This is a genomic window from Streptomyces sp. CNS606 (genome assembly GCF_000426325.1).
Map to the genome: position 1 here is coordinate 224,615 of NZ_AUFD01000007.1, position 55,708 is coordinate 280,322.

Annotated in this window: 55 protein-coding genes (1 of these 55 only partly in view); 31 read left to right on the forward strand and 24 right to left on the reverse strand. The window is 73.8% G+C overall.

Annotated elements, in window-relative coordinates:
- Positions 1–97 precede the first annotated feature (97 nt).
- From K304_RS0104520 to K304_RS0104530, 3 genes are all read right to left on the reverse strand, one after another.
- Entirely contained in the window at positions 98–361 is a 264-nt protein-coding gene (locus K304_RS0104520) for a hypothetical protein (protein WP_037789221.1), read from the reverse strand.
- Positions 362–790: 429 nt separating this feature from the next.
- A complete protein-coding gene (locus K304_RS0104525) occupies positions 791–2,131 on the reverse strand; it encodes an MFS transporter (RefSeq protein ID WP_051307857.1) in 1,341 nt (446 codons plus the stop codon).
- Positions 2,132–2,385: 254 nt separating this feature from the next.
- On the reverse strand, positions 2,386–3,297 hold the full coding sequence (locus K304_RS0104530; RefSeq protein ID WP_027762778.1) for a LysR family transcriptional regulator: 912 nt from the start codon (positions 3,295–3,297) through the stop codon (positions 2,386–2,388).
- 165 nt (positions 3,298–3,462) lie between these two features.
- On the opposite strand from K304_RS0104530, the gene K304_RS0104535 reads away from it, so the two are divergent.
- The 3 genes from K304_RS0104535 to K304_RS0104545 all read left to right on the forward strand — a co-directional run bounded on the left by K304_RS0104535 (position 3,463) and on the right by K304_RS0104545 (position 6,440).
- On the forward strand, positions 3,463–4,380 hold the full coding sequence (locus K304_RS0104535) for a CoA transferase subunit A (protein ID WP_051307895.1): 918 nt from the start codon (positions 3,463–3,465) through the stop codon (positions 4,378–4,380).
- A 29-nt stretch (positions 4,381–4,409) separates the two neighbouring features.
- Positions 4,410–5,186 carry a 3-oxoadipate--succinyl-CoA transferase gene (locus K304_RS0104540; RefSeq protein WP_027762780.1) on the forward strand — a complete coding sequence of 259 codons (777 nt, stop codon included), beginning with the start codon at positions 4,410–4,412 and terminating at the stop codon, positions 5,184–5,186.
- Between the two features lie 93 nt (positions 5,187–5,279).
- Positions 5,280–6,440 (forward strand): acyl-CoA dehydrogenase family protein, encoded by a 1,161-nt coding sequence (locus K304_RS0104545; RefSeq protein ID WP_027762781.1) that lies wholly within the window; start codon positions 5,280–5,282, stop codon positions 6,438–6,440.
- A 40-nt stretch (positions 6,441–6,480) separates the two neighbouring features.
- Here the strand turns inward: K304_RS0104545 and K304_RS0104550 are convergent, their stop codons facing one another.
- Positions 6,481–6,699, reverse strand: a complete 219-nt coding sequence (locus tag K304_RS0104550) for a DUF4236 domain-containing protein (protein ID WP_027762782.1) — start codon at positions 6,697–6,699, stop codon at positions 6,481–6,483.
- A gap of 134 nt (positions 6,700–6,833) precedes the next feature.
- Here K304_RS0104550 and K304_RS27245 point away from each other — a divergent pair, with 134 nt between their 5' ends.
- From K304_RS27245 to K304_RS0104590, 8 genes are all read left to right on the forward strand, one after another.
- Positions 6,834–7,760 (forward strand): Ppx/GppA phosphatase family protein, encoded by a 927-nt coding sequence (locus K304_RS27245; protein WP_051307897.1) that lies wholly within the window; start codon positions 6,834–6,836, stop codon positions 7,758–7,760.
- Positions 7,761–7,861: 101 nt separating this feature from the next.
- Entirely contained in the window at positions 7,862–8,737 is an 876-nt protein-coding gene (locus K304_RS0104560) for an STAS domain-containing protein (protein ID WP_027762783.1), read from the forward strand.
- A 22-nt stretch (positions 8,738–8,759) separates the two neighbouring features.
- Positions 8,760–9,233, forward strand: a complete 474-nt coding sequence (locus K304_RS27250; protein WP_051307899.1) for an STAS domain-containing protein — start codon at positions 8,760–8,762, stop codon at positions 9,231–9,233.
- Positions 9,230–9,736 (forward strand): anti-sigma regulatory factor, encoded by a 507-nt coding sequence (locus K304_RS0104570; RefSeq protein WP_486591571.1) that lies wholly within the window; start codon positions 9,230–9,232, stop codon positions 9,734–9,736. The genes K304_RS27250 and K304_RS0104570 overlap by 4 nt, the downstream gene beginning before the upstream one ends.
- The gene (locus K304_RS0104575) at positions 9,721–10,737 is read left to right on the forward strand and encodes a SpoIIE family protein phosphatase (RefSeq protein WP_027762785.1); all 1,017 of its coding nucleotides are present in this window, start codon (positions 9,721–9,723) and stop codon (positions 10,735–10,737) included. The genes K304_RS0104570 and K304_RS0104575 overlap by 16 nt, the downstream gene beginning before the upstream one ends.
- Positions 10,737–11,984 carry a PP2C family protein-serine/threonine phosphatase gene (locus K304_RS0104580; RefSeq protein ID WP_027762786.1) on the forward strand — a complete coding sequence of 416 codons (1,248 nt, stop codon included), beginning with the start codon at positions 10,737–10,739 and terminating at the stop codon, positions 11,982–11,984. Before K304_RS0104575 ends, K304_RS0104580 begins: the two co-directional genes overlap by 1 nt.
- Positions 11,985–12,101: 117 nt before the next feature.
- Positions 12,102–12,536, forward strand: a complete 435-nt coding sequence (locus K304_RS27255; protein WP_051307859.1) for an ATP-binding protein — start codon at positions 12,102–12,104, stop codon at positions 12,534–12,536.
- A gap of 130 nt (positions 12,537–12,666) precedes the next feature.
- The gene (locus K304_RS0104590; RefSeq protein ID WP_078528509.1) at positions 12,667–13,545 is read left to right on the forward strand and encodes an RNA polymerase sigma factor SigF; all 879 of its coding nucleotides are present in this window, start codon (positions 12,667–12,669) and stop codon (positions 13,543–13,545) included.
- 24 nt (positions 13,546–13,569) lie between these two features.
- On the opposite strand, the gene K304_RS27260 is transcribed toward K304_RS0104590, so the two are convergent.
- The 6 genes from K304_RS27260 to K304_RS0104620 all read right to left on the reverse strand — a co-directional run bounded on the left by K304_RS27260 (position 13,570) and on the right by K304_RS0104620 (position 21,209).
- The gene (locus K304_RS27260) at positions 13,570–13,980 is read right to left on the reverse strand and encodes an STAS domain-containing protein (protein ID WP_037789224.1); all 411 of its coding nucleotides are present in this window, start codon (positions 13,978–13,980) and stop codon (positions 13,570–13,572) included.
- Positions 13,977–15,113: a cobalamin-dependent protein gene (locus tag K304_RS27265; RefSeq protein ID WP_051307861.1), complete on the reverse strand. Its 1,137-nt coding sequence runs from the start codon at positions 15,111–15,113 to the stop codon at positions 13,977–13,979. The genes K304_RS27260 and K304_RS27265 overlap by 4 nt, the downstream gene beginning before the upstream one ends.
- A complete protein-coding gene (locus K304_RS27270) occupies positions 15,110–16,780 on the reverse strand; it encodes a SpoIIE family protein phosphatase (protein WP_051307863.1) in 1,671 nt (556 codons plus the stop codon). Before K304_RS27270 ends, K304_RS27265 begins: the two co-directional genes overlap by 4 nt.
- Positions 16,781–16,916: 136 nt before the next feature.
- Entirely contained in the window at positions 16,917–18,449 is a 1,533-nt protein-coding gene (locus K304_RS0104610; protein ID WP_027762788.1) for an APC family permease, read from the reverse strand.
- Positions 18,450–18,501: 52 nt separating this feature from the next.
- Complete coding sequence (locus K304_RS0104615) at positions 18,502–19,440, reverse strand: hypothetical protein (RefSeq protein ID WP_027762789.1); 939 nt, start codon at positions 19,438–19,440, stop codon at positions 18,502–18,504.
- A 113-nt stretch (positions 19,441–19,553) separates the two neighbouring features.
- Positions 19,554–21,209, reverse strand: coding sequence for an FAD-binding dehydrogenase (locus tag K304_RS0104620; protein WP_027762790.1), 1,656 nt, complete (start codon positions 21,207–21,209; stop codon positions 19,554–19,556).
- A 118-nt stretch (positions 21,210–21,327) separates the two neighbouring features.
- Here K304_RS0104620 and K304_RS0104625 point away from each other — a divergent pair, with 118 nt between their 5' ends.
- The 4 genes from K304_RS0104625 to K304_RS0104640 all read left to right on the forward strand — a co-directional run bounded on the left by K304_RS0104625 (position 21,328) and on the right by K304_RS0104640 (position 24,403).
- Positions 21,328–21,723 (forward strand): DUF202 domain-containing protein, encoded by a 396-nt coding sequence (locus K304_RS0104625; RefSeq protein WP_037789227.1) that lies wholly within the window; start codon positions 21,328–21,330, stop codon positions 21,721–21,723.
- Complete coding sequence (locus K304_RS0104630) at positions 21,720–22,025, forward strand: DUF202 domain-containing protein (protein WP_027762792.1); 306 nt, start codon at positions 21,720–21,722, stop codon at positions 22,023–22,025. Before K304_RS0104625 ends, K304_RS0104630 begins: the two co-directional genes overlap by 4 nt.
- Before the next feature lie 108 nt (positions 22,026–22,133).
- Complete coding sequence (locus tag K304_RS0104635) at positions 22,134–23,183, forward strand: phosphotransferase family protein (protein ID WP_051307865.1); 1,050 nt, start codon at positions 22,134–22,136, stop codon at positions 23,181–23,183.
- 5 nt (positions 23,184–23,188) lie between these two features.
- A complete protein-coding gene (locus tag K304_RS0104640; RefSeq protein WP_027762794.1) occupies positions 23,189–24,403 on the forward strand; it encodes an acyl-CoA dehydrogenase family protein in 1,215 nt (404 codons plus the stop codon).
- Between the two features lie 37 nt (positions 24,404–24,440).
- Here K304_RS0104640 and K304_RS0104645 read toward each other — a convergent pair whose 3' ends face one another.
- Complete coding sequence (locus tag K304_RS0104645) at positions 24,441–25,025, reverse strand: TetR-type transcription factor C-terminal domain-containing protein (RefSeq protein ID WP_027762795.1); 585 nt, start codon at positions 25,023–25,025, stop codon at positions 24,441–24,443.
- A complete protein-coding gene (locus K304_RS27275) occupies positions 25,022–25,882 on the reverse strand; it encodes an SDR family oxidoreductase (RefSeq protein WP_051307867.1) in 861 nt (286 codons plus the stop codon). The genes K304_RS0104645 and K304_RS27275 overlap by 4 nt, the downstream gene beginning before the upstream one ends.
- A 261-nt stretch (positions 25,883–26,143) precedes the next feature.
- Here K304_RS27275 and K304_RS27280 point away from each other — a divergent pair, with 261 nt between their 5' ends.
- The gene (locus K304_RS27280; protein ID WP_486591572.1) at positions 26,144–26,680 is read left to right on the forward strand and encodes a hypothetical protein; all 537 of its coding nucleotides are present in this window, start codon (positions 26,144–26,146) and stop codon (positions 26,678–26,680) included.
- A gap of 101 nt (positions 26,681–26,781) precedes the next feature.
- Entirely contained in the window at positions 26,782–27,243 is a 462-nt protein-coding gene (locus K304_RS0104660) for a MaoC family dehydratase (RefSeq protein ID WP_027762796.1), read from the forward strand.
- A gap of 103 nt (positions 27,244–27,346) precedes the next feature.
- Here K304_RS0104660 and K304_RS0104665 read toward each other — a convergent pair whose 3' ends face one another.
- Positions 27,347–27,967 carry a TetR-type transcription factor C-terminal domain-containing protein gene (locus K304_RS0104665; protein ID WP_027762797.1) on the reverse strand — a complete coding sequence of 207 codons (621 nt, stop codon included), beginning with the start codon at positions 27,965–27,967 and terminating at the stop codon, positions 27,347–27,349.
- A gap of 418 nt (positions 27,968–28,385) precedes the next feature.
- On the opposite strand from K304_RS0104665, the gene K304_RS0104670 reads away from it, so the two are divergent.
- Positions 28,386–29,027 carry a TetR/AcrR family transcriptional regulator C-terminal domain-containing protein gene (locus K304_RS0104670; protein ID WP_027762798.1) on the forward strand — a complete coding sequence of 214 codons (642 nt, stop codon included), beginning with the start codon at positions 28,386–28,388 and terminating at the stop codon, positions 29,025–29,027.
- Positions 29,028–29,073: 46 nt separating this feature from the next.
- Here the strand turns inward: K304_RS0104670 and K304_RS0104675 are convergent, their stop codons facing one another.
- Both K304_RS0104675 and K304_RS0104680 read right to left on the reverse strand, forming a co-directional pair.
- Positions 29,074–30,180 carry a Zn-dependent alcohol dehydrogenase gene (locus K304_RS0104675; protein WP_027762799.1) on the reverse strand — a complete coding sequence of 369 codons (1,107 nt, stop codon included), beginning with the start codon at positions 30,178–30,180 and terminating at the stop codon, positions 29,074–29,076.
- A 17-nt stretch (positions 30,181–30,197) separates the two neighbouring features.
- Complete coding sequence (locus K304_RS0104680) at positions 30,198–31,616, reverse strand: aldehyde dehydrogenase family protein (RefSeq protein WP_027762800.1); 1,419 nt, start codon at positions 31,614–31,616, stop codon at positions 30,198–30,200.
- Between the two features lie 193 nt (positions 31,617–31,809).
- Here K304_RS0104680 and hmgA point away from each other — a divergent pair, with 193 nt between their 5' ends.
- Positions 31,810–33,129: a homogentisate 1,2-dioxygenase gene (gene hmgA, locus K304_RS0104685; protein WP_027762801.1), complete on the forward strand. Its 1,320-nt coding sequence runs from the start codon at positions 31,810–31,812 to the stop codon at positions 33,127–33,129.
- Positions 33,130–33,178: 49 nt separating this feature from the next.
- On the forward strand, positions 33,179–33,937 hold the full coding sequence (locus tag K304_RS0104690) for a GntR family transcriptional regulator (RefSeq protein WP_027762802.1): 759 nt from the start codon (positions 33,179–33,181) through the stop codon (positions 33,935–33,937).
- 30 nt (positions 33,938–33,967) lie between these two features.
- Here K304_RS0104690 and K304_RS0104695 read toward each other — a convergent pair whose 3' ends face one another.
- Positions 33,968–34,231, reverse strand: a complete 264-nt coding sequence (locus tag K304_RS0104695; RefSeq protein ID WP_078528512.1) for a hypothetical protein — start codon at positions 34,229–34,231, stop codon at positions 33,968–33,970.
- A gap of 218 nt (positions 34,232–34,449) precedes the next feature.
- On the opposite strand from K304_RS0104695, the gene K304_RS0104700 reads away from it, so the two are divergent.
- Both K304_RS0104700 and ybiA read left to right on the forward strand, forming a co-directional pair.
- Complete coding sequence (locus K304_RS0104700) at positions 34,450–35,583, forward strand: DUF5925 domain-containing protein (protein ID WP_078528551.1); 1,134 nt, start codon at positions 34,450–34,452, stop codon at positions 35,581–35,583.
- Positions 35,584–35,648: 65 nt separating this feature from the next.
- Positions 35,649–36,224, forward strand: coding sequence for a riboflavin biosynthesis intermediates N-glycosidase (gene ybiA, locus K304_RS0104705; RefSeq protein ID WP_027762805.1), 576 nt, complete (start codon positions 35,649–35,651; stop codon positions 36,222–36,224).
- Here the strand turns inward: ybiA and K304_RS0104710 are convergent.
- A complete protein-coding gene (locus K304_RS0104710; RefSeq protein WP_027762806.1) occupies positions 36,211–36,588 on the reverse strand; it encodes a GntR family transcriptional regulator in 378 nt (125 codons plus the stop codon). The genes ybiA and K304_RS0104710 overlap by 14 nt on opposite strands.
- A 115-nt stretch (positions 36,589–36,703) precedes the next feature.
- Here K304_RS0104710 and K304_RS0104715 point away from each other — a divergent pair, with 115 nt between their 5' ends.
- Entirely contained in the window at positions 36,704–37,636 is a 933-nt protein-coding gene (locus tag K304_RS0104715) for a GNAT family N-acetyltransferase (RefSeq protein WP_027762807.1), read from the forward strand.
- Positions 37,637–37,721: 85 nt separating this feature from the next.
- Here K304_RS0104715 and K304_RS0104720 read toward each other — a convergent pair whose 3' ends face one another.
- The 7 genes from K304_RS0104720 to K304_RS0104750 form a co-directional block, all read right to left on the reverse strand.
- Positions 37,722–39,269, reverse strand: a complete 1,548-nt coding sequence (locus K304_RS0104720) for a tripartite tricarboxylate transporter permease (RefSeq protein WP_027762808.1) — start codon at positions 39,267–39,269, stop codon at positions 37,722–37,724.
- Positions 39,270–39,272: 3 nt separating this feature from the next.
- On the reverse strand, positions 39,273–39,851 hold the full coding sequence (locus K304_RS31585; RefSeq protein WP_027762809.1) for a tripartite tricarboxylate transporter TctB family protein: 579 nt from the start codon (positions 39,849–39,851) through the stop codon (positions 39,273–39,275).
- On the reverse strand, positions 39,848–40,831 hold the full coding sequence (locus K304_RS0104730; RefSeq protein ID WP_027762810.1) for a tripartite tricarboxylate transporter substrate binding protein: 984 nt from the start codon (positions 40,829–40,831) through the stop codon (positions 39,848–39,850). Before K304_RS0104730 ends, K304_RS31585 begins: the two co-directional genes overlap by 4 nt.
- Positions 40,832–41,015: 184 nt before the next feature.
- Positions 41,016–42,371: a hypothetical protein gene (locus tag K304_RS0104735; RefSeq protein WP_051307868.1), complete on the reverse strand. Its 1,356-nt coding sequence runs from the start codon at positions 42,369–42,371 to the stop codon at positions 41,016–41,018.
- Between the two features lie 81 nt (positions 42,372–42,452).
- Positions 42,453–43,331: an alpha/beta fold hydrolase gene (locus tag K304_RS0104740; protein ID WP_027762812.1), complete on the reverse strand. Its 879-nt coding sequence runs from the start codon at positions 43,329–43,331 to the stop codon at positions 42,453–42,455.
- Between the two features lie 425 nt (positions 43,332–43,756).
- Positions 43,757–44,716, reverse strand: coding sequence for a DinB/UmuC family translesion DNA polymerase (locus K304_RS0104745; protein ID WP_027762813.1), 960 nt, complete (start codon positions 44,714–44,716; stop codon positions 43,757–43,759).
- A gap of 458 nt (positions 44,717–45,174) precedes the next feature.
- A complete protein-coding gene (locus K304_RS0104750; RefSeq protein WP_027762814.1) occupies positions 45,175–48,630 on the reverse strand; it encodes a DNA polymerase III subunit alpha in 3,456 nt (1,151 codons plus the stop codon).
- 161 nt (positions 48,631–48,791) lie between these two features.
- On the opposite strand from K304_RS0104750, the gene K304_RS27285 reads away from it, so the two are divergent.
- From K304_RS27285 to K304_RS0104790, 8 genes are all read left to right on the forward strand, one after another.
- Entirely contained in the window at positions 48,792–49,427 is a 636-nt protein-coding gene (locus tag K304_RS27285; protein WP_199779555.1) for a TetR/AcrR family transcriptional regulator, read from the forward strand.
- A complete protein-coding gene (locus K304_RS0104760; protein WP_027762815.1) occupies positions 49,420–50,160 on the forward strand; it encodes an ABC transporter ATP-binding protein in 741 nt (246 codons plus the stop codon). The genes K304_RS27285 and K304_RS0104760 overlap by 8 nt, the downstream gene beginning before the upstream one ends.
- Positions 50,157–50,924: an ABC transporter permease gene (locus tag K304_RS0104765; protein ID WP_027762816.1), complete on the forward strand. Its 768-nt coding sequence runs from the start codon at positions 50,157–50,159 to the stop codon at positions 50,922–50,924. Before K304_RS0104760 ends, K304_RS0104765 begins: the two co-directional genes overlap by 4 nt.
- 149 nt (positions 50,925–51,073) lie before the next feature.
- On the forward strand, positions 51,074–52,948 hold the full coding sequence (locus K304_RS0104770; protein ID WP_078528515.1) for a glycoside hydrolase family 18 protein: 1,875 nt from the start codon (positions 51,074–51,076) through the stop codon (positions 52,946–52,948).
- A gap of 100 nt (positions 52,949–53,048) precedes the next feature.
- Positions 53,049–53,435 carry a TraR/DksA C4-type zinc finger protein gene (locus K304_RS0104775; RefSeq protein ID WP_051307870.1) on the forward strand — a complete coding sequence of 129 codons (387 nt, stop codon included), beginning with the start codon at positions 53,049–53,051 and terminating at the stop codon, positions 53,433–53,435.
- Positions 53,436–53,494: 59 nt separating this feature from the next.
- Positions 53,495–53,878, forward strand: coding sequence for a nucleoside triphosphate pyrophosphohydrolase family protein (locus K304_RS27290; RefSeq protein WP_199779556.1), 384 nt, complete (start codon positions 53,495–53,497; stop codon positions 53,876–53,878).
- 5 nt (positions 53,879–53,883) lie between these two features.
- Entirely contained in the window at positions 53,884–54,687 is an 804-nt protein-coding gene (locus K304_RS27295; RefSeq protein WP_051307872.1) for a metallophosphoesterase family protein, read from the forward strand.
- 123 nt (positions 54,688–54,810) lie between these two features.
- On the forward strand, positions 54,811–55,708 hold the 5' portion of the coding sequence (locus tag K304_RS0104790) for an aspartate-semialdehyde dehydrogenase (protein ID WP_027762819.1). The gene runs 131 nt beyond the window's last position; 898 of the gene's 1,029 nt are visible here — the first part of the coding sequence; the start codon lies at positions 54,811–54,813; its stop codon lies beyond the right edge, outside the window.

The following is a 55,708-nucleotide window of genomic DNA, read 5'->3' on the forward strand; positions in this document are numbered from 1 at the left end:
CATGGGCCCGCGAGGCGCGGGCGTCCCCAGCCTACGAGGCCTGTACCGGTCGCCGAGGGGACCGCCGGAACCCTGGAGCGGAGGAGACCCGGGATGGTCAGAAGAGAGGACCGAGCCAGTCGCGCTCCGCCGCGAGGGACACCGCGAACACGAGGACGTCCGCGGTTCCCAGGGCGAGTCCCAGCCGCGCGCGGCTGCGGAGCGTGGTGTCACGCCGCATTGCGAGGACGCCCAGCACGATCGCGACCGGGCCGAGGCAGATGGGCAGGACCACGAGGCCGACCAGGCCGAGGACGAACGCCGCGTTCGCCATGCCGTCGGGTCGGCGCAGGCCGGTGTCGCGCCGCGCGGTGTCGTCCATGGCGTACTCCAGGTTCGGGCTTCCCCGCGCCGGCCGCAGGCCGACGCGGCTGAGTAGCCTAACGCCCGGAACCCGCGCGCGCACCGAGGACCGCCTTCTTGTAGGGATGTCACCAGAGACGGCACGCGCCGCTCCCGCTGCACCGGCCCTCCAGGGCCTGTCCGGCGGATCCTTGAGGGTCGGCCCGCGGCGTCGGATGCCTGGGGTCTCTCCAGGTCCGCCAGGACGGAGGGGACGCATCGCAAGGCGGAGGATCGCAGCTCGTACTTGTCGTACTCGCGCGAGGCGACAACGGTGGGGGCACCCCCGTGCCCGAAGGGCCACGGGGGAGAGGTGCCGCAGCCGTCGTCGTCGGACCGAGTAGATCCGCCGGACAGGTCCTGAGGGCGGGCCCCGCCGGGAGGGCCGGCCCCCGGAGGGGGTGAACGGTCAGACGAGGGCGGTCGTGCGGGTGGGTTCCGGCCCGCGGGCGGCGGCGCGGTCGTCGTGGTTGGGGCGGCGCAGGAGCAGGAGGACGCAGCCGAGGGTCAGCAGCACCTGGAAGACGGCGTAGGCGATCACGGCGGTGATCGAACCGGTCCGGTTGAGCAGGAACTGACCCATGATCGGGGTGGTGCCGCCGAGCAGCGTGCCGCAGAGCTGGTAGCACAGGGAGATGCCGGTGTACCGCAGGTGGGCGGGGAAGCGACTGGCGAGCATGCCGGCGAGTGCGGCGTAGTAGAGGCAGTGCGGCACGGTCGCGACGACGACGCCGAACATCGCCAGTCCGTAGTTCTCGCTGCGGATGAGCAGGAACATCAGGGGCATCAGCACGATCTCGGGCAGCAGGATGAGCGTGACCGCCTTCGACCAGCTCCTCATCCTGGTGACGATGAGGGCGCCGAAGGGCTGCACGACGATCTGCACCAGGGTGGCGACCAGAATGATCGTCAGGAAGTCGCTGCGTTCGAAGTTCAGGGCGGAGGTGGCCCAGGACAGGGCGAACGTCGTCTTGAAGTAGGTGGCGGACAGCCCGATGGTGCAGGCTCCGATGCCGAGGACGATGAGCGTGGGGTGCTTCCGCAGGATCTCGGACAGCGGCACCCGGGCGGCCTGCTTCTTCTCGAGGACCTCGGCCATGGCCGGGGATTCGGCGACCTTGAGCCGGACGACGAGGCCGACGACGACGAGGACGGCCGACGCGAGGAAGGGGATGCGCCAGCCCCACGTGAGGAAGTCGTCGTCGGGGAGTTGGCTGATGAGCAGGAAGCTCAGGGTGCTGAGGCTGTTGCCGACGGGCGAGCCCTGCTGGGCGAACGCCCCGTAGAGGATGGTTTTACCCCGGGGTGCGTGTTCGGAAGCGATGAGGACGGAGCCGCCCCACTCCCCGCCGAGGCCGATGCCCTGGATCATGCGGATGGTGACCAGCAGGATCGGCGCCGCGACGCCTATGGAGGCGTAGCCCGGGAGCAGCCCGATCAGCGTGGTCGAGATGCCCATCATGAGCAGCGTGATGACGAGGGTCTTCTTGCGGCCGAGCCGGTCGCCGAAGTGGCCGAAGACGATTCCCCCGAGGGGACGGGCGAGGAACCCGACCCAGAAGGTGGCGAAGGCGACGAGGGTGCCGACGGGGCCCTCGAGTTCGGGGAAGAAGACCTGGTCGAAGACCAGGGCGGCGGCGGTGCCGTAGATGTAGAAGTCGAACCATTCGATCGTCGAGCCGACGAAGGCTCCGATGCCCGCACGGCCGGCCGTCCTGCGCCGTTCGCGGGCGGCTTGTGCCGCACTCATGCTCGCTCCCATCGGCGTCGTGGGGAGGGGCGGTGCGGGGCCGGGTGGAGCCGGCGGGCGCCCGCCTCGGAAGGTGATGGCGGTAACCGTGCCAGCCGACACCGAGACGGGTCCAATACTGAATCACTGATGCAGTGAGACGTCTTACGTCTCACTGTCGACGGGATTCGGCCACGGACGGGGCGCCCCGGAACGCGGCCGGCGCGACACGCAGGCCGCCGCCGGCGAGGGTGCCGCGCCCGGCGCAGGGACGGTCAGTCCCGCCGGGCGGCGGGCGCGGGGACGGGCAGCGCGTCCTGGGCGACGGCGAGGACCGTGCGCAGGGCGGCCGACGGATTGTCCCGCCGCCACGCGAGGGCGGCCTGGAGTCGCACCGGCGAGCCGGCCAGCGGCCGGTAGACCAGTCCGGTCTGCTGGATGTGCTGGCAGGAGGTGAGGGTGAGCGTCACGCCGACGCCGGCGGCCACCAGGGCGAGGATGGTGTGCGAGTCGGGCGCCTCCTGCACGATGCGCGGCCGGAAGCCCGCCTCCTCGCAGGTGCGTACGGCCGCGTCGCGCAGCGAGGACCCGGCGTTGGCGGGGAAGCTGACGAACGGCTCGTCGGCGAGGTCCGCCGGGGCGATGGCGCTCAGGCCCGCCAGCCGGTGGTCCGAGGGGAGGGCGCAGACGAGTTCCTCTTCGGAGATCACCCGGGTCCGCACACCGGGACGGTCGGCGGGCAGGCGGACGAAGCCGAGGTCGAGGGAACCGTCGGCGACGCGTTCCAGCGCGACGTGGGCGTAGGTCTGGCCCTGCATGGCGAGTTCGATGCCGGGGTGGGCCAGGCGCACGGCGCGGGTGAGGAGCGGCAGCGTCTCGTGGCTGGAGGCGCCGGCGAACCCGACGGTGACCCGCCCGTACTCGCCGCGTCCGGCGGCCTTCGCGGCCCGGGTGGCGAGGTCGAGATCGCGGAGCACGGTGTGCACCGGTTCGAGGAAGGACCGGCCGGCGCTGGTCAGCCGCACCGAGCGGGTGTTGCGTTCGAAGAGCTGGACGCCGAGTTCCCGCTCGAGCTGGCGGATCTGCTGGCTCAGCGGAGGCTGCGCCATCTGGAGCCGCTTGGCCGCGCGCCCGAAGTGCAGTTCCTCGGCCACGGCGACGAAGGCCGTGAGGTAGCGCAGTTCCATCGTCGTTCCGGTCCGTTTCCGTCGCCGGGGGGCAGCCCGCGCCCTCCTGCATTCATCTCTCTGACGTCTTGATTCGACCTTAATTCGGTATTGGACACTAATCAATGGCGGCTGGCAGCGTGGAACGCCCGACCGCGACGCGAGGAGCCCTTCGTGGACAAGACCATGACGATGCGGGAGGCCGTCGCGGCCTTCGTGCACGACGGCGCCACGGTCTGCCTGGAAGGCTTCACGCACCTGATCCCCACGGCCGCCGGACACGAGATCGTCCGTCAGGGACGGCGCGACCTGACGGTGGTGCGCATGACCGCCGACATCGTGGTGGACCAGATGCTGGCCGGCGGGTGCGTGTCGAAACTCGTCTCCTCCTTCGTGGGCAACTCCTCGGCCGGGTCGCTCGGCGAACTGCGCCGCCGGGTCGAGTCGGGCGAGCCGGAGCCGCTCGCGTTCGAGGAGTACAGCCACTACGGGATGGTGTGCCGCTACCTGGCCGGAGCGTCCGGCCTTCCCTTCCATCCGCTGCGCTCGTACGCCGGCAGCGACCTTCCGTCCGTCAACCCGGGCCTGCGCACGGTCGCCTCGCCCTACCCCGGGCCCGACGGCGAGCGGGAGCAGGTCTACGTGGTGCCTCCGGTGCACCCGGACGTGACCTTCGTGCACGCGCAGCGCGCCGACCGCAGCGGCAACACCCAGATCTGGGGGCTCACCGGGGTCCAGGCGGAGGCCGTGTACGCGGCGGCCCGGGCGGTGGTGGTGGTCGAGGAGGTCGTCGACGACGAGGTGGTGCGCTCCGATCCCAACCGGACCGTGATCCCGGCACACGCGGTGGACGCCGTCGTCGCGTGCCCCCGCGGCGCGCACCCGTCGTTCGCACAGGGCTACTACGACCGCGACAACGCCTTCTACCGGTCGTGGTCGCGGATCAGCCGCGATCCGGCGCGGCTGAAGGACTGGATGGCCGAGTGGGTGCACGGGACGACGGACCACGCCGCCTACGTGGCCCTGCTCGGCGAGGAGCACTGGTCGGCGCTGGCCGTCGGAGAGGCGCTCAGCCTCCCCGTGAACTACGGGCGGCGCCTGTGACCGTCCGCCACCGCGAAGGAGAACCGCCCATGGCATCCGCGCCCACGAGGTCCGTGACGTCCTCGGAGCTGATCGCGGTCGCGGCGTCCCGCGAACTCGCCGCCCGGCGTACGGTGTTCGCCGGGATCGGGCTGCCGACGCTGGCCGCCTCGCTGGCCCATCTGACCGTCGCCCCGCAGCTGGAGATCGTCTACGAGTCGGGGGTGTGCGGCGCGCACCCCTCACACCTTCCGGAGACCATCGCCGACGCCGTCCTGGTCACCGGCGCGGAGGCCGTCCTCCCGATGCCCGCGCTGTTCGGCTACGTGCTGCAAGGCGGCCACATCGACGTCGGGTTCCTCGGCGCCGCCCAGATCGACAGGTGGGGCAACCTGAACTCCTCGGTGATCGGCGACTGGCACCGGCCCGGGGTACGGCTGCCCGGACCGGGCGGGGCGATGGAGGTGATGGCCGGTGCCCACGAGGTCTTCGTCGTGATGCGCCGCCACGATCCCCGGTCGCTCACCGACAGCCTCGACTTCTGCACCTCACCGGGGCCGGACCGGGCGCTGCGGGAAGGCGTCACCCCGCGCGGCGCAGGGGTCACGCGGGTCGTCACCGACCTCGGCGTCCTCGCCCGGAACGGGGCGGGCGACGAACTGACGCTGGTCGCCGTGCATCCCGGGGTGACCGTCGCCCAGGTGCGCCGCGCGACCGGCTGGGACCTGCGGGTGGCCGACGCGGTGACCACCGTCGAGCCCCCGACCTCCGACGAACTGCACCTGCTGCGGGACACCGTCGACCCCGACCGCGTGTACCTGCGCTGAACCGGCGGGGCCCGGCCGCACCGCCGGGCCCCGCGCACACCGACCGGTCCGGCCCGGGGGCCGGGCGCGACCACCGACCAGGAGGCAGGCACCGTGCTCGATCGCGACTTCGGACTCACCGGCACGCAGCGCGAATTCCGGGCCGCGGCGGCCCGCTTCGTCGACGCCGAGATCGTCCCGCACGCCCGCGCATGGGACCGCGCCGAGCGGGTCGATCCCGGCATCGTGCACGCGCTCGGCGCGCTCGGCTTCCTGGGCCTGACGCTCCCCGAGGAACACGGCGGCGTGGACGCGGACATGCTGTCCTACACGCTGGTCACCGAGGAACTCGGCCGCGGCGACTCCGCGGTGCGCGGCATCGTGTCCGTCTCCCTCGGGCTGGTCGCCAAGACCGTCGCCGCGCACGGCAGTCCGGCGCAGCGGGCGGAGTGGCTGCCGCGGCTGGCCGCCGGGGAGACGCTCGGCTGCTTCGCCCTCACCGAGCCGGGAACGGGGTCGGACGCCGCGTCGCTGACCACCCGGGCCACCCGGGACGGCGTCGACTGGGTGCTCGACGGGGCCAAGACCTTCATCACCAACGGCTCGGTGGCCGGGGTGGCGCTCACCTTCGCCCGGACGAGCGACCAAGGCGTCACCGCGTTCCTGGTGCCTACCGACCGGCCGGGCTTCACCGCCCGCGAGATCCACGGCAAGCTCGGCCTGCGCGGCCAGGCCACCGCGGAACTCGCCTACGAGGGCGTCCGCGTCCCGGACGCGGCCCGCCTCGGGCCCGTGGACAAGGGGCTGGGCATCGCCCTCGGCGCGCTGTCCCGCGGTCGCGTCTCGGTGGCCGCAGGCGCGGTGGGCGTCGCCCAGGCCGCGCTGGACGCCGCCGTCGGGTACGCCACCGAGCGGACCCAGTTCGGGCGGCCCATCGCCTCGTTCCAGCTCGTGCAGGAACTCCTCGCGGACTCGGCCGTCGACGTCCAGGCGTCCCGGCTGCTCACCCACCACGTGGCGCGCATGGCCGACGCGGGGCTGGGGCCCCGGGAATACGGCACCGACGCCTCGACCGCCAAGTACCACGCCGCGGAGACGGCGGTGCGGGTGAGCAACAAATGCCTCCAGGTCTTCGGCGGCTACGGCTACATCGACGAGTACCCGGTCGGCAAGTACCTGCGCGACGCTCGGGTGCTGACGCTCTACGAGGGCACCTCGCAGGTGCAGAAGCTCCTCATCGGCCGCGCCCTGACGGGCGTCGACGCCATGACCTGACCGGTCCGGGACCGCCGGGAGGGCCGGCCCGGGTGCCGTCTCAGCGGCTGACGGTCCGTCCGCCGCTGCGGCGCGAGCGGTGGGAGCGGCGGTAGCCGAACGGCCCCGGCAGGTCGTAGCTGGTCGTACGGCGACCGGTGGAGGACCAGGTGTGCTTCGGACCGCGCCGCGAGCCGACGGTCAGCGACCAGGACCGGCGGTTCAGGTTGAGCCGCACTCCGGGCAGGATGCGGATGCTGCGGCGGAACGTGATCGCCATGGCGTCTCTCTCCTCTCCGCGGGTCCGCATGTCGTCGCGGAACCCGCGTACACCGTGTCGCGTACCCGGTGTTCGGCGGAGTGCACCCGGACGGCGACGGGTGTTCCCCGACCGGTGCGGGTACGCACGAGCGCATGCGAATGGGTGTGCTGGATGCGGGATCGAACACGGTGCGGCTGGAGGTCGCGGACCTCGACGGGGCCGTGCCGGCACGGGTGCACACGGCCAAACAGCGCCTTCGGCTGGCGGAGTTCGTCGAACGGGACGGGCGGTTGCCCGCCTGCGCGATCACTTTGCTGGCCGACGCGGTGGCCGCGGCCCGCAAGGAGGCGGAGAGCTGGGGCGTCGCGGACCTGGACGCCTTCGCGACGGCGATCATCCGGGACGCGCCGAACCGGGACGAGGTGCTGGACGCGGTCCTGGCCGAGACGGGGCTGGAGTTGCGGGTGATGCCCGGCGAGCGGGAGGCGGAACTGACCTTCCGGGCCGCACGGGCCTGGATGGGCTGGCGGGCCGGGCCGATGGTCGTACTGGACATCGGCGGCGGCTCGCTGGAGATCGCCTTCGGCGGGACCCGGGTGCCGGACTTCGCCATCTCGGTGCCGCTGGGCGCGGGCCGACTGACCCGGCGGTACTTCGGTCGCGCCGACCCGCCGCCGAAGCGCGCGGTGAAGGCCGTCCGCAGCCGGGCGGAGGAACAGCTGCGGGAGATCTCCGCCCGCGTGCGTGCCGAGGAGCCGGTGACGGCGGTGGCGACGTCCCGCACCTTCCAGCAGCTGGCCAGGATGTGCGGAGCGCCGCCCGCGAAGGAAGGCGCCCACGTCACGCGCGAGTTGTCCCGCGCCGACCTGCGCAAAGCAGTGACGATACTGGCCGGCCTGCCCGCCGCCGAGCGCGCGAAGCTGCCCGGCATCAGCCGGCCGCGCAGCCGTCAGGCGCTGGCCGGCGCCGTGGTGGCGCACACGGCGATGCGGCAGATGCGGCTGGAGAAGGTCACCGTCTGCCCGTGGGCGGTGCGCGAGGGCCTGCTCCTCCAGCGCCTCGCGGAGCTGTCGCGGTGAGCGCCGGAATCGACGGGCGCTCCCCGGGACGGACCCGTCCCGGGGGGCCGCAGAGGCCCGCTGGGGAGGGAGCCGACACCGGGGTGTGGCAAAGTTCGGGCATGAGTGTCACGGAGTCTGCTGTTCGGGATCGTCTGAGCGAGGTGCTGTCGCAGCGCGGCACCGAGATCGCCGACCGCTGGGTGCAGTTGCAGGTGGAGCGGTCCGGGCTGCGCGACGACCTGGTCGAGTCGGAGCTGCACGAGGATGCGGACGCCCTGGTGACGGCGTTGGGTTCGGCACTCGCCGCCGGTCTGCCGGCGGAGCGCATCATCGTCGAGCACGCCGGGCTGCGCGACGTGGTGATGGACCTGTCGCTGCGGCGGGCGCGGGCCGGCGCGTCCCCGACGGTGACGTCGCTGGCGGTGATGCAGCTCAAGGAAGCCCTGCTGGAGGCCGTGCAGGAGGAGTTGGCCGAAGGCCGGCAGATGCTCGCCGCGGCCCTGCTGGTCAGCCGCATCCTGGACGCCTCGGGCGCACTGTGCTTCGAGACGTTCGTGGAGGGGCGCGAGGAGATCATCCGGCGGCAGAGCCGTCAACTGCTCGAACTCTCGACGCCGGTGGTCCGGCTGTGGCGCCAGGTGCTGGCGGTGCCGCTGATCGGCAACCTGGACACCGCGCGCAGCCAGGTGGTGATGGAGAATCTGCTGGAGGCCATCCAGCAGCACGAGGCGTCGGTGGCCATCATCGACATCACCGGTGTGCCGACGGTGGACACGTCCGTCGCGCAGCACCTGATGCAGACGGTGAAGGCGGTCCGCATGATGGGCGCGGACTGCGTCATCAGCGGCATCCAGCCGGGCATCGCGCAGACCATCGTGCAGTTGGGCATCGACCTGTCGGACATCCTGACCCGGGCCACCCTCGCCGACGCGCTGGAGGCCGCGATGGAGCTCACCTCGCGGCAGGCGGGTGCGCGGAGCAGCGCCCGTGGCTGACTCCCTCCCGGCGCGGACCTCCGTGCCCCTCCCGGAGCACGCCGCGAGCGCCGGCACGCTGCCGATCCTCCGGCTCGGCGACACGCTCGTCACCGGGCTGCTGAGCGAGCTGGACGACACCACCGCCATGGCGCTGGCGGAGGAACTGACCGCCCGGATCGTCTCCGACCGGGCCCGCGGGGTGCTGCTCGACATCTCCCGGGTGGAGATCATCGACTCGTTCGTGGCGCGGGCGCTGATGGAGCTGAGCACCATGGCCCAGTTGCTCGGCGCGCGAGTGATCGTGGCCGGGATGCGGCCTCCGGTGGCCATCACCCTGGTGGAGCTCGGCATCGAACTCACCGGCGTGGAGACCGCGTTGAACGCCGAGGCGGGCATGGCCGCGCTCGGCTGGCGGCAGACCCGGGAGGGCGCCCGGCCCGACCCGCACAGCGACGGTGACGGTGACGGTGACGGTGACGGTGACGGTGACGGCGAGAGGGTGACCGAGGAGTGACCCTCCCCGACGATCCGCGCGACGCGTCGCGTTCCCGGTTCGGAGACGGGCCCGGCCACCGGATCGGACATCAGCGGACCGGGCCGGGAGCCTCGCCCGACTCCGCGTCGGAGTCCTACCCGGTGCGCACCGAGCAGGACCTGCTGACGGTCCGGCACGCCGTGCGCTCCGCCACGCAGGCCCTGGGGTTCCGCCTGGTCGACCAGACGCGCGTGGTGACCGCGGCCAGCGAACTCGCCCGCAACGCCTACATCCACGGTGGGGGCGGCACGCTGGTCCTCGACGCGCTGCACCAGGCGCGCGGCGCCGGGCTGCGGCTGACCGTGCGGGACGACGGGCCGGGCATCCCCGACCTGGAGGGCGCGCTGACCGACGGTTTCACCACCGGCGCCGGGCTCGGGCACGGCCTGGGCGGCGCGCGGCGCCTCATGCACGACTTCGAGGTGCACTCGGCGCCCGGGAAGGGAACCGTGGTGACCGCCGTGCGATGGGCGGACCGGTGAACAGCCGCCGCGCGGAGCCGCCGCCGACGGCCGAGGTGCGCATCGACCACTACAGCGCCGTGCACCTGGCCGCGTCCCGTGCACGGGAGATCGGGGCCCGGTGCGGGCTGACCGGCGCGCTGCCCGACCAGGCCGGCGCAGTGGCCAGCGAGCTGGCCAGCAACCTCCACAAGCACGCCGTGGACGGGGTGGTGTACCTCCAGCCGGCAACCGGGGCCCCGGGGCTGGAGATCCTCGCCGCCGACCGCGGTCCCGGCATGGCCGAACTCACCCGGTGCCTCTCCGACGGGTACACCACCACCGGGACGCTGGGCACCGGGCTGGGTGCCGTGCAGCGGATCGCCGGCGGGTTCCAGGTGCGTACCGAACCCGGCGAGGGCACCGTCGCCGCCGCGCGGATCACCCCTCCCGACACGCCGCCGCCGGCGCTGCGGACGGGCATGGTCCGGCTTCCGGCCGAGGGTGAGGAGTGCTGCGGCGACGGCTGCGCCGTCGCCGGGGACGCCGGGGCGCCGACGGCGATCGTGGTCGACGGACTGGGGCACGGCGAGCATGCGTCGCTGGCCGCGCACACCGCACTGCGCGCCTTCGAGGGACTGGCCGACCGCACGCTGCCGGAGATCGTGCAGGGGCTGCACCGGAGCCTGCGGCACACCCGCGGCGCCGCCGTGGGCCTGCTCCGCCTGCACGAGGGCGGCGCCGAGTACTGCGGCGTCGGCAACGTGCGGCTGTGCGTGCTGTCCCCGCGCGAGGAGCATCGCCGGATGGACGGCCGGCCCGGCGTGGTGGGCTGGAACATCCCCACACCGCAGGTCCGCAGCGTGCCGCTGCGCACCGGCCAGGTGGGGGTGCTCTACTCGGACGGCATAGCGTCCCGCTGGTCGCACGCCCCCAGTCCGTTCCTGCTGCGACTGCCACCGGAGCTGCTGCCGGCCGCTCTGGCGCACCGTCACCGCAAGTACCGTGACGACGCCACGGCACTCAGCCTGGGAGGACTGTGATGACCCCGTCGGCCACAGCCCTGTTGGCGACGCTGCCGGACGTACGGCGGGCGGTGCGGCGCCTCGCTCGGCTGCACGGCCTGCCCGCCGAGCAGCGGGCCCGGCTCACCCTGTCGGTCGCCCTGGTCGCCCGCCGCGAGACGGAGGCGGGCCGTGGCGTACGGCTGACCGCGGAGGCCGGCCCGCACCGGGAGGCCGGACCGGGCGTCCTCACCGTGACGCTGGACGCCGGGCCCGCGCGCGAACGCGCCGCGCCGGCCAGGCTGCCGCTGTCCGCCGAGACGACGGCGGACGGCCGTACCGTGTGGCGTCTGCCGCTGACCGCGGACCCCGACCGGCCTGCGGTGGTCGACGGCGCGGACGGCGAGGGTGACGACGACGCGGCGGAGGAGGAACTGCGCGCCGTCCTGGACCGGGCGGACTCGCTGGCGGCCGAACACCGCAGGCTCACCCACGAGCTCGACGAGACCAACAGCGGCGTCCTCGCGCTGTACGTCGAACTGGAGGAGCGGGACGAGCAGCTGCGCAGCGCCCACGGCCGCATACTGCGGGAGCTCGAGGACGCGCTGCGCCCGGCGCCGCTGACCGTTCCCGGGCTGGAACTCGCCGTGCACTACGCCCCGGCCGACATCCACGCCCCGACCGGCGGCGACCTCTACGACTGGTTCACCCTCCCCGACGGCACCGTGCACATCACCGTGGTCGACGCGCTGGGCCACGGGGTGCGCAGCACGCGGGACGCCCTCAACGTCACGCACGCGGTGCGCACCCTCGCGCTGGAGGGGCATCCGCCGGCGACTCTCGTCGAACGCGCCGGGGAGATCGTCTCGGGGGTGGACGCCGAGACGATGGCCACCGTGCTCCTCGCCCGGCTGGACCCGGCGACCGGGCTTCTGTCGCTCGCCAACGGCAGCCATCCGCCGGCCCTGCTGGTGCGGCGCGACGGCACCACGGAGTACCTGGAGGTACGCGGCCGCGGCGTCGGCTTCCCCCTGCCCGGCAGCGAGGGGACCCTCACCGTCGGCCTCGCGCCCGGCGACCTGGTGCTGCTGTACACGGACGGCCTCACCGAGAGCCGGCGCGACCCGGTCGAGGGCGAGGCACGGCTGGTCGCTGCGGCCGTCGAGCACCGGGAGCGGCCCATCGAGGAGGTGCCCGGCGCCGTCGCCGACGCCATGCACACCGTGGTGCTGCATCCCGACGACACCCTCGCGCTGGCCATGCGGCTCCCTCCCGAGGGCGGATGAACGACCCACCCGCGTACGGACGGCGCCGCCGTCCGGGTCGGCGCCCGGAGCCCCGGCGCATGCGCGGCCGACGAGCGGGCATGCGAGACGGAGACGGAGACGGAACGAGACGCCCAGATGGAACAGCTGAGAAACCAACGGCCGCCGGCCGCAGCCCGGGAACCGATACCGCCGCCGGACACGGCGGCGGAGGCACGGGAACGCGTCATCCACCTGCTGGAGCTGCACTTCGGCACCGCCGGCGCGGAACTCCAGGACGACACGGTCACGGTCGCGGACGCCCTGCTGGTGACCTCCGAACTGGCCACGAACGCGATCCGGCACGGCGGCGGCATCACCGCCTTCCAGGCGCGCATCCACCGCGACTGCCTGATCCTCACCATCGCGGACGGCAGCGACGAGATGCCGCGGCGGTGCGAGCCGTCGACGAACGGCACGCCCGCTCTGGGCGGGTACGGATGGGCGCTGGCCTGCCGGCTCGCCCGCCGGGTGACGATCGCCCGGCACGGCGGGGGCGGCAAGACGGTCACCGCGCACCTCCCCCTGCTGTGAGAGGGGGCCGGTCCCGTCCCGCGAACGACGTGTTCGGGCCGGTCGGAGACCGGGGACGTGTACGGATCGCTTTCCGGGGCAGGTCCTTCTTGTTGCCGTCCGACGACAGTTCACGAGGAGAGGGCCCGGAATGACTCCCGCGACCGAGATGTCCACGGTGGAGCCCCATCGGGCCGAGGCGGAGACCTCCGACGGCGACGTCGCCGGACTCCCCCAGCTCGACGTGCCGAGCGCCGTCGCGCCCAAGGACGCCCGCCGGCTGTCGCGACTGTTCTTCGAGCGGCTGCGCACGCTGGAGGAGGGCACGCACGCCTACCAGTACGCCCGCAACACGCTGATCGAGATGAATCTGTCGCTGGTCCGGTTCGCGGCCGCCCGTTTCCGGCACCGCGGCCAGCCGGAGGAGGACATCGTCCAGGTCGGCACGATCGGCCTGATCAAGGCGATCGACCGGTTCGACCTCGACCGGGGCGTGGAGTTCACCTCCTTCGCCGTGCCGTACATCCTCGGCGAGATGAAGCGCTTCTTCCGCGACACCACCTGGGCCGTGCACGTGCCGCGCGCCCTGCAGGAACTGCGGATCCGGCTGGCCGTCGCGGGCGAGGAACTGCTCGCCTCACTCGGGCGGTCGGCGACGCCGCAGGAGCTGGCCGACCATCTGGGCATCAGCGTCGAGGAGGTCGTCGAGGGCCAGGTCGCGGCGAACGGCTACACGGCCGACTCACTGGACGGCGCCTCCGACGACGGGGAGGACGACCGCGACGGGCCCCGGCTCGCCGACCGGCTGGGCGACTGCGACCCGACGTTCGAGACCATCGAGTCGCTCCACGCGCTCAAGCCGTACCTGGCCCGGCTGGGGGCGCGGGACCGGCGCATCCTGGAGATGCGCTTCGGTGAGGAGCTGACGCAGTCGCAGATCGGCGAACGGCTCGGTATCTCCCAGATGCACGTGTCCCGCCTGTTGTCGGGCTGCCTGCGGCGGCTGCGCACCGCACTGGTCGAGGACTGACCCTCGGTCCCTCCAGCCCGGCGGTCAGCCTCCGTCCGTCTCCCCCGCCGCCCGGCCGGGGACCGCGTCCGGGCGGTCCGCCCCGGGGCCGGCCGTGAAGTGTGCGAGCGTGCCCGTGATGTCGAGCAGCCGCTCCAGTGCCGGGGTGCGGTGATCCAGGCGCAGGGGGAGGCCGCCCGCGGTGGCCCGGCGGTGCACCTGCAGGAGGGTGGACAGCCCCATCGAGTCGCAGGCTCGCACCTCCGCACAGTCCAGGCGGAGTTCGCGTACGCCGTGTGGGATGTCCGTGTGCTCGCCGCTGAGCAGAAGCTCGACTGCGCGGAGCAGATCCTCCGAGGTGTCGTAGTCGAGGTCGCCGTTGAGGTGCAGCGTGACGGTGCCCTCGCCGACGACGGTGACGGTGGTGTGGAACGAGTGCGGCGGCAGGTCGGTCATGCAGGCTTTCCGGTGACGGGAGCGGTGCGGGGTGCGGGATCAGGACCGGCGCCGTCCTCGCCGACGGCACGGACTCCTTCGGCGAGGACGGCGCAGGCCCGGGGGAAGTCGTGCAGCAGTCCGCGGAGGACCGACAGGGCCGGTTCCAGGGAGGCGGCCGGCACACCGCGGGCTGTCAGGATGCCGGCCGTCCAGGTGAGGAACCGGGTGAAGAGCCGGGCGTCGTCCGTGTAGAGGGCGGCGGCGAGGAAGTCGACGAGGTGCGCCACGTCCTCGGCCGTGTGCCGGCGCTGCTGTTCGGAGTAGCCCCGCATCGCAGGGAACCTCTCCTCCAGACCGGCGAAGGTCTGCCGGACCAGGTCCGGCGCCGTCCGGGTGACCAGGGTGTACTCCTGGTCGCTCAGATGAGGCAGGTCCTCGATGGCCTGGCGTGCACGGTCGATGCCCGTGGAGGGCAGGCCGCGGGCCAGGACGTCGGCGGCCTCGCGCGCCCCGGGCGCCCATGCGTCGGCGCCGAGCAGGCGGGCGTAGCGGCCGTCGGGCCCGAACGCGGCGCCCCCGGCGAGCACCGGTACACCGGTGGCCTGGCAGGCGCTGATCGCGGCGTGCGCGGTGGGGAGCCGGGTGGGGAGCGAGGAGGACAGCGCGACCGCGTGGGAGCCGGACTCGTGCAGATGGCCGATCAGATGCGCGGTGGGGACCTGTGCGCCGAGGAAATCGACCCGCCAGCCGCGCAGTCGCAGCACCTCGGAGAGCAGCCGGGCGGGCAGCGCGTGCCATTCCCCGTCGACGCAGGCGACCGTGATCCCGCCCAGTCTCGTGCGCTGGCGTGCCCGGACCGCCGGGTGGTGGGCGAGAGCGGCGACGACACGCTCGTTGACGGCGGAGACGGTGTGCTCCTGGGCCACGGTGAGGCGGTTGGCGGCCCATTCGGTCCCGACCTTCGCCTGCACGCCCGCGATCACCTCCAGCAGCACCGTCTCGGGATGCGTACCGGCCTCCAGGAGTGGCAGGACGACCCCGGCCGCACGGTACTCGTCCCCGGTCAGCGCGGCGTCCCAGAGGGCGTCGCGTGCCGCGGCGGGGTCGCCGGGTCCGGTTCTGGTGGACGTGCCGGACGGTTCGGGGCTCATGCGGGGGCCTCGCCTTCCGCCGGGGCGTCGGCGCGGACCGGGCGTGGATGCCGGGGAGCCGACACGGCGAGCAGGGCCATGTCGTCGTGCCGGCCCTGCCCGACCCATTGGGCGGCGAGCATCTGCACCCGTTCGACGACCGCCTCGGCCGGCATGCCCGCGCATTCGGCGACCGTCTCGCGCAGCCGGGCGTCGCCGAAGAGCTCCTGCCCGAACGGGCCGCCCCGGGCCTCAGTGATGCCGTCGGTGTAGAGCAGACAGGTCTCTCCGGGTTCCAGCACCGCGTCGGCCGTAGTGGCGGAGATCTCCGGCAGCGCGCCGACCAGTGTGCCGCGCGTGTCGGCCTCCTCCACCCGGCCGTCGTTGCGGACGAGAAGCGGAACCGGGTGGCCGGCGCTGGTGAGGCGGAGATGGACACGGCTGCCGCGGCGGACCGCGGAGGCCAGGGCGAGGGTGGCGAACCGGGTGTGGTGGGAGGTCAGCAGGGCGCCGTTGAGGAGTTCCAGTATGCGGGCGTGGTCGGCGGCGAGCGGCAGCAGCGCCTGGAGGGTGTTGCGGATCTTTCCGGTGAGGACGGCGGCCTCCAGCCCCTTGCCGCACACGTCCCCGAGTACGGCCAGCGTCTCCTGCCCGTCCCCCGCACCGGGATGGACGTCGTAGAAGTCGCCGCCGACCCGTCCGGTGTCCCGGGCCGCGCGGTAGCCGCCGGCGAACTCCACTCCCCCGTGGTGGGACAACGCGGGCGGGAGCAGTTCCCGCATGAGTGTGGCGGTGATGGCGGACTGTTCGGCGTACATACGGGCGGCGGACAGGGCGGCGCCCGCGCGGGCGGCGAAAAGCCGGGCGAAGACCTCCTCGCCCTCGGTGAAGGCGCCGTGGTCGCGGTGCCGCAGCAGGATCAGCGCGCCGGCGGGGAGACCGTGGCCTGGCAGGGGCGTGACGACGACGGAGGCGGGTGTGCCGTCGAAGCCCTCGGGAACGGCCCAGGTGGGCAGGGCCGCGGGGTCGATCCAGCGGGACGGGACCGGTGGGAAGCCGCGCAGCGCCTCGCTCAGCCCGGGCAGGGTCGCCGCCTCGGCACGCACACGTTCCCGGTGCAGCGGGGCACCGTGGACACAGGAGGTGACCGGGAGCAGGCGCCCGGTGTGCGGCGTGACGAGCAGCGCGGCGTCGGCGAGGTGCTCCACGGCCAGTTGCGCCACGGTCTCGGTGCAGCGTTCGGCGTTGAGCGAGGCCGACAGCGTGTTCGAGAGCTGCTCGAGGAGAGCGGTCTGCTCCCGTTCGCCGCGCAGGGCCTCCTCGGCGTCCCGCAGGCCGGTGGTCTCGGCGAGCCACCACACCGCACCGCCGCCCGCGCGGCGCGTTCCCTGCGCCTCGAACACCCGTGTTCCCAGGTCTCCCCGGGCGGTGCGCGAGGCCGTCGCGGTCGGGGGATCGTGCGCACCGGTCCTGGTGAGGTCGTCGTGCTCCCGGTGCAGCCAGGGGCCGACCCGTTCGAGCGACATGCCGGGGGCGACGCCGAGCAGCCTTCGTGCCGCGTCGTTGCTCTCGGTGATCACACCGGCGGCGTCGGCCAGCAGCACCGGGTACGGGGACACGCCCCATACCGCGTCCTCCCACGCCCGGTCCTCGTGCTGACCGGTCGCGGTCTTCTCCGGGATACTCATCGAGCTGTGGGCCCGCTCACGCGGCGGGCCGCACCACCTTTCGCCTGGACGAGAGTCGACATGCCTGCACCTGGGACGATCCCGCATTCCCTGGTACCCCGGCAAGCACGGTCGATTCGCCCGGCCCCGCCGGAGCCTACCGGGCCCGGCCGCCGCTCTTCGCCGCCGCGTTCTCCAGGCGGAACGCCTCGTTGCCCAGGCCGATGCGGGCGTACGACTCCGGGCTGCGGGCCCGCAGCGCCAGCGCGGCCGCCACGCCGACGGCGCCGGCCACGAGCAGCACACCGGGCAGGATCCAGCGCAGCGCCGATCCGTCGCCGGTGCCGATGAGCACCTCGAAGTCCGCCACCGCGTAGCAGAAGATGACCGTGAGGCCGAGGGCGGCGAGGCCGGAGCAGAGCAGCCTGGGGCCCTGGGCCGCGCCCGCGCCGCGCCGTACGAAGAAGGCGATGACCGCGACGGAGGCCAGCGCCATCAGCACGATGACGCCGAGCGCGCCGAGGTTGCCCATCCAGGTGAACAGCCGCAGGACCGGGGTGGTGGGGTCGCCCACCGGCGTGTCGTCGGTGACGGCGAAGCCGACGACCACCAGGAAGGCGACGACGGTCTGGAGCAGCGAGCCGAAGGCCGGGGCACCCGTCGACGCGGAGGCGCGGCCGATCCGGGCGGGGAGCAGGCCCTCGCGCCCCATGGCGAAGGCGTAGCGCGCGACGACGTTGTGGAAGGCCAGCATCGAGGCGAAGATGCCGGTGACGAAGAAGAGGTGGAGCGCGTCGGTGAAGGTGCCGCCCAGGCGTGCGTCGCTGAGGACGAAGAGCAGCTGCGGACCGTGCTCCTGGGAGGCGCTCACCACCTTTCCGGGCCCGGTGGCGACGCTCATGAGCCAGGAGGTGAGGGCGAAGAACACCGCGACGCAGCCGACGGCGAGGAACATCACGCGGGCCACCACGGTCTGCGGGCGGCTCGTCTCCTCCGCGTAGACGGGGGCCTGTTCGAAGCCGACGAAGGCGGCGACGGTGAAGCACAGGGCGGTGCCCAGTCCGGCGCCGGAGAGCGTGGCGGGGTCGAAGGCGGCGAGGGAGAGCCCGGACGGGCCGGGGTCGGCGGCGAACGCCAGGTCGACCACGACGATCAGCAGCACCTCGATGACCAGCAGCACGCCCAGCACCCGGGCGTTGAGGTCGATCTTCAGGGCGCCCAGCACCCCGGTCAGGGCGACGGCGACGAGGGCGGGAACCCACCAGGCGACCTGGACGCCGAGATAGGTGTCCAGCAGCAGGGACGCCTCGAAGCCGAAGATGCCGTAGATGCCGACCTGCATGGCGTTGTAGGCGGTGAGCGCGACGTACGAGGCGCCGGCGCCGGTGAAGCCGCCGAGGCCGCGGGCGATGTAGGCGTAGAAGGCGCCCGCGTTGTGCACGTGGCGGCTCATCTCCGCGTAGCCGACGCTGAACAGCGCCATCACGACGGCCAGGATCACGAAGAGCAGCGGCTGACCGGTGATGCCCATCACGGCGTACGTGGTGGGCATGACGCCGGCGACGACCATCAGCGGCGCCGTGGCCGCGAGGACGGAGAGCAGCAGCCCGACGGTGCCGATCCGCCCGGCCCGCAGCGCTCTGTGCTGCCCCTTGTAGGTGCTGATCTCTTCTGTGCTGCCCGTGAGCATGGCGGGTTCGGTTCCTCTCCGGTCGCCGGGGTCGGTTCTCCGTGGTGCGGGGTCAGGCGCTGCCGTACGCGGTGGCGCGGGCCGCGCGGAACGCCTTGTACGCGTCGCGGCCGGTGTACGACCAGGGGGCCGGGGTGACGAGGGAACCGACCCGCTGGAAGAGGGCGGCGGCCTCGGCGAGCCGTCCCTCGTGGAACTTGGCGTAGGCGAGGAAGTTGAGGTCCACCGCGCGGCGCGGGTGCCCCTCCTCGCCTCCCCACTCCAGCCACCAGTCGAAGGCGCTGCGCACCAGGTGGGCGGCGTGCCGCCCGGTCCAGTGCTCCCCCGCGGCGCGGTCTGCCGTGCGGGCGCCGCCGCGATGGGCGCGGAACCGTTCGGCGTGGGCGACGACCGGGAGCAGGGCCAGCGGGGAGTCGGCGGGGGCGTGGGAGGCGGAGGTGTGGGCGAACTCGTAGAGCGTGTGAGGGTCGGGGCTCTCGGCGAGCACGGCCGCCATCAGGTGGTGGGCGTGGTGGTGTTCGCGGTGGCGGACGGTGACTTCGTGGAACGCGCGGCGGGCCTCGTCCGGGGTGCCGGTGTGCCGGGCGAGGAGCAGCGAGGCCAGCCACGGGCTGGGGTCGGCGGGCGTGCGGGCCGCGGCGTCCTCGACGACCTGCCGGGCGTTCTCGGGGCGTTCACGTCCCCGCACGGCGGCGCTGACGGCCGCGCAGGCGGCCAGCGCGGCGGCGTCGCCGCTCTCCGGTTCGGTCTGCTGCCACTCGCGGGCCCACGCGAGGCTGCCCGGGCTGTCCGCGAGGACGACGAGGCGGTGGCCGCGCCGGTCCCAGTCCTCACGGGTGTGGGCGAGCAGGGTACGGCTGTCGCCCCAGCGGCCCTGGGCGAGGGCGTCGCGGGCGGCGGCGAGGTCCGTGTCGTCGAGTGCGGCGTCGGGTGCGTTGCCGCCGCCGCGCCGGGACAGCCGGAAGGAGGGTGGTGGGGGTGGGGGTGTCATGGTCGACGCTCACGAAACCTGAGTGACGAGATCACGTCAAGCAAGGTTCTGTGAACTCCCTGTGAAGCCCCGGGGAGTGGAAGCGGTGCGGCTCCTTCCGTTCGGCCGGCGGCTCAGCCGACCGCCTCGGCGGCGGCCCGGCCGGCCGTGCGGCCGGAGAAGAGGCAGCCGCCGAGGAAGGTGCCCTCCAGCGAGCGGTAGCCGTGCACGCCCCCGCCGCCGAATCCCGCGACCTCGCCGGCGGCGTACACGCCGGGCAGCGGTTCGCCGTCCTCGGTGAGCACGCGGGAGGACAGGTCGGTCTCCAGCCCGCCGAGCGTCTTGCGGGTCAGGATGTTCAGGCGCACCGCGATCAGCGGACCGGACCTGGGGTCGAGGATGCGGTGCGGCGTGGCGACACGGATCAGCTTGTCGCCCAGGTATCCGCGCGCCCCGCGCAGTGCGGTGATCTGGAGGTCCTTGGTGAAGGGGTTGCCGATCTCGCGGTCCCGGGCCTCGATCTCCCGGCGCAGGGCGCTCGCGTCGATCAGCTGCTCGCCGGTGAGCGCGTTCATCCGCCGCACCAGGTCGGGCAGTTCGCGTTCGACGACGAAGTCGGCGCCGTTGTCGAGGAACGCCTGCACGGGGCTGGGGGCGCCCGGCTTCACCCGGGCGAGGACGTCGCGGACGGACTTGCCCGTCAGGTCGGGGTTCTGCTCGGAGCCGGAGAGCGTGAACTCCTTCTCGACGATCTTGCGGCTGAGGACGAACCAGGTGTGGTCGTGCCCGGTGCGCATGATGTGGTCGAGGGTGCCGAGGGTGTCGAAGCCGGGGAAGAGGGGGACGGGCAGCCGCTTGCCGGTGGCGTCCAGCCACAGGGACGACGGGCCGGGCAGGATGCGGATGCCGTGCCGGGCCCAGATCGGGTTCCAGTTCTCGATGCCCTCGGTGTAGTGCCACATGCGGTCGCGGTTGATGAGGCGGCCGCCTGCCCCTTCGGTGATGCCGAGCATCTCGCCGTCGACGTGGGCGGGCACGCCGGACAGCATCCGGCGCGGCGGAGTCCCCAGCCGTTCGGGCCAGTTGGCGCGGACCAGGTCGTGGTTGCCGCCGATCCCGCCGGAGGTGACGATCACCGCCTGCGCGCGCAGTTCGAAGGCCCCGGTGGTCTCGCGGCTGCTGGCGGTGCCGCGTTCGGCGTCGCTGGGTGCCAGGATCTCGCCGGTGACCGTGTCGACGGCGCCCGCGCTGCGGGCCAGGCCGGTGACGCGGTGCCGGAACCGCAGGTCCACCAGGCCGCGCGCGACTCCGGCCCGCACCCGGCGGGCGAAGGGCTCCACCAGGCCGGGGCCGGTGCCCCAGGTGATGTGGAAGCGGGGCACCGAGTTGCCGTGACCGGTCGCGTCGTAGCCGCCGCGCTCGGCCCAGCCGACGACGGGGAAGAACCGCACGCCCTGCTGCCGCAGCCAGGACCGCTTCTCCCCGGCGGCGAAGTCGACGTACGCCTCGGCCCAGCGCCGCGGCCAGTGGTCCTCGGCGCGGTCGAAGCCGGCCGTGCCCAGCCAGTCCTGCCAGGCCAGTTCCCGGGTGTCGCGGATGCGCATCCGGCGCTGCTCGGGCGAGTCGACGAGGAAGAGACCGCCGAACGACCAGTGGGCCTGGCCGCCGAACGACTGCTCGGGCTCCTGGTCGAGCAGGATCACCCGGCGCCCGGCATCGGCCAGTTCGGCGGTGGCCGCGAGGCCCGCCAGACCGGCACCGACCACGATCACCTCGGCGTCGTACGTCATGCCTTCACCTGCTTCTCCGCTCGCGGGACGACGGGAAACTGGAGAGTAATCTCTCGATCGCCCCCGTGACACCCCTCACGGGACCGTCGTGGGCCGTCGCACCTTCTAGGCTCGTCCCATGATCCACCGGTTCTTCGACACCTTCCGGCTGTGGCTGGCCCCGCAGCGGCTGCGCGCGGAGGGCAGAACGCCCGACTACCGCTTCTCGCTGGCCAACGAGCGGACGTTCCTCGCCTGGATCCGTACGGCCCTGGCCCTCGTCGCGGGGGGCATGGCGGTGGACCAGTTCCTCACCGGCATGAGCTGGGGCGCGCGGACGGCGATCGCGCTGGCACTGCTGGCGGGCGGTGGCCTGTGCGCCCTGCGGGCGGTGAACCACTGGGTGCGCTGCGAGCGGGCGATGCGGCGCGGCGAGGACCTGCCGGCCTCCCGGTTCCCCGTGCTGCTGAGTCTGGCCACGGCGGTGGCCGCGCTGGTCGTGGTGGGCTCCGTGGTGCTGGGCCGGGTCACGTGAACGCTCCGGAGCCGCCCGGCGCGCAGCCCGAGCGGACCCGGCTGGCCTGGCGGCGCACCACCCTGGCCTTCGCGGTGGTGGCCGCGCTGGCCGTGCGCAGTGCGCTCTACGATCCGGCCCCGGCAGCGTACGGCGCAGCCGCACTGGGGGCGCTGGCGTGGCTGGGGTTCCTGGTGGTGGCGCACCGCCGGATCAGGGCGCTGGCGGGAGCCGCGGTCACGGGCACTCAGGGCGGACCGGTACGGGCGACGGTGCTCTGCGCCCTGGTGATGGCGCTGCTCGGGGTGGTACTGCTCTGGTAGCCGGGGCCGGGGCGACGGGGTTTCCGCGGCCTCCCTCTGGACGGCATACCGACCAGTCGGCATGATCGGTACCGGTTCCGCTGAGACGTCCGAGTGCGAGGAGGCCGCATGACCGAGGAGACCGGGGACGGCGGGGACGCCGCGGCGCACCCGCCGGGGCTGGACCTGGCGCGGCTGGGCGCCTACCTGGAACGGGAGCGGCCCGGACGGGTGGACGGCCCGCTGCACGCCGAGGTGATCGAGGGCGGCCGGTCCAACCTCACCTACCGGGTCGACGCGGGGACGTCCCGCTGGGTGCTGCGCCGGCCCCCGCTGGGGCACGTGCTCGCCACCGCGCACGACATGGCACGGGAGTACCGGGTGATCCGGGCGCTGCGGGACACTCCCGTGCCGGTGCCGGGGACGCTGCTGCTCTGCGAGGACCCCGACGTGCTGGGCGCGCCGTTCTACCTCATGGAGTACGTGCCGGGAACGCCCTACCGGTCCTCCGCCGAGCTGTCGGCGCTGGGCCCGGAGCGCACCCGCGCCCTGGTGCTGTCGCTGGTCGACACCCTCGTCGCGCTCCACGCCGTCGAGCCGGGGGAGGCGGGCCTGGAGTCGTTCGGGCGCCCGGAGGGCTTCCTGGAGCGACAGCTGCGCCGCTGGGGAAAGCAGTTGGAGGCCTCGCGCAACCGCGATCTGGAGGGCGTGGACGACCTGCACCGTGCGCTGGCCGAGGCGCTGCCCCGCTCCCCCGAACCGACGGTGGTGCACGGGGACTTCCGGCTGGACAACGTCCTTGCGGACGGCGAGGGCCGGATCACCGCGGTGCTGGACTGGGAGATGTCCACGCTCGGCGATCCGCTCACCGACCTCGGCCTGCTGGCGATGTACAGCAGCCATCCGGACGTGCCCGGCTCCCCCCTCACCTCGGTACGCGGCGCCCCCGGGCATCCGGAACCGGCCGAGTTGGTCGAGCGGTACGCCGCCGGGTCCGGCCGCGACGTGTCGGGGATCGGCTGGTACACCGCGTTCGCCTACTTCAAGCTCGCCGTGATCCTGGAGGGCATCCACTACCGCTGGAAGCTCGGGCAGACCGTGGGCCCCGGCTTCGACCGCATCGGGGATCTCGTGCCGCTCTTCATCGACCACGGCCTCGCCACCCTTCAGGAGGGCTGACCCGCATGGACTTCGCCTACGACGCGCGCACCGAGGAACTGCGCCGGCGGCTGCTGCACTTCATGGACGAGCACGTCCACCCGGCCGAGACGGTGGCCCGCGAGCAGCGCGCGGAACTGGAGTCGCCGTGGCAGACGCCGCCGGTGGTGGAGGAGCTGAAGGCGGCGGCGCGCCGCCAGGGGCTGTGGAACCTCTTCCTGCCGGACCGCACCTACGGCGCCGGGCTGACGAACCTCCAGTACGCACCGCTCGCCGAGATCACCGGTCGCAGCCCGCAGTTGGCCCCCGTCGCCCTCAACTGCTCCGCACCGGACACCGGGAACATGGAGCTGCTCGCCGAGTTCGGCGATCCCGAGCAGCGGCGGCGGTGGCTGGAGCCGCTGCTGACCGGCGAGCTCCGCTCCGCGTTCGCCATGACCGAGCCCGAGGTCGCCTCCTCGGACGCCACCAACATCGAGACGAGCATCCGGCGCGACGGCGACGCGTACGTCGTCACCGGGCGCAAGTGGTACATCTCCGGGGCGATGCACCCGGACTGCCGGATCTTCATCGTGATGGGCAAGACCGACCCGGACGCCGAGGACGTGCGCCGCCAGCAGTCCATGGTGCTGGTGCCGCGGGAGACTCCCGGGGTCGGGATACGGCGGGCGATGACCGTCTACGGGTACGAGGACCACTCTCACGGCGGGCATGCCGAGGTGGTCTTCGACGAGGCACGGGTGCCGGTGGAGAACCTGATCGGCGAGGAGGGCGGCGGGTTCGCCATCGCCCAGGCACGTCTGGGCCCGGGCCGCATCCACCACTGCATGCGGCTGATCGGCATGGCGGAGCGGGCGATCGAGCTGATGTGCCGGCGCGCGGCCGGCCGGGAGGCGTTCGGCAGGCCCCTGGCAGACCAGGGCCAGGTACGGGCGTGGATCGCCGACGCGCGGGTGCAGGTGGAGCAGCTGCGGCTGCTCGTCCTCAAGACGGCGTGGCTGATGGACACCGTCGGCAACCGGGGCGCGCACACCGAGATCCAGGCCATCAAGATCGCGACGCCGCGGGCGGTGACGGACATCCTGGACCGCGCGGTGCAGCTGCACGGCGCCGCCGGGGTGAGCCAGGACCTTCCGCTCGCCGAGCTGTGGGCGGCCGCGCGGACGCTGCGGCTGGCCGACGGGCCGGACGAGGTGCACCAGCGGTCGCTGGCCCGGCGGGAGCTGAAGAGGTTCGCCTGACGTCGCGGGGCGGACCGGCCCCGTCCCGTCGTGGACGTCAGGGCCGCAGAGCGCGCAGCAGCAGACCGGCCAGATGGTCGGCGACCTGCTGCGGGCTCAGCGGCCCCTCCGGGCGGTACCAGCTGCTGAGGTGGTGCACGGAGCCGAAGTGGTAGTCGACGACCAGGTCGGCGGGAGTGGCGTCGGTGAACACGCCGCCGCGCTGGCCCTCCTCGATCAGCGCGCGGAAGCGTTCGTGGTAGCGGCGCCGCTCGGCCCGCACCTGCTTCTGCTTCTCGTCGGAGAGCTGGTGCATGGAGCGGAAGAAGATCCGCGCGTCGTCGAGGTTGTCGATGGTGGTCACCACCACGTCGGCGGCGGCGTCCCGCAGCCGGCTCTCGACGGGGGCCTCACGGCCGGCGACGGCGTCCAGCCGTTCCTGCTGAAGCCGGAGCAGGCGGCCGTAGATCTCGTGCAGCAGGTCGTCCTTGGACCCGAAGTAGTGGTAGAGCGCGCCCTTGGTGACGCCGGCGGCCTCGACGATCTCCTGTACGGAGGTGCGGTCGTAGCCCTGGTCGGCGAAGAGCCGCGTGGCCGCCGCGAGCAGGCGCTGCGGTACGGGAAGCCGGGCCTCGTCCGTCACGTCTGCGTCCCCGCCTTCCCCCGGTGCTCTCCCCGGTCCTTCTCCCGGCCCCCGCTCTCGCCCTCGGGCCGGTCCAGCGTACGCTCCAGCTTCTGCTGGAGCCGGTTCATGCCTCCCAGCCAGCGACCGGGATCGGTGGCGCGCAGCGCGTACTGGCCCGCGGTCTCCGGGTGGGGCAGGACCAGGAAGCGGTCCTCGGCGACGGCCTCGAGGAGGGCGTCGGCGACGGCCTCCGGCTCGATGGCGTTGGGCGCCAGTACCAGGTCGCCCGCGCGGCCGGTGCCGCGCAGCATGTCGGTGCGCACCCCCTGCGGGCACACGGCGTGCACGTGGACCCCGCGGTGCCGGTAGGTGAGGTGGAGCCATTCGGCGAAGGCGTAGGCGGCGTGCTTGGAGACGCTGTACGGCGCGGAGCCGACCATGGTGAGGAGCCCGGCCGCGGAGACGGTGGCGACGAACCGGCCGTGGCCGCGGTCCAGCCAGCCGGGCAGCAGCTCCCGCGCGGCGCGCACGTGGGCCATGACGTTGACGTCCCACGCCGACGCCCACAGCTCCTCCGGGGCCTCCGGGCCTCCCTCGGGGGCGGCGCCGGCGTTGGCGCAGAAGACGTCGATCTCGCCGCCCAGCGCTTCCCGGGCCGGGGCGAGGGCTTCGGAGGCGTCGCCCGGCACGGCCACCCCGCCGATGTCGCGGGCGACTCCGGCCGCCCGTTCGGCGTCGAGGTCGTTCACCGCGACCAGCGCGCCCTCGGTGGCGAAGCGGCGCGCGAGCGCCTCCCCGATACCCCGCGCGCCTCCGGTCACCACGACGCGCTGCCGGGCCGCTCGGCCGGTCCGCGCACTCACCGTCTCCGCCATGTTCCCCTCCGTCTCCGGGGCTCTCACCGTGCTCACGGGCCGGCCCCGGTCGGCAGACTAACCGGTCGGTATGTCGACGGGAAGGGCGGGGAAGGTGAAGAGACGTGCGGGAACGGGCCGCCGGTGTACTGCGTTGACGGAATACGGGGCACCCGGTCCCGTGGGACGACGACAGGACTCCCGGGAAAGCGGATCCGATGCGGCCTCCGGTACGTCACATCACCGGAAGGCATCGGGTCCACTCAGCCGGAGGTGGGATGATTGGCCGGTTTCAGAGCACTCGCCGAGCAGGTTCGCGACCCCGACAGAGCCCCCTCGCAGCGGCGACAGGCCCTGCGCAGATGCCTTGAGCGCTTCGCCCCGTACGGCCACCGGGCCACGTGGCACCACCTGTGCAGCCGGGCGGGCATCTCCCCCGAGGACCGCGAGCCCGACCCGGAGCTGCTGGTCTCGGCGCTGGAGGAGCTGGAGGAGGCGCGGGACGTCTGGCTGGCCTACGAGGAGGAGGTCGCGGAACGCAGACGGCGGGAGAAGCACGACGGCATCCGCCAGCCCACGGCGCTGGACGACTGGCACGCGGCCACCTGGGGCGGACGGTCGCTGCTCCCCTGCAAGGACCCGACGGCCCCGCCCGACACTCCGCTGGCCGTCGTGCTGCGGCGGCTGATCCAGGCGATGGAGCGCGCGGCGGCCCCGCCGCCTTCCGTGGTGACCGGGAACGGCGACGACTCCCGGTGCACGCGGGACGGGGCCGCGCACGCCGGGGACAGCGCCCGCCTCGCGGGTACTCCTCGGTAACTCCCGTTGACAGCACGACCCGCGCGTCGCATGCTGAGCGAGCGCTTAGTGGCACTCCGGCCACCGGGCGTACCGAGCACGGCGTGCGGGAGGTTGCAGCGATGGCGGAGCCCCGGGTGTTCACCTCGGCAGAGGAACTGCGGGCGGCGGTCGGCGAGGAGCTGGGCGTCAGCGACTGGCTGGAGGTCGACCAGAAGCGCGTCGACCTCTTCGCGGACGCCACCGGCGACCACCAGTGGATCCACGTGGACCCGGAGCGCGCGGCGGACGGACCGTTCGGCGGCACCATCGCGCACGGCTATCTCACCCTCTCCCTGCTGCCCGCGTTCGTGCCTCAGGTGATCCGGGTCGACGGCGTGCGCATGGGCATCAACTACGGCGTGAACAAGGTGCGGTTCCCCGCTCCGGTACCGGTGGGCTCCCGGCTGCGCGCGCGGGCCGAACTCACCGACGTCTCCGACGTCGACGGCGGCGTCCAGCTCACCACGAAGGTGACGATCGAGCGGGACGGCGGCGCCAAGCCGGTCTGCGTCGCGGAATCGGTGAGCCGCTTCTTCTGGTGAGCCTCTCTCCTCCGGCCTCCTCCGGCCTCCTCCGCCGCACGTCACCGGCGGGGGTCACGGACCGGAGCGCGCATGCCGGGCGGGCGGGGTTCTGTCCGCCGGGTCAGTCCGCGACCGGAACCGGGGCGCCGACCATGCGCAGGACCAGCCCGGCGTAGAGGGCACCGATCTCCTCCGGCGTTCGGGGGCCGCCGGGCCGGTACCAGCGGGCGACGTCGATGCACAGCGAGAGAACGGCGACGGCCGTCCCGCGCACGTCGGTGACGGTGAACTCGCCGGCCGCGACGCCGTCCTCCAGCAGCCCGCGCAGCACCTCCTCGGTGCGCCGGCGCATCGCCACGATCTCGGCGTAGTGGCCGTCCTCCAGTGCGGACAGCTCGTACTGCACCACGCGGGCGGTGGTGTGGTGCTCGGCGTGCCAGCGGACGAACGTGCGGACCGCGAAGTCGAGCCGGTCCGCGACTCCGCCCTCCACACCGGCGGCGTCCTGGAGGATCGCCACCGACCGCTCGTGACCCACCCGGCTGATCTGGTAGAGCAGCTCTTCCTTGGTGCGGTAGTGGATGTAGAGCGCGGCGGGGCTCATGCCGGCGCGGCCCGCGATGTCCCGGGTGGTCGTGGCGTGGAAGCCGCGTTCCGCGAACGCGTCGACCGCTCCCAGCAGCAACCGCCGCGCGGCGTCCGGGGTGACGCCGCCGAAGGACTCGTCCGCCGTCTCTGCCATGCTCCCTCGCCCCGCTTCTCCGGCGCCCCTGCGGCCGGGCGAACACCATACACGGATCACTGAGCATGCGCTTAGCGCTGCGCCGGGCTCCGGGGGACGGCCGGGGCCGCGCAACGGGAGCCCCTGCGGGCGGCACGAGGCCCTTCCCGGCCGCTCTGCGCCCGCCGCGCCCTGGCGCTGTGGCCGGGAAGGTTCGCCGGCTCGCGACGCCTGGCACGGCACCTCTCCCCCGTGGCCCTTCGGGCACGGGGGGGGTGCCCCACCGTTGTCGCCTCGCGCGAGTACGGACGAGCACGAGCTGCGGTCCTCCGCCTTGCGATGCGTCCCCACGGTCCTGGCGGACCTGGGCAGACCCCCCTGCACCAGACGCCGCGAGCTACCCGGCAAACCCTCCCGGCCACAGCACTAGCATGGCCGCATGGCCCGCCCGCGCAAGCCGCTTCTGAGCCGCGACCGGATCGTCGGATGCGCCCTGGCGCTCGTCGACGCGGAGGGCCTGGACGCTGTCTCGACCCGGCGGCTCGCCGCGGAACTGGGCGTCAGCGGGCCGTCGCTGTACCACCACTTCGCCACCAAGGACGCGATCCTGGACGCGGCCGCCGACGCCGTCTGCGCACGGGTGGACCTGTCGATGCTCGAGGACGGCACACCGTGGCGCGAGGCGCTGCTGGGCTGGGCGCGCTCCTACCGGGCGGCGCTCACCGCGCACCCGAACATCGTGCCCCACCTCGCCAAGGGTCCTGGACGGCGGCCGAGCCAGCTCCGGATGGCCGACGCCGTGTTCGGGGCGATGACGGACGCCGGCTGGTCACGTGCGCACGCGACGCACATCGGGGCACTCATGCGCTACTTCGTGGCCGGTTCGGCACTGGGCTCCTTCGCCCGCGGCTTCGTCGACGACGCGGCGCTGTACGCCCGCGACTACCCGCGCCTGGACCAGGCGCACCTACTCTCCGAGCAGCGGCAGCGCGTGGACGAGGGCGCCTTCGAGACCGGACTGCGCGCGCTGGTGGACGGTCTGGGTGTGCGGTTCCCCGGCCAGGAGCGCGAGCCGGGCTGAAGCCGCGCGACCGTGCCCACCTCCGCCCGCACACGGTGGTGGTGCCTCACGCGGACGGCTGGTCGAAGACCACCAGGGAACGGCCGCCGCGGCCCGCGCTCATCTCCTCGAAGGCGGCCGGGATGTCCTCCAGGCCGATCCGGCGGGTGACCAGGGTGTTCAGGTCGAGTCCTCCGGCGCGCACGTGCTCGGCCAGCACCGGCAGGTCGCGGGCCGGTTCGCAGTCGCCGTAGACGCAGCCGGAGAGCGTGCGGGCGAAGTGAAAGACCTCCAGCGCGGACAGCGAGAAGGTGTCGTCCTTGCGTCCGATGCCGACCACGGTGACCCGGCCGCCGCGCCGGGTGCAGTCCCAGGCCGTACGGATGGCCGCGGCGCGGCCCGCGCACTCCACGGCCACGTCGGCACCTCCCCCGGTGAGCCGGCGGATGTCCTTGGCGGTGGTGTCCGACGCCGCGACGAAGTCGGTGGCCCCTGCCGCCCTGGCCAGCTCCTCCTTCTCCGCGGTCACGTCGACGGCCACGATCCGCCCGGCTCCCGCGATGCGCGCGGCCTGGAGGGTGGCCAGGCCGACGCCGCCGATGCCGAGGACGGCGACCGACTCGCCCTCACGCACCCGCGCGTTGTGGTGGACGGCGCCGTAGCCGGTGAGGGCCGCGCAGCCCAGCAGTGCGGCATCGGCGAGCGGGACGCCGCCGGGCAGCGGCAGCACGGCCCCGGCCGGTACGACGGTCTCCTCGGCGAAGGCGGCGACGCTCAGGCCGGGGTAGAGGTCGTCGCCGGCGGCGGTGCGGGCGTGGGGCACGGTGGTGGCGGCCTGCGCGTTGCTGCACAGCCACGGTTCGCCGAGCCGGGCGCAGAAGTCGCAGGTGCCGCAGGAGGGCGCCCAGTTGAGGACGACCCGGTCGCCGGGGGCCGTGCCGGTGACGCCGGGGCCCACGGCGACGACCGTACCGGCGCCCTCGTGACCGAGGACGGCGGGGACGGGCTGGCGCAGGGTGCCGTTCGAGAGGGAGAGGTCGGAGTGGCAGACCCCGGCCGCCGCCAGACGGATGCGGACCTGCCCCTCCCCCGGTTCGGGCAGCACGATGCCGGTGATCTCGAGCGGTGCTCCGACGGCCGGCAGTACGGCGGCGCGGACCTGGTCGCGAACCATGGCGGGTGGCACTCCTGTCAGAACTGGAGGGACTTGGTCTGGAGGTACTCGGTAAGGCCGTGCACGCCGAGTTCACGCCCGACACCGGACCGCTTCCAGCCGCCGAAGGGCGCGAGGGGGTTGAAGCGGCCGCCGTTGATGTCGACCTGGCCGGTCTCCATGCGGCGGGCGAAGGCCACCGCCTCCTCCTCGTCATCGGACCACACGGCGCCCGCGAGCCCGTAGTCGGTGTCGTTGGCGATGCGCAGGGCGTCGTCGGTGCCGTCGTAGGCCAGGATGCTCAGCACCGGGCCGAAGATCTCCTCCCGCGCGACGGTCATCCGCGGGGTGACGTCGGCGAGGACGGTGGGACGCACATACCAGCCCCTGGCCCTTTCCTCGGGTGCCGCGGTGCCGCCCGCCACCAGCCGGGCGCCCTCCTCCTGGCCGCGCGCGATGTACCCGGTGACCCGGTCGCGCTGGACGGCGCTGACGACCGGGCCGAGGCGCGTGTCCTCCTGGGCCGGGTCGCCGGGGACGTACCGGGCGACGGCGGCGGCCGCCAGGCGCACGGCCTCCTCGTACCGTTCGGCGTCGACCAGCATGCGGGTCCACGCGCTGCACGTCTGGCCGGAGTTGGCCATCACGTTGGCGACGCCGGCCTTGACCGCCCGGGCGAGATCGGCGCCGGGGAGGACCACGCAGGCGGACTTTCCGCCGAGTTCGAGGGCGACGCGCTTGACGGCACCCCCGGCGAGCGCGCCGACGCGGCCGCCGACCACCGAGGAGCCGGTGAAGGAGACCATGTCGACGCCGTCGTGCTCGACGAGTGCCTGACCGGCGACCGGTCCGTGTCCGGTGACCACGTTGACGACGCCGGCCGGCAGCCCGGCCTCGTGCACGGCCTCGGCGAAGAGCCGCGCGACGAGCGGGGTGTTCTCGGCCGGCTTGAGCACCACGGTGCAGCCCGCGGCGAGCGCGGGCGCGACCTTGGCGACGATCTGGTGCAGGGGGTAGTTCCAGGGCGTGACGGCGGCGACCACGCCGACCGGCTCGTGCAGGACGCGTGAGGTGCCGACACGTTCCTCGAAGGGATGCTCGGCCGCCAGCTTCGCGTAGAGGCCCGCGACGGCGACCGGCAGTCCCGCGTGCACGGCACGGGAGAAGGTCAGGGGCGCGCCGAGTTCGGCGGTGACGGTCCGCGCGATCTCCTCGCCGCGTGCCTCCAGCCGGTCGCGGAGGGCGGCCAGACGTACCGCGCGCGCGGCGGGCGGGGTGGCGCGCCATCCCGCCAGGGCCGCCCGGGCGGCGGCGACCGCGGCGTCCACGTCGCGGGCGTCGCCGGCCGGGACCGTGCCGAGGACCGTCTCGTCGGCGGGGTTGACGACCTCGATCGTCCCGGTGCCCGCGGCCGGACGCCACGCGCCGTCGATGTACATGCCGTCGTGTTGCCGCATCCGCCCAAACTAGCAGTGCTAGTTTCCAGTGTCAGCCCTCCTCGCCCGCGCCCTGGATCACGGCGCCCGTCGGTGGTACTCCTGAGCGGACACCGAACACCGGGATGCGAACCGGTCACCCTCCGGTCGTTGACGCGACCCTCTTCGATTCCTATGGTCGTCCATAGGAATCCGATGCGGTGGGAGCAGGTCGATGAGCAGCAGCGAGCAGGCACGCAAGACGGCGGAGGGGCTGGCGTACCTTTCCGGGTTCGGCAACGAGCACAGCAGCGAGGCCGTACCGGGTGCCCTGCCGGTGGGCCGCAACTCGCCGCAGCGCGCCCCGCAGGGCCTGTACGCGGAGCAGCTGAGCGGTTCGGCGTTCACCGAGCCCCGGACGGCGAACCGCCGGTCGTGGCTGTACCGCATCCGGCCCTCGGCGGCCCACCCGCGGTTCACCCGCATCGACAACGGCGGCCTGCGCGGCGCCCCGTTCACCGAGACCGTCCCCGACCCGAACCGGCTGCGCTGGGACCCGCGACCGGAGCCGGCCGCCGGTACCGACTTCCTCGACGGGCTGTGGACGCTGGGCGGGAACGGCGACGCCACCCAGCGCACCGGCATGGCCGTCCACCTGTACGCCGCCGACACCGCGATGACCGACCGCGTGTTCAGCGACGCGGACGGCGAGCTGCTGATCGTGCCCGAGGACGGCGGCCTGCTGCTGCACACCGAGTTCGGGCTGCTGCGGGCCGAGCCCGGCGAGGTGGCCCTGATCCCGCGCGGCGTCCGCTTCCGCGTGGACCTGCTGGACGAGACGGCGCGCGGCTACGTCTGCGAGAACTACGGGGCGCCGTTCACCCTGCCGGATCTCGGACCGATCGGCGCCAACGGCCTCGCCAACGCGCGGGACTTCCTCGCCCCGGTCGCGGCGTACGAGGACCTCGAGCGCCCGGTGCGCGCGGTGAACAAGTTCTGCGGCAACCTGTGGGCGGCCACGCTGGACCACTCGCCCCTGGACGTCGTCGCCTGGCACGGCAACCACGTCCCGTACGTCTACGACCTGCGGCGCTTCAACGTGCTGGGCAGCATCAGCTACGACCACCCGGACCCGTCGATCTTCACGGTGCTCACCTCGCCGTCGGACACGCCGGGCCTGGCCGGGGTGGACTTCGTGGTCTTCGCGCCGCGCTGGCTGGTCGGCGAGGACACCTTCCGCCCGCCGTACTTCCACCGCAACGTGATGAGCGAGTACATGGGCCTGATCGAGGGCGCCTACGACGCGAAGGCGGAGGGCTTCGTGCCCGGCGGCGGCTCGCTGCACAACATGATGTCGGCACACGGCCCGGACCGGGACACCTTCGAGAAGGCCAGCGCCGCCGAGCTGACGCCGCAGAAGGTCGACGACGGCCTGGCGTTCATGTTCGAGACCCGCTGGCCGGTGACGCTCACCGCGCAGGCGGAGGCCGCGGAACACGTTCAGGACGACTACGACGACGTGTGGCAGGGTCTGGAGCGTCACTTCCGTCCGTGAGCGGGGCCGCCCCGCCCCTGCCGCCTCCTCGCCGAAGGGAGCCGACCCGGTGTCCGTCTTCGCGCCCGACTCCCTGGTGCTCAACCGCAAGCTGCCGCTGTGGTACCAGGTGTCGCAGTCGCTCCGGGCCTCGATACTGGGCCGGGCACCGGACGCGCCGCTGCGCCTGCCCACCGAGGAAGGGCTGGCGGAGCACTACGGCGTGAGCGTGCTGACCATGCGGCAGGCGCTGAAGGAGCTGGAGGGCGAGGGCCTGATCAGCCGGCACCGGCGGCGCGGCACGTTCATCGAACCCGGCGCGCGGCGGGAGCGGACCGTACGGCTGCTGGGCTCCGTCGACGCCATCGTGGCGCAGCAGTCGGGCGAGGAGACGATGCTGCTCGGCCACGGCCCGCAGCCGGTGCCGGCCGAGTACGCCGGGCACTTCCCCGGGCTGAAGGAGGCGACCGGCTTCCGGCGGCTGCGCCGCGACCGGGAGAGCGGCGAGCCGGTGAACTGGGCGGAGAACCTGGTCCGTCCGGACGTCGCCGCACGGATCGATCCGGGCCTGCTGGAGCGCGGCTGGCCGATGACGAAGGTGCTGCGGGACGCGGCGGGCGTGCGGATCAGCCGGATCACCGACACGCTGGAGGCCCGGCTGGCCGACCCGGAGACCTCACGGCTCCTGGAGGTCCCGCTGCTCAGCCCGATCCTGCACTACACCGGGGTCACCCTCGACGACCGGGGCCGGGCGGTGGACGTCGTACGCATCCACTACCGCGGCGACCGCTTCTCCTTCTCGGTGACCGTCGAGGCCGCCCCGGAGTGAGGCGGCCCCACGGCATGCGGCGAACCGGCGTCAGCCGCGCCCGCCGAACAGCGAGCGCTTGAGCCTGCTCAGCGGCGCGAGGAGGGAGACGCGCGCCCCGCGGTTGCGCCGGCTGCGGCCGGCGTCACGCGTGGTGATCTCCCGCATCAGCGTGGTCGCCTCCTCGGTCTGCCGGTACGACACGGCAGGCCCGGCGAGCACGGCGAGGTGACGGTCGAGACGCGAACTCGTCGCGCCGGTACCGCACGTGATCGCCGGCACGCGCGCCCTGTGACGCACTGTTATCTGATCCATGACACTCCCCACCCGTACGAGGGCACCCGGCCCGGGCAGGTTAACCCTACCGCCCGGCACAGACACTGAGGTATTCCGGCCACCTGAATCTCCTTCCCCGCAAAGGGGTTGGCGAACACCGCCGGTCACTCGTCCGAGGTGCCGCGGGGTGCCCGCCGCACGCAGCCGGGCGGGAAAAGCCGGTGCGCGGACCGCTCGTGTCGCGGATCATGAGGGCCATGAGTGCCGACCGCCGACCCGCCGACGGAGCGGGCCCGCCGCCCGTGCCCGTCGCCGGAGTGCTGCCGATCCGGCTGAACGTGGACGACAACGACTCCCCCTCCGACATCATCGACGCGCTCTTCCTCGGCCGCTTCACCACCGGCGAGCAGCCGTACTCCCGCAGCCGTTCCGTGGACCGGGTGAAGAAGGGCAGCACCCTGCTGCCCCACGGCGCCACCGTGCTGCGCGAGGCGCGGGACGACAACCGCAGCAGCCTGCTCGCCGAGGGCGACGGCTGGACGGCGCTGGTGTCCCGCTGGAGTCAGGGCGCGGACGTCACCGTGACAGCGGTGAGCGACGACCTGGCCGCCGAGCGGCTGCGGGAGGCCGTCGACGGCGCGGAGGACGAGCCGGAGCCGCAGCCGGACACGGTCCCCATGGGCTTCTGGTACCACTCGCCGCGGCGCGGCCCGTACCGCACCACGCGCACCATCGGCGCGGGCAGCTGGGAGGAGGTCCGGGGCAACTACACCGCGACCGTCGCAGACGCCATGGGCGACCTGATGAAGACGACCCCCGACGACGTCTCGGGACGGCTGCTGCTCCTGCACGGACCGCCGGGCACCGGCAAGACGTCCGCGCTGCGGACGCTGGCGCGCTCCTGGCGGGACTGGTGCCAGGTCGACTGCGTGCTGGACCCGGAGCGGCTGTTCAACGACATCGGCTACCTGATGGACATCGCCATCGGCGCCGACGACGGCGAGTCGGGCGAGGGCCGCTGGCGGCTGCTGCTCCTCGAGGACTGCGACGAGCTCATCCGCGGCGAGGCCAAGCACGCCGCCGGGCAGGCCCTGTCCCGGCTGCTGAACCTCACCGACGGGCTGCTCGGGCAGGGCCGCAACGTGCTGGTGGGCGTGACGACGAACGAGGACCTGGAGCGCCTGCACCCGGCGGTGGTGCGGCCCGGGCGCTGCCTCGCGCGCATCGAGGTGGGGCCGCTGAGCCGCACCGAGGCGGTGGCCTGGCTGGGCACGGAGGAGGGCGTGGGCCGGGACGGCGCGACGCTCGCCGAGTTGTTCGCCCTCCGCCGCGGCACCGCCCCGGCCACGGTCACCCCGCGCCCCCGCGCGGACTCGGGCCTCTACCTGTAGGCACCGCCGCGGCGGTTGTCGGTGCCGGCTGTCACCCTGCGGGAAGAGGTGGAGGAGGGAGCGCGATGGACGTGGCCGAGCTCGTCGCCCGGATCGAGCGGGGCGAACGCGTGAAGTATCTGCATTTCTGGGGTCACCGCCCGCGGCCGGACGGTGGCGTGGGCGCGGGCTGCCTCAGCCAGTGGTGGCCCTCGCCGTTCCTGGTGGACGGGGCCCGGTACGCGACCGCGGAGCACTGGATGATGGCGGGCAAGGCGCGGCTGTTCGGCGACTCGGAGGCGGAACGGGTGGCGCTCGCCGCGGCCCACCCCCGCGAGGCCAAGGCCGCCGGGCGGGCGGTGCGCGGCTTCGAGGAGGAGACGTGGCGGCGGCACCGGTTCGGTCTCGTGGTGGAGGGCAGCGCGCACAAGTTCGCCCAGCACGACGACCTGCGGGCCTGGCTGCTCGGCACCGGCGACCGCGTGCTGGTCGAGGCGAGCCCGCGGGACCGCGTATGGGGCATCGGCATGTCCGCCTCGCACGAGGCGGCCGAGGACCCGGGGCGCTGGCGCGGGCTGAATCTCCTCGGGTTCGCACTGATGGAGGCCCGTCGCCGGCTGGCGGCCGCCGGGGAGCCGGCCGCCGGGGTCAGCGGTCGGTGAAGGCTGCGCGGAGGGCGTCCTCCGCGGCGGCACGTGCCGTGGCGCGGTCGGCGCCCAGCCGGCGTGCCCGGCGGGCGAACGTCTGGGCGGCGTCGGCCAGTTCGCGGTCGGCGGCGTCTCCCGCTGCGGCGACGAAGGTGCCGTTGCGACCGCGGGTCTCGATCACTCCGTCGGTTTCCAGGGCGCGGTAGGCCTTCGCGACGGTGTTGGCGGCCAGCCCGAGTTCCCCGGCCAGTCCCCGCACCGTCGGCAGCCGGTACCCGACGGGCAGCGCTCCGGCCCTCGCCTGTTCCGCGATCTGCGCGCGCAACTGCTCGTACGGTGCCTCGGCCGCGTCCGCGTCGACGGCGATCTTCAGGGTCACGTGGTCTCCGGCTCTCGCTGGTGTCTGCTCTCCCGATTCTGCCGCACCCCGCCACCCCCGTGCGCCGCGGAAATCCGGGTGCGCGGGGGCGGGTCGGCGACTAGCGTCCGGGCGCATGCCGATCATCGTGCGCGCGTTCCGTCCGGAGGACGCCGAAGAGGTGGCCGCGGTGCACAGGGCCGCCGTACCGCACCAGGTGTGCTCCCCGGAGGCGGTCGTCTGGGACGCGTTCCGCTCCCCCGCGGCCATGCGGCGGCGCCGGCTCGTCGCCGCCGACGAAGACGGCCGGGTGACGGGCTGCGCCGACACCGGGATCGACATCGAGAGCGCCGCGCCCGGACACGGCTTCCTGCTCGCCGAGGTGCGGCCCGACGCGCGGGGCCGGGGTGCCGGCCAGGTGCTGGTGGCCGCCGCGGAGACCCGTCTGGCGTCGCTCGGTGTGACCACCGTGCACAGCTGGGTGGCGGACGACGGGTGCTCCCCCGGTTTCGCCGAACGCCGCGGCTACTTCTGCGGCGGCCCGGTGCGGTGTCTCGCTCTGGACCTGGCGGACGCCGTACTGCCGGAACCGCCCGCTCCGCTGCCGCCGGGCACGGAGCTGCGCACCGCCGCCGACTTCACCGGCGACCTGCGCCCGCTGTACGAGGCGGACGTGGAGTGCGTCGCCGACGAGCCGGGCGACGTGGTCGTCGCCCCCGTGCCCTTCGAGGACTGGCTGCTGCTGAACTGGGCGCGTCCCGACTTCGACGCGGACCTGACGATGGTGGCGCTGGTCGACGGCGCGGTGGCCGCCTACAGCGTGGCCCAGGTGGACGGCCGCGACCGCTACTGGTCGGGGATGACCGGCACCCGCCGGGCGTTCCGGGGCCGGGGGCTGGCGCGGCTGGCCAAGACCGCGTCGCTGCGGCGCGCCCGGGCCGCCGGCTACCGGCACGCGTTCACCGGGAACGACGCGGACAACCGCCCGATGCTCGCCGTCAACGCCCGTCTGGGGTACCGCCCGGCCGCCCTGCAGTGGCGCTGCGTCAAGCGGCTGCCGGCACGCTGACCGGGCGCTCCGCGCGCGGGCGGCCGGACGGCCGACACCGTCCGGCCGCCCGCGTCGCGCCGGGGCCCGCCGCTCCTTTCCCGGGTCAGTCCCGCCGGGCCGGCTCCGCGTCGTCCGCGTCCGGTGCGGAGGCGCCGTCCGCCGCGACGGCGCGTCGCCGCGGCAGCAGGCGGCGGAGCCACGGCCAGGCCAGCAGGAGCGCGATCACGGTGTAGACGGTGACCGAGAACGGCGTTCCCACCAGGCCGAGGACGCTGCCGTCACTGATCTGGAGTGCCCGGCGCAACTGCTGTTCGGCGGCCGGGCCGAGGATGACGCCGATGACGGCGGGGAGCACCGGCAGTCCGTAACGCCGCATCACCAGCCCGATGAGCCCGATGACCAGCAGCACCACCAGGTCGACGGACTGGCCGCCCACCGCGTAGGCGCCGACGGCGGCGAAGAACAGGATGCCCGCGTACAGGTACTGCCGGGGGATGCGGAGCAGCTTCGCCCACACCGGTGCCAGCGGCAGGTTGAGGACGAGCAGCAGCACCATGCCGACGAAGAGGGAAGCGATGAGGCCCCACACCAGGTCGGGTTCGCGTTCGAAGAGCAGCGGCCCGGGCTGGATGCCGTAGCTCTGGAACGCCGCCAGCAGGACGGCCGCGACCGCCGTGGTGGGCAGGCCGAGGGTGAGCAGCGAGACCAGCGTGCCCGCGGCGGACGCCGAGGCGGTGGACTCGGGCCCGGCGACGCCCTCGATGGCGCCCTTGCCGAACTGCGCCCTGTGCTTGGAGAGCCGCTTCTCGGTGACGTAGGAGAGGAAGGTGGGGATCTCCGCCCCGCCGGCCGGGATGGCGCCGAACGGGAAGCCGATGAAGGGGCCGCGCAGCCACGGCTTCCAGGTGCGCCGCAGTTCGTCCCGGCCGAGCCACGGGCGGCCGACGGGGATGGACTCGCCGGAGGTGCGGCGCAGATGGGCGGCGACCCACAGCGCCTCGCCGATGGCGAAGAGGCCGACGGCGACGATGACCACGTCGATGCCGTCCGCGAGCAGCAGGCTGTCGAAGGTGAGCCGCTGCTGCCCGGTCATCTGGTCGAGGCCGACCAGGCCGATGGTGAGGCCGATCAGCAGTGACGCGAAACCGCGCACCCGGGAGCGGCCGAGCACGGAGGTGACCGCGATGAAGGCGAGCACCATGAGGGCGAAGTAGTCGGGCGCACCGATGTCCACGGCCCAGGCGGCGACGGTCGGGGCGAGGGCGACCAGGGCGATCGTGCCGAGCATGCCGCCGGCGAAGTGGCCGATGGCCGCGGCCGCGAGGGCCTGAGCGCCGCGCCCGGCGCGGGCCATGGGGTTGCCGTCGATGGCGGCGACCACCGCCGCGCTCTCCCCGGGCGTGTTCAGCAGGATGGAGGTGGTGGACCCGCCGAACATGCCGCCGTAGTAGATGCCGGCGAACATGATGAACGCCGCCGTGGGGTCGAGCCCGTAGGTGACCGGGAGCAGCAGTGCGCACGCCATGGCGGGCCCGATGCCGGGCAGCACGCCGATCGCGGTGCCCAGCAGCACGCCGATCGCCGCGAACAGCAGGTTGAGCGGGGTGAGGGCGGTACCGAAACCGTCGAGGAGGGAATTCAGGGAGTCCATCTCCTACAGCACCTCCATCAGCGGTCCGCCGGGCAGGGGAACGCCCAGCAGGGTGTCGAAGACCAGGAAGGTCACCACCGACAGCACGGCGGCGATCAGCGGGTCGCGGGTGGTGTTGCGGCTGCCCAGCGCGTAGGCGGAGCCCCAGAAGAGGAGCGCGCCGGCGGCGGGGAAGCCGAGCGGGACGAAGAGGAGCGCGCAGGCGAGGAAGACGCCGGCGAGCAGGGCGACTGTGCGCCAGTCGGCGGGTGCGCCGAGGTCGACGTCCTCGCCGCTCTCCGCCTCGCCGCGGCCGCCGCGCAGGACGTCGACGGCGAGGACGACGGCGACGACGAGCAGCGCGCAGCCGACGACGATCGGCACGGTCCTGGGCCCGACGGGTCCGCGCTGGACGAAGCTGCCCTCCATGGTGAGGGCGTCGGTGAGGACCAGGACGCCGACCGCCAGCAGGAGGGCGCAGACGCCGAGTTCGGAGTGTCCGCGGAGTCTGCTCAGTGGCCCCCTCCTCCCGGGGGCGGCGGATGCGGGGGTGGTTCGGGTCTCGTCCGGGGTGCCGGCGCCGGTGCCGGTTTCGGTGTTCACAGGCCGAGCTCCTTCAAGACCGAGTCGACGCGGTTCTCCTGCGAGGTGAGGAAGCGTCCGAACTTCTTCCCGGTGAGGAACGCGTCGTCCCAGCCGTTGCGGCGCATGGAGGCGCGCCATTCCTCGGTGCCGTGCAGGGCGGAGAAGAAGGCGATGAGACGTTCACGTTCGGCGTCGCTGAGGCCGGGCGGCGCGACGATGCCGCGCCAGTTGGTGAATTCGACGTCGACGCCCGCCTCCTTCAGCGTGGGCGCGTCGAAACCGTCGACCCGCTCGGGGCCGGTGACGGCCAGGAGCCGCAGTTCGCCGGACTCGATCTGGTCGCGGTACTCGCCGACGCCGGAGACGCCGAAGGCGACCTTCCCGCCGAGGACGGAGGCGAGAAGTTCACCGCCCCCGTCGAAGGGCACGTAGTTGACCGACGTGGGTGCGATGCCGGACGCGCGGGCCATGAGCATCGGGGCCAGGTGGTCGGGGCCGCCGGGCGAGGAGCCGCCGCCGACGGGCAGTGAGCCCGGGTCGCGCTTCCAGTCGGCCATCAGCTGTTCGATGGTCCGGTACTTCGAGTCCTTGGAGACCACGACGATGTTGGGCTCCTCGATGAGCCGCGCGATCGGGGTGGCGTCGCTGAGGGTGGAGGGCGCGCGGTTGGTCTCGACGGCTCCGACGACGCCGAGGCCCATCAGCATGGTCAGCTTGCCGTTGCCCTGTTCGTTGACCGTGCGGGTGAGGCCGACGGTGCCGCCCGCGCCGGGCAGGTTGAACACCTCGGTGCCGTGGGTGAGGCCGGCGTCCTCGGCGTTCTTGGCCGCCGTGCGGGCGGTGATGTCGTAGCCGCCGCCAGGGGTGTTGGGCACCATGATGCGCAGGCCGGGGATGTTGGTGCCCGTCCGGTCGCCGCTGCCCGAGGTGAGCAGCGGCGGTCCGGCGAACACGAGCAGCGCCGCCCCGAGCAGCGCGAGGGTGGTGCGAAGGCGCACGCGTGACACCGCCTTCCGTGGGATCGGGGGTGGGTGTGAGGCGGCCCACATGCTTCCCACGGGAGGGCGGTGCTGTCTCGCTTGTGGTCTTAAGAAGAGTTGTGGTCGTTGTGGTCACGGCCGGGACGGGCCTCTTCGGGCCTTTTGCCCGGTACGCGCCCTGCCGCGGGCGCGCACTCACCGGTCAGAATCCGCCACCGAAGTCGCCGAACCCGCCGCCCCCGAAGTCGCCGCCGCCGAAGCCGCCGAAGTCCCCGCCGGAGAAGTCGGAGCCGGAGACGTCGCCTCCCTCGAAGCCGCCGTCGCCGTACCCGCCGTACGGGCCGGTCATCATCGACCCGAGCATGGTGCCCATCAGCAGGCCGGGCAGGACGCCGCCGCCGAAGTAGCCGTACGCCCACGGCCCGTACGCCGGTCCGGCCTCCCAGTAGGGGCGGCGTCCGTCGGCGGTGTCGACCTCGCGGCTCATCGGTTCCTCGCCGCCGGCGAGCCGGGTGGCGTCCGCGGCGCAGACCGGCACGGTGCGTTCGCTGCCTCCGGGCGGCGCCCAGTCGACGTCCTGGACGGACGGCCCGTGCCGCGGGTCGAAGAAACAGGGCGGCCGGCGCTCGGGCAGCGGTTTGCCGGTCCGCCGCGCGTCGAGCACGGCCAGCGAGTAACGGCCGTCCTCGAGCGCCTCGGTGACGCCGCGCACGTCGCCGGGGCGCCGCGCGGCTGCCATCTTGTCCTTGGCGCGGTCGTAGGCGTCCAGGGCGTGCGTGTAGTCGGCGCGCTCGGCCTCGTCCGCACCGGGCTCGGAGGGGGAGAAGTCGAGCCGGTCGAGTTCCTCGCCGAACGCGGTGATGTCTTCGTCGACCACCGGCCGCAGCGTCTCCAGCCGCTCCCGCTCCGCCTGCGCGCGGCGCTTGCGGCCGCGGCTGCCGACCAGGGCGACGCCGCCCAGCACGATCCCGAAGAGGGCGGCCAGGACGGCGAGACCGGCCAGGAACGATCCTGCGGAGGTGCCCTCGGAGCCCACGCCGTCCCAGGAGGCGGGCGCGGTGCCGTTCGCCTGCGGCACGGCCTGGTCCACGAAGTCGTCGACCATGGCGGCGACGCTCCCCTCGTTGCCGCGTTCGACGGCGCCTTCGAGGTTGGTGACGGCGTTGTTCGACATCACCGGGGAGTCGGCGGCCGCGGCGAACCGGTCACCGAGTGCGACGACGTACACACCGGTGACGCCGACCTCGGTGCGCAGGTCCTGCATGAGCGTCTGCGGGTCGAACTCCGGCGCGTCAGGCAGGACGGCGACGAAGACGGGCTTGTCCGCGTCGCGGATCGTGTTGGCGAGGGCGTCCGCACCGCCGTCGGGCAGGGTGCCCGAGGCGCGCGGGTCCACGTACACCGGCCCCTCCCTGAGGGCCGCGGCGGCGCTGTCGAGCCCGGTCGCGGCACGGGCTGCGGAGGCCGACCCGACCACCAGCAGCACGACCGCGGCGAGCACCGCCAGCACCAGCGCGAGCGGGTGCCTGCCCGCGCGGGACTTCGCTGCGGTGTTCATATTTACGACATTAACTCCGAAACCGGCCGATCGGGCGATTTCTTTACCCGGTCGACCGGCTTCGGTCCTTTCCGGCGCGCCTCAGGAGAAGCAGTTCGCCGGGGTGGCGTGCGCGGGGTCGAGGGCGTTGACCGTCTCGTGGAAGGTCACGCGGTCGACGAGCGCGACGGTGAGGTGCTCCGAGATGTCCACCGGGCAGCGGTCCTGCACCAGGATGTTCCGCACGTTCGGCCCCTCCAGGAACTGGGTCCGGTACGGCGTGACGACCTGGTCGTAGCGGGTGGCGATCACGGTGTACTCCACGCCGGGAACGGTGTCGCCCCCGTCGTTGAGGCGCTGCAGGAAGTCCGACCCGGCCACCTGCTGGGTCAGCGCGGGCGCGCTGCCGTCGATGGCGTCCTCCAGACCGGGGAAGAGATCGAGCAGCTTGGTGAGGCCGAGCAGGGTCGTCCCGTGGTTGCTGGGCGCGATGCCGACGAAGGTGTGGACGTCGTCGGCGCCGCCGAGGAACTTGAGGTAGTAGCGGGGCATCATGCCGCCCTGCGAGTGGCCGACGATGTCCACCTCGTCGGTACCGGTCGCGGCGAGCACCCGGTCGACGTACGCGGACAGTTCACCGGCGGAGTCCTCGATCGGACCCAGGCCGTGGAAGAAGGGCACGCCGTCGAGCCGGCCGTAGTCGAGCGAGAACACGCAGTAGCCGCGGTTCACCAGGTAGGGCGCCAGGCCGAGCCAGTTGTCGACGGAGTTGCCACCCGTGCCGTGCACCAGGACCACGGCGCGGGGATGGGCGGCGGAGGGCTTGCAGGAGAAGTCGTTCCAGCCGCTGCTCGCCGCGGCGGCGGACCGCGGCGCGGACTGTTCGGCGGCGGCTGCGGCGGTGGCCGGCAGCAGGACCAGGGCGAGCACCCCGGCCAGGGCTGCTACGGGTCTGAGGGCACGTTTCCAGAACAGCTTCATGCGGTCTGTCTCCTTGCGGCTCGGGGGGTACGGCGGTGGGGTGGCCGGACCAGGGGGTCTCCCCCCTGAGCGCAAGGTACGGATCAGTAACAAGTGTGGCCAGCATCACAACGGTGAAGGTTCCGTGCCCACTTCGGCGGCTTCGGGCCGGCAGCCGCCGAAGGGAGCCCGCCCCGCCGCGCACCGGAGCCCGTCCGGCAGGGGCTCCGGGCCCGTCCACCGGGCGTGCGGCACGGGCGACGGATGATGCAGGCCGCCCCCGAGAGCCGTCCCTCCGCGGATCCGCCTGACGCTCCGGCCACACGACCCGCCCTCCCGCCGCCGCGGTGGCGGCGGCACGCCTCCGTCGCCCGCGCCCGGCGGGGATCGGCGACCGCTTCGGCCACCGGGACGGGCAGACACCTTCGCCGTCGGCCGCCGCAGGGCTACGCCGCGTCGAGGCCGCCGGCGGGATGTGCGGCGCCGGGGCCGAAGCGGAGGCGCGCCCGGTCGGCTGCCGCCTCGGCGCGGCGTGCCTTCTCCTCCCCGGGGTCGAAGGAGAGCTGGTGGGTCGCGAGTTCGGCGGCCGTCAGCTCCTCCGCACGCAGCGCGACCACCCGCACCCGGGCGCGCTGGAGGCCGAGCCCGTCGTGGAGGGCGTACGCGAGCGCGGTCAGCGCGGGAGTGTGCGCCGTGGGCTCGGGCAGCCTGCGCGTGCGCGTGAGCGTGGACCGGTCCGCGCACCGGACGGTGAGGGTGAGGGCGCGGGCGACCTGCCTCTCCGTCCGCATCCGGAAGCCGAGCTGGTCGGCGAGGGTCAGCAGGGCCCGGCGGCGTACGTCTGCGTCCAGCTCGTCCCGCCCGAAGCGGTGTTCGCGGCTCATCGCGCGCGCCGGGGCGCTCGGCACGACCGTCGTGGGGTCGACGCCGCACGCCAGTTCCCGCACCCGGCGGCCGGCGGCGGCTCCCAGGATGCGCTGAAGCGTGCCGGGGCGTGCGGCGGCGACCCGGCCGACGCTGTCCAGGCCGTACGCGGCGAGCGCCCGCGCCGTCGCGGGCCCCACGCCGTGCAGCGCGGCGACGGGCTTGCGGTCCAGGAACGCGGCCGTGCCGCGCGGGTCGGCCGGCACGCACCGTACGGCACCCGGCGGTCCGTCGTGCGCGGCCATCCTGGCGAGCAGCGGGTTGGCGGCGACGCCGACGGTGCAGTCGGCGTCGTACAGCGCCAGCGCCCGCAGCCGCAGCATGGCCGCGAGGCCGGCGGCGTCCCGGCGGAAGTAGCGCAGCGCGCCGCGCACGTCGGCGAGGGCCGCGTCGGGGGGCAGCGCCTGAACCACGGGGGTGAGGTCGGCGAGCAGTTCGAGCAGTTCGGGGTAGTGGTCGCGGGCGGCCTCGCCGAAGTGCACGTAGAGGACACGGGGCGTCGGTCCCGGCTCGGTGGATCGCCCGGACGGGTTCCGGCCGGAGGTGTTCTCCCCGTCGCCGCCCCCTCCCGGTTCCCCCGGCTCCGGGCCCCTGCGGCGGGGCCCCCGCACCGGGTCACGGGCCGGTTCGCGGGCCTCCACGGCGGGCGCCGCTGCCGGACGCCCCGCCGCGAAGGCGGCGGAGGCGGCGCGGGCGGCCGCGACGCGGACGCGGTCCGGCAGCGCTGCCGGCAGGCCGGGCGTGCGGGAGGCGCTCCCCGCACGCGCGGGGGTGGGCGGCTCCTCTTCTCCGGGGCCCGGTGCCGCTGCGGCCACGCCGCGGGAGGCGCCGCCGGGACCGCGCTCACCCCCCACCCCCGCGCGCGCCAGGGCGAGGGCGGTGTAGGCCGCGGCGAGGCGGGCGGGGTCCGGCAGAGCGGGGGACGGTGCCGGCCGGCGGGTCATCCCGCGCTCCCGGGGCTGGAGTGCCAGAACTTCCGCGGCGTCCCGGCCGGGTCCCCGGCCGGGCGGAGGTCGGCCCAGGGGTGCATGCGGTAGCCGGTGGACATCTCGATCCGCCGTCCTCCGGTGGGGTCGCCCTCCTCGGCGGCGCCCTCGTCCGGGGCGTCACCCTCGTCGGCGCCGGCTTCCCCGCCGGAGGCGAGGCGCGCGGCGACCGCGTCGAGACCGCCGGTGCGGCGGAGTTCGGCCAGTTCGGCGAGGTTCCACGCGGCGGCGCCGACCACGCTGAGGCTGCGCGGCCCGCGCCGCTGCACGACCCCGCGCACCAGCAGCAGCCAGGAGTGGAAGACGGTGTGTGCGCAGGCGGCGTGACTGTCGTCGAAGAACGCGAGGTCCACCAGTCCGGTGCCGTCGTCCAGGGTGGTGAAGATGACCCGGCGGCCGCTGCGGATGGGCGGCGTCTGGGTCGCCGCCTTGGCCCCGGCGACCAGCACCGTCTCGCCGTGCCGGGCGGTGCGCAGCGACCGCGCGGAGTGGGCGCCGAGTTCGCGCAGGAACTCGGCGTGGTCGCCCATCAGGTGGCGGGAGGTGTCCATGCCGAGGACGCCGAGTTCCGCGCCGAGCCGTTCGTCGCGGTCCAGGTCGGGCAGGCCCGCGGCCTCCGGCGCGGCGGCCTCGCCGAGGGCGAGCTGGCCTTCGCGGGCGCCGTTCCCCCGCTGGTGGCGGTGGAGTTCGGCGATGTGCAGCAGCATGTCGCGCCGGTTGCCGCCGAAGGCGTCCAGCGCGCCGACCCGTGCCAGGTTCTCGGTGACCGGGCGGGAGGGGCGGGCACGGCGCCACAGGTCGGCCAGCGAGTCGTAGGGCTGTCCGGCGGCGATCCGGCCGGCATCCGCCTCGCTGATGCCGTGGACCTCGCAGAGCGCGAGCCGCAGTCCCCACTCCTCCGCGCCGGGCTCCCGTTCGATCCGGTAGGAGGTCCCCGAACGGTTCACGTCCAGGGGGAGGACGGGCACCCCGCGCCGCCGGGCGTCCGCCAGCAGCAGCCGTTTCGGGTACATGCCGGGGTCGTGTTCGAGCAGCCCGGCGTAGAAGGCGGCCGGGTGGTGGGCCTTCAGCCACGCGGACTGGTAGGTGGGCACGGCGAAGGCGACGGCGTGCGCCTTGCAGAAGCCGTACGAGCCGAACGCCTCGATGATCTCCCAGGCGCGGGCGAGCGTCGCCTCGCCGTAGCCGCGCCGGCCGGCCTCGCGGGTGAACCAGGCGCGGACCCGGCCCTGCCGTTCGGCGTCGGAGAGTGCGCGCCGCGCCTCGTCGGCCATCGGGCGGCCGCAGCCGGTCATCACGTCCAGGACCCGGATGATCTGCTCGTGGAAGACCACCACGCCGTACGTCTCGCGCAGCGCGGGCTCGAGGTCGCGGTGCGGGTACCGTGCGGGACGGCCGCCGCGCCGGGCCTCGATGAAGGGGCGCACCATGTCGGCGGCCACCGGACCGGGACGGAACAGCGAGATGTCCACGACCAGGTCGTGGAAGGTCTCCGGCTGGAGCCGTCCGATCAGGTCCCGCTGCCCGGGAGACTCGATCTGGAAGCAGCCGAGGGTCTCGGTGGAACGGATCAGGTCGTAGGTGGCCGGGTCGCCCTGCGGCACGGAGTCCAGGTCGATCCGCTCGCCGGAGGCGCGGGCGACCTCACGCACGGCGTGCGCCATCGCGGACTGCATCCGGACGCCCAGCACGTCCAGCTTGAGCAGGCCGAGTTTCTCCACGTCGTCCTTGTCGAACTGGGACATGGGCAGGTGTTCCCCGCTGGTGGGCACCACCGGGGTGCGGGCGCGCAGCGAGCGGTCGGAGAGCAGCACCCCGCAGGGGTGCATGGCGACGCCGCGCGGCAGCCCGTCCAGCGCCTCGACCAGCGACCAGAAGCGGTCGCCGTGCTGTTCGGCGGCGACGTCGCGCAGTTCGGGGAGTTCGGCGAGCGCGGCCCGCGCGTCCTTCGCCCGGATGTGCGGGAACGCCTTGGCCAGCCGGTCCACTTCGGCCGGGTCCATGCCGAGGGCGGCGCCCACGTCGCGTACGGCGTGCCGCACCCGGTAGGTCTCGGGCATGGCGACGGTGGCCACCCGCTCCTCGCCGAAGCGGTCGAAGATCGCCCGGTAGACCTCGATCCGGCGGGCGGACTCGACGTCGACGTCGATGTCCGGGAGAGCCTTTCTGCGCGGGGAGAGGAAACGTTCCATCAGAAGGTCGTGCTCGACCGGGTCGGCGTTCGTGATGCCCAGCAGGTGGGCGACGAAGGAACCGGCGCCGGAACCGCGGGCGGCGACCCGGATGCCCATGCCCTTCACGTCCTCGACCACCCGGGCGACGGTGAGGAAGTAGGAGGAGAAGCCGAGCTGTTCGATGATCCGCAGCTCGTTCTCCAGGCGGCGCCAGCGCGCGGCGTCGCGGTCGTAGCGCATGCGCACCATGCCGGCCGTGCAGTGCGAGCGCAGCACCCGCTCGGCGGTGCGCCACGCGGCGCCCACCAGTTGCGGCTCGGGGAAGTGCACCCGGCCGATGCCCAGGTCGTCCTCGGGGTCGATCCGGCACTCGGCGGCGGTCTCCTCGGTGACCCGGAGCAGCCGGTGCGCGGCGTCGCTCCGGTAGCCCGCGGCCTCGGCGACCGCTGCGGCCATCCCGGCCATCTCGCCGGGGCCCTTCAGCCACCGCTGGCCGCCGTCCAGCCCCCGGCGCTCGTCGATCGGCACCAGGCGGCGCGCCGCGTCGAGCACGTCGGCGACCGGCCCCTGCCCGGGGTCGGCGTACCGCACGGCGTTGGTCAGCACAGGCCGTACGCCCTCCTGCACCGCCAGGCCGAGCGTCCGCGCGGCCTCGCGCAGCGGCCCCGAGGCGGTGGCGGCGAGCCGCAGCCCGTCGCCGAAGAGGTCCCGCCACGCCCCCAGCAGGCGGGCCGCCCGGTCGGGGCGGCCGGCGGCCAGCGCGCGGCCCACGTCGGACTCCGCCCCCAGCAGGACGACCGGCCCGGCGGTCCCGTCACCGTTCCCGGCGAGGTCCTGCCAGTCCAGCTGGGGGCGGTCGCCGCCGGAGGCGTGGGCGGCGGTGACGGCCCGGCACAGCCAGGCCCAGCCGGGTGCGCCGCCGCGCGCCAGGAAGACGGCGCGCTGGGCCGACTCGTCGACGAAGGCGCCGCCGCGGACGGGGGTGCGGCGGCGGCGCACGGCGGTCGCGGCCTCGGCCTGTTCCGCCACGGCCAGCTCCACCCCGTACACCGGCCGGACCCCCTCCCGTGCGGTCGCCCGGGCGAACCGGACGGCGCCGGCGAGGGTGTCCCGGTCGGTCAGGGCGACCGCCTCCATCCCGCGTTCGGCCGCCCGGTGCGCCAGCGCCTCGGGGGACGAGGCGCCGTACCGCATCGAGAAACCGCTGGTCACGTGCAGATGCACGAATCCCGTCATCCGCACGCACCTCCCACCGTGTCCGCACCCCCCAGCTCACTCGCCTCTCACCTCCCACCATAGCGCCTTGCTCGAATACATGTTCGAGCACACCACGAGACGGCACACCCCCTTGCGGCGACCGCTTGCCACGGCGAAAAGTTAGTCTCTAACATGAGCCTGTGGCAGCACCCGACTCGGCGACGAGCAAGCGGCAGCGGACCTCCGCGCGCATCCTGGGCTGCGCGCTGGACCTGTTCGAGCGCCAGGGATTCGAGCGCACGACGGTGGCGCAGATCGCGGCCTCGGCCGGGGTGACGGAGATGACCTTCTTCCGCCACTTCCGGGCCAAGGAGAACGTCGTTCTCGACGACCCGTACGACCCGCTCATCGCCGCCGCCGTCGCCCGCCGGCCGCGCGCCCTGGGGGCACTGCCACGCACCGTCCGGGGCATCCGTCACGCCTGGCGGGAACTCGACGAGCCGGAGAGCGATCTCGTCCGCCGCCGGGTCCGGATCGTGGCGCTCACCCCCGCCCTGCGTGCCGCCGCGTGGCGCAACAACGCCGCGACCGAACAGCTCATCGTCGACCAGCTCGTCCGCGACGGCACTCCTGTGCTGCGCGCCCACGCGGCGGCGGGAGCGGCGCTGGCGGCGCTGATGGCGGCCCTCTTCGAGTGGGCGCGCCGCGACGACGTCGCCCTGGCGGAGGCGGTCGCCGTGGCACTGGACACCCTGGACCCGCCGGACAGGCCGGATGGGCCGGACAGGCCGGATGGGCCGGACAGGCCGGACACCGTGGAGGACTCTCATGACTGACCTCCGGCTGACCGCGCGGGGACTCGCCCGGGGGTTCTCTCCGCACACCGGCGTACGCGGCATCGACCTCGAGGTCGCCGCGGGGGAGATCCACGCGCTGGTGGGGCTCAACGGAGCCGGCAAGACCACCCTGATGCGCCTGCTGCTCGGCATGCTGCGCCCGGACTCCGGCACGGCCCGCATCGACGGGCACGACGTCCGCACAGCGGGGGCGGCGACGTGGGCACGGGTGGGGCACCTCGTCGACGGCCCGCTCTGCTACACGGACCTCGACACCCGCACCAACCTGCGGATCGCCGCGGCGCTGCGCGGAGTCCCCCGCGGTCGCCGCGAGGAGGCGGTGCGCGCGGGCATCACCGCGTTCGGCCTCGAACGCTACGCGGGCGTGCGTGCGCGCGTGCTGTCGCAGGGCAACCGGCGACGGCTCGGCCTGGCCGCCGCGCTCCTGCACGATCCGTCCGTCGTCGTCCTCGACGAGCCGACCGACGCCCTGGACCCGAGGGGCGTGATCCGGCTGCGAGAGATCCTGATGCGGCGGGCGGGCGCCGGGGCCGGCGTCCTCGTCTCCAGCCACCACCTCGACGAGGTGGCGCGCATCGCCGACCGCGTCACCGTCCTCCACCGCGGCGGGGTGATCGGCTCCCTCGACCCCGAAGGCGCGGACATCGAGCGGGCGTTCTTCCGCCTCGTGCACGCCGACGAGGAACGGCACGGCGACCGGGAGGCCGCATGAACGGCACCGCCGTCCTCGCGGCCCTCACCGTGGAGGGGCGCAAGACCACGGCCTCCCGGGCAGTCCTCGTCACCACGGTCCTCCTGGTCGCCGGCATCGCCCTGCTCGCCGGTTCCCTCACGTGGGCGGCCGCCCGGGGCAACGAACGGGTGCTCGCCCAACTCGGGCCTCTCGCCGGGGAGGCCGGCTGGGACCGTCTGATGGGCGTGGTCGCCCAGGTCACCGCCGCCGCCTCCCTCCTCGGCTTCGGTACCGTGCTGAGCTGGATGTTCGGCCGCGAGTTCACCGAGGGCACCGTCAGCGGGCTGTTCGCCCTGCCGGTGAGCCGTCCGGCCGTCGCCGCGGCGAAACTGGCCGTCTACCTGCTCTGGGCGCTGGGCGTCGCCGCACTGCTGACGGCGCTGCTCGGCGCGGTGGGCACCGCTCTTCGCCTCGGGACGGTGGACGCCGGCGTGATCGGCGCGTTGGCCCGGCAGTTCGCGCTCACCGCGCTGTCCGCCCTCCTCGCCCTCCCCGCCGCGTGGGCCGCGACGCTCGGCCGGGGCCTGCTGCCCGGCATCGCCACGACCGTGGGCGTCCTCGTCGTCGCGCAGGTCGTGGCCGTGGCCGGAACGGGTGCCTGGTTCCCCTTCACCGCGCCGGCGCTCTGGGCCCTGCACCCGGCCGGCGTCTCCCCCGCCCAGCTCGCTCTCGTCGGCCTGGTCCCCCTCGTCTTCGGGCCGGCGGTTCTCCTGACCTGGCGTCGCCTCCAGCTCGACCGCTGACGGGGCGGGTCGGCCTGCGCCCTCCGCGTCGGCGCCAGGCGCCCTTTCCCCGGGGTGGGGAGGCCCCCACTCCTACGCGCCCCCTTGACAACCCCATTGGTCTGGACCAGATTGCGTCGACACTCGCCCTCGTCCACCCGGAGGTTGTCGTGGACCGCCCCAGACGTTCCGGACGCCCTGCACCGCCCCGTCCGCCCCGCCGTCGCGCGCGCCACCGGCTGCGCGCCCTGCTCCTCACCGCGGCCCTGGCGGCCGGCGGGCTGGCCGCCGTGGGTCCGGCCTCCCACGCGGCGGGCGCCGAACTCGCCCGGAACGGCGGCTTCGAGTCCGGCCTGGACGGCTGGAGCTGCGCGGACGGCAGCGGGACGGCCGTGGACAGCCCGGTGCGCAGCGGCACTTCGGCGCTGAAGGCGGTGCCCGGCGGCGGGCACAACGCCGAGTGCAGGCAGACGGTGACCGTACGGCCGGACTCCACCTACACCCTGAGCGCCTGGGTCCGGGGCAGCTACGTCTACCTGGGCGCGAAGGGCACCGGCACCACCGACGTCTCGACGTGGACCCCCTCCGCAGCGAACTGGACCCGGCTGTCCACGACCTTCACGACCGGCCCGGACACGACCTCGGTGACCGTGCACCTGCACGGCTGGTACGGCACACCCGCCTACCACGCCGACGACCTGTCCCTCACCGGCCCCGGCGGCGATCCCGGCGATCCGGGCGACCCGCAGCCGCCCGCCCCACCCACCGGACTGACGGCCGGCGCCACCACCTCCACCAGCGTGTCGCTGAACTGGGACGCGGTCGACGGCGCCACCGGCTACCGCGTCCACCGCGACGGCGCCGAGGCGGGCGAGGTCACGGGCACCACGACCACGGTCACCGGCCTGTCCCCCGCCACCTCGTACACCTTCCAGGTCACCGCCGTGAACTCCGCGGGCGAGTCCGCCGGGTCCGCCACGGTCACCGCCACCACGCGCGACGGCGGTGGCGGCGACGGCGGCGGAGCCCTGCCGGAACACGCCCTGGTCGGCTACCTGCACGCGAGCTTCGCCAACGGCTCCGGCAACACACGGATGGCCGACGTGCCCGACTCGTGGGACGTCATCGACCTCGCCTTCGGCGAGCCGACCACCCCCACCTCGGGCGACATCCGCTTCTCCCTCTGCCCGCAGAGCGAGTGCCCGGACGTCGAGTCCGAGGCGGAGTTCAAGGCCGCGATCAAGGCCAAGCAGGCCGCCGGCAAGAAGGTGCTGATCTCCATCGGGGGCGCCAATGGGCAGGTACGGCTGGAGACCGCGGCGGCCCGCGACGCCTTCGTCTCCTCCGTCGGCGCCATCATCGACGAGTACGGACTCGACGGCCTGGACATCGACTTCGAGGGGCACTCCCTGTCCCTCGACGAGGGCGACACCGACTTCCGGAACCCGACCACCCCGGTGATCGTCAATCTGATCTCCGCGCTGGAGACGCTGACCGCGCGGTACGGCGAGGACTTCGTCCTGACCATGGCGCCCGAGACCTTCTTCGTGCAGCTCGGCTACCAGTTCTACGGCTCCGGCGAGTGGGGCGGCCAGGACCCGCGCGCCGGCGCCTACCTGCCGGTGATCCACGCCCTGCGGGACGACCTCACCCTGCTGCACGTCCAGAACTACAACTCCGGGCCCATCATGGGACTGGACGACCGGCACCACACCATGGGCTCCGCCGACTTCCCCGTCGCCATGACCGACATGCTGCTCACCGGATTCCCGGTGGCCGGCGACCAGGACGCCTTCTTCCCGCCCCTGCGCCCCGACCAGGTGGCGATCGGACTGCCCGCGTCGGTCAACGCGGGCAACGGCCACATCTCCCCCGCCGAGGTCGACAGAACGCTGAACTGCCTGACCCGGGGCACCGGCTGCGGCTCGTACGCGCCACACGGCACCTGGCCGGGCCTGCGTGGGCTGATGACCTGGTCGGTGAACTGGGACGAGTTCAACGGCCGGGAGTTCTCCCGCAACTTCGACGCCTACTACGGACGCTGACCGACCCGGCCCGCCCGCGCCCGGGGGAAACGCAGGCGGGCTGGTCCGCTGCCGCCCCGGGCGGGGAACGCGGGCCGGGGTCGCCGGCGTTGTCGGTGACGTGAGCGAGCACTCCGACCACGGGCCTTCTCGGGAACACGAGCAGGCCGTCCGGGAGCGGCTGAGCGCCCGGCGCAGCGAGACGCGCGCGCAGATCACGGCGCTGACCCGCGAGTACGAGGGGATCGTCGAGGCGAACGCCCTGGTGGCGATCGACGACGAGCACGACCCGGAGGGGTCCAGCACCGCTTTCGAACGCCAGCATGTCGCTGCCCTGCTCGATCGGGCGCGAGCCCACCTGGACGAGCTGGATCAGGCACTGCGACGGCTCGAGCGCGGTGCGTACGGGCGGTGCGAAGGGTGCGGCGAGCCGATCCCCTCCGAACGCCTGGAAGTACGCCCGGCAGCCACCCTCTGCGTCCGCTGTGCCGAGGCCCGCCCCCGTTGACGGAAGGCGGAACACGTCGGGGATTCGAGGGTGCACGGGGACATCAGGGAGGGCACGGGATGGACGAGGGCGCGTGGGAGACGGCGGGGCGGCTGGCGACGTGGCTGGACGGGGCGAGTGCCCGGCCGCGGGAGACGAAGCTGCTGCTCCAGGTGCTGAAGATCACCGAGGAGGCGGGCGAGGCGGCGGAGGCGCTGCAGGGGATGCTGGGCGCGAACCCGAGGAAGGGGCACAGCCACGGCGAGGAGGACCTCGCGGCCGAGCTGTGCGACGTGGTGCTCACGGCGATGGTGGCGCTGTCGACGCTGACACCGGACGCGGAGGCCGTCTTCCGCCGGCACCTGACCCGCGTCGCCGCCCGCTCGCTGGGCGACGGTTGCGCCGTGGGCGGATCCGCTGCGGGAGAACGACGCGCCGGCCCGGAAGCCGGCGCCGCAGACTGAGGCGCATGACGACGACGGAGCGAGTGGAGCGCGTGGCCGTGCTGGCCGACGTGCACGGGGTGCTGCCGGCGCTGGAGGCGGTGCTGGCGGAGCCCGGCGTCCGCGGCGCCGACCGCGTCGTGCTGGCGGGCGACCTGGCGGCCGGTCCGCTGCCGGTCGCCACCCTGGCCCTGCTGGCCGGCCTGGGCGACCGCGCGGTGTGGGTGTCGGGCAACGCCGACCGGGAGCTGGTCGAGTACCGCCGCGGCCGGCGCACGGAGGTCCCCGGCCCGATCGCCCCCTGGGCGGCGGAGCGGTTGCGCGCGGACCAGGTGGAGCTGCTGACCGGGCTGCCCGCCACCGCCACGCTCGACGTCGCCGGACTGGGCCGGGTGCTGTTCTGCCACGCCACGCCACGCGACGACGAGGAGGTGGTGCTGGTCGACTCGCGTCCGGAGCGCTGGGCGGAGGTGTTCTCCGGGGTGGGCGACGACGTGGCGGCCGTGGTCTGCGGCCACACGCACATGCCGTACGTCCGCCTCACCCACGGACGGCTCGTGGTCAATCCGGGCAGCGTCGGCATGCCGTACGGGCGCCCGGGGGCGCACTGGGCGCTGCTCGGGCCGGGCGAGGCCGTGTCGCTCCGCCGCACCGCGTACGACGCCGACGCCGCGTGTGCCCGCATCGCCGCCGCGTCCGGGTTTCCGGACGCGGCCGCCTGGGCGGACGAGTACGTCCGGGCGCGCAACGGCGCGGAGGACGCGCTGGCCGCCTTCGGCCCGGGGGACGGCCGGCCGCCGGGCGGCGGCGCCGGGCGGCACGGAGTGTGACCGATGTCAAAGAATTGGCCCCCGTGAGCGACGCGGTGCAGGGTAGGGGAAGCACAAGGACACAAGCACACCCCCTGCACACAGCTGACACCAGCGCTGCACGCGCACGGCAGAAGGAGCCACATGAGGATCGGGATCGTCGGAGCCACTGGTCAGGTCGGCAGCGTGATGCGCGAGATCCTGGCCGAGCGGAACTTCCCGGTCGAGACGCTGCGCCTGTTCGCCTCGGCGCGTTCGGCCGGCCGCACCCTGCCCTGGAAGGACGGCGAGGTCACCGTCGAGGACGCGTCGACCGCCGACTACGCGGACCTGGACATCGTGCTCTTCTCCGCGGGCGGCGCGACGTCGAAGGCGATCGCCGAGAAGGTGGCCTCCCAGGGCCCGGTGGTGATCGACAACTCCTCCGCGTGGCGGCTGGACCCCGAGGTGCCGCTGGTCGTCTCGGAGGTCAACCCCGACGCGGCGAAGAACCGCCCGAAGGGCATCATCGCCAACCCGAACTGCACCACGATGGCCGCGATGCCGGTGCTGCGCCCGCTGCACGACGAGGCCGGCCTGACCGCGCTCGTGGTCGCCACCTACCAGGCGGTCTCCGGCAGCGGACTGGCCGGTGTGGCGGAACTGGACGAGCAGGCCCGCAAGGCGGTGGAGACCGACGCCACCCGCCTGACGTTCACCGGCGACGCGGTCGACTTCCCGGAGGGGAACAAGTTCAAGCGGCCGATCGCCTTCAACGTGCTGCCTCTCGCCGGCTCGATCGTGGACGACGGCCTGGACGAGACGGACGAGGAGCAGAAGCTCCGCAACGAGTCCCGGAAGATCCTCGACGTCCCCCACCTGAAGGTGTCGGGCACCTGCGTGCGCGTGCCGGTCTTCACCGGCCACTCCCTCCAGGTCAACGCCCGCTTCGAGCGTCCCCTGAGCCCGGAGCGCGCGCGGGAGCTGCTGGCCGGCGCGCCGGGCGTGGAGCTGTCGGACATCCCGACCCCGCTCCAGGCCGCGGGAGCCGACGCCAGCTACG

What these genes read in the sequence shown, in the direction of transcription:
- K304_RS0104520 (WP_037789221.1), bottom strand. Translation starts at nt 361, where the DNA reads ATGGACGACACCGCGCGGCGCGACACCGGCCTGCGCCGACCCGACGGC.
- K304_RS0104525 (WP_051307857.1), bottom strand. Translation starts at nt 2,131, where the DNA reads ATGAGTGCGGCACAAGCCGCCCGCGAACGGCGCAGGACGGCCGGCCGT.
- K304_RS0104530 (WP_027762778.1), bottom strand. Translation starts at nt 3,297, where the DNA reads ATGGAACTGCGCTACCTCACGGCCTTCGTCGCCGTGGCCGAGGAACTG.
- K304_RS0104535 (WP_051307895.1), top strand. Translation starts at nt 3,463, where the DNA reads ATGACGATGCGGGAGGCCGTCGCGGCCTTCGTGCACGACGGCGCCACG.
- K304_RS0104540 (WP_027762780.1), top strand. Translation starts at nt 4,410, where the DNA reads ATGGCATCCGCGCCCACGAGGTCCGTGACGTCCTCGGAGCTGATCGCG.
- K304_RS0104550 (WP_027762782.1), bottom strand. Translation starts at nt 6,699, where the DNA reads ATGGCGATCACGTTCCGCCGCAGCATCCGCATCCTGCCCGGAGTGCGG.
- K304_RS27245 (WP_051307897.1), top strand. Translation starts at nt 6,834, where the DNA reads ATGCGAATGGGTGTGCTGGATGCGGGATCGAACACGGTGCGGCTGGAG.
- K304_RS0104560 (WP_027762783.1), top strand. Translation starts at nt 7,862, where the DNA reads ATGAGTGTCACGGAGTCTGCTGTTCGGGATCGTCTGAGCGAGGTGCTG.
- K304_RS0104575 (WP_027762785.1), top strand. Translation starts at nt 9,721, where the DNA reads ATGGGCGGACCGGTGAACAGCCGCCGCGCGGAGCCGCCGCCGACGGCC.
- K304_RS0104580 (WP_027762786.1), top strand. Translation starts at nt 10,737, where the DNA reads ATGACCCCGTCGGCCACAGCCCTGTTGGCGACGCTGCCGGACGTACGG.
- K304_RS27255 (WP_051307859.1), top strand. Translation starts at nt 12,102, where the DNA reads ATGGAACAGCTGAGAAACCAACGGCCGCCGGCCGCAGCCCGGGAACCG.
- K304_RS0104590 (WP_078528509.1), top strand. Translation starts at nt 12,667, where the DNA reads ATGACTCCCGCGACCGAGATGTCCACGGTGGAGCCCCATCGGGCCGAG.
- K304_RS27260 (WP_037789224.1), bottom strand. Translation starts at nt 13,980, where the DNA reads ATGACCGACCTGCCGCCGCACTCGTTCCACACCACCGTCACCGTCGTC.
- K304_RS27265 (WP_051307861.1), bottom strand. Translation starts at nt 15,113, where the DNA reads ATGAGCCCCGAACCGTCCGGCACGTCCACCAGAACCGGACCCGGCGAC.
- K304_RS27270 (WP_051307863.1), bottom strand. Translation starts at nt 16,780, where the DNA reads ATGAGTATCCCGGAGAAGACCGCGACCGGTCAGCACGAGGACCGGGCG.
- K304_RS0104610 (WP_027762788.1), bottom strand. Translation starts at nt 18,449, where the DNA reads ATGCTCACGGGCAGCACAGAAGAGATCAGCACCTACAAGGGGCAGCAC.
- K304_RS0104615 (WP_027762789.1), bottom strand. Translation starts at nt 19,440, where the DNA reads ATGACACCCCCACCCCCACCACCCTCCTTCCGGCTGTCCCGGCGCGGC.
- K304_RS0104620 (WP_027762790.1), bottom strand. Translation starts at nt 21,209, where the DNA reads ATGACGTACGACGCCGAGGTGATCGTGGTCGGTGCCGGTCTGGCGGGC.
- K304_RS0104625 (WP_037789227.1), top strand. Translation starts at nt 21,328, where the DNA reads ATGATCCACCGGTTCTTCGACACCTTCCGGCTGTGGCTGGCCCCGCAG.
- K304_RS0104635 (WP_051307865.1), top strand. Translation starts at nt 22,134, where the DNA reads ATGACCGAGGAGACCGGGGACGGCGGGGACGCCGCGGCGCACCCGCCG.
- K304_RS0104640 (WP_027762794.1), top strand. Translation starts at nt 23,189, where the DNA reads ATGGACTTCGCCTACGACGCGCGCACCGAGGAACTGCGCCGGCGGCTG.
- K304_RS27275 (WP_051307867.1), bottom strand. Translation starts at nt 25,882, where the DNA reads ATGGCGGAGACGGTGAGTGCGCGGACCGGCCGAGCGGCCCGGCAGCGC.
- K304_RS0104660 (WP_027762796.1), top strand. Translation starts at nt 26,782, where the DNA reads ATGGCGGAGCCCCGGGTGTTCACCTCGGCAGAGGAACTGCGGGCGGCG.
- K304_RS0104665 (WP_027762797.1), bottom strand. Translation starts at nt 27,967, where the DNA reads ATGGCAGAGACGGCGGACGAGTCCTTCGGCGGCGTCACCCCGGACGCC.
- K304_RS0104670 (WP_027762798.1), top strand. Translation starts at nt 28,386, where the DNA reads ATGGCCCGCCCGCGCAAGCCGCTTCTGAGCCGCGACCGGATCGTCGGA.
- K304_RS0104675 (WP_027762799.1), bottom strand. Translation starts at nt 30,180, where the DNA reads ATGGTTCGCGACCAGGTCCGCGCCGCCGTACTGCCGGCCGTCGGAGCA.
- K304_RS0104680 (WP_027762800.1), bottom strand. Translation starts at nt 31,616, where the DNA reads ATGCGGCAACACGACGGCATGTACATCGACGGCGCGTGGCGTCCGGCC.
- hmgA (WP_027762801.1), top strand. Translation starts at nt 31,810, where the DNA reads ATGAGCAGCAGCGAGCAGGCACGCAAGACGGCGGAGGGGCTGGCGTAC.
- K304_RS0104695 (WP_078528512.1), bottom strand. Translation starts at nt 34,231, where the DNA reads ATGGATCAGATAACAGTGCGTCACAGGGCGCGCGTGCCGGCGATCACG.
- K304_RS0104700 (WP_078528551.1), top strand. Translation starts at nt 34,450, where the DNA reads ATGAGTGCCGACCGCCGACCCGCCGACGGAGCGGGCCCGCCGCCCGTG.
- ybiA (WP_027762805.1), top strand. Translation starts at nt 35,649, where the DNA reads ATGGACGTGGCCGAGCTCGTCGCCCGGATCGAGCGGGGCGAACGCGTG.
- K304_RS0104715 (WP_027762807.1), top strand. Translation starts at nt 36,704, where the DNA reads ATGCCGATCATCGTGCGCGCGTTCCGTCCGGAGGACGCCGAAGAGGTG.
- K304_RS0104720 (WP_027762808.1), bottom strand. Translation starts at nt 39,269, where the DNA reads ATGGACTCCCTGAATTCCCTCCTCGACGGTTTCGGTACCGCCCTCACC.
- K304_RS0104735 (WP_051307868.1), bottom strand. Translation starts at nt 42,371, where the DNA reads ATGAACACCGCAGCGAAGTCCCGCGCGGGCAGGCACCCGCTCGCGCTG.
- K304_RS0104740 (WP_027762812.1), bottom strand. Translation starts at nt 43,331, where the DNA reads ATGAAGCTGTTCTGGAAACGTGCCCTCAGACCCGTAGCAGCCCTGGCC.
- K304_RS0104750 (WP_027762814.1), bottom strand. Translation starts at nt 48,630, where the DNA reads ATGACGGGATTCGTGCATCTGCACGTGACCAGCGGTTTCTCGATGCGG.
- K304_RS0104760 (WP_027762815.1), top strand. Translation starts at nt 49,420, where the DNA reads ATGACTGACCTCCGGCTGACCGCGCGGGGACTCGCCCGGGGGTTCTCT.
- K304_RS0104765 (WP_027762816.1), top strand. Translation starts at nt 50,157, where the DNA reads ATGAACGGCACCGCCGTCCTCGCGGCCCTCACCGTGGAGGGGCGCAAG.
- K304_RS27290 (WP_199779556.1), top strand. Translation starts at nt 53,495, where the DNA reads ATGGACGAGGGCGCGTGGGAGACGGCGGGGCGGCTGGCGACGTGGCTG.
- K304_RS27295 (WP_051307872.1), top strand. Translation starts at nt 53,884, where the DNA reads ATGACGACGACGGAGCGAGTGGAGCGCGTGGCCGTGCTGGCCGACGTG.